This window comes from Gillisia lutea (genome assembly GCF_021568705.1).
GTDB lineage: Bacteria > Bacteroidota > Bacteroidia > Flavobacteriales > Flavobacteriaceae > Gillisia > Gillisia lutea.
In genome coordinates, this window is sequence record NZ_JAKGTH010000006.1 from 1 (window position 1) to 57,671 (window position 57,671).

Sequence of the window (57,671 nt, forward strand, 5' to 3'; positions counted from 1 at the left end):
AAAAAATGTTGTTTTAAATCTCAATTTTTTGTTTTGATATTGTTGCCAACGGTCTTGGTTAAGGCAAGTAGCGTGGAGTAGGGACGCTTTCTTGTCGGCTTTGTTGTTTTTTACTTGGTCACTAAAATAACACTTTTCAGCAGATTGCCCGCTATTTGCGCTTAACCGATGTTGGCATTTCGTTGTTTTTGTTCCGATTTCTAATTATCAGTTGAGTTTTGTTTTTTGAAAGGAATCCATTTAAAAATATATCCTAAGCCCACAGCACATAAAACACCTGAAATAGTTTGCATTAAATTATTATCAAGTAATATATAGGAAATAATACCTAATACTAAAATTGCAATTCCTATAATTTGTGATTTATTCATAAAGGATTTTTTGGTCTTATTTGTAATACTTTTCAAGTCCGAATGAGTGAGAAATTCCACACTAGAACATTTCATAATTTTCTATTCAGTTTCCTATTTCAGGAACTCTTTATAAAGTTGGTTTCTAAAGTTATTAGGATTTAGATTTCATACTTTTCTTAAATATTGATTCCGTACTAAACATCAATATTATTGACGCTATAATAATAAGCGAAGAAACAGTCAAAGACCAATATTCTTTTGATTCCGAAATATTTGAAAAATTGATATTTGAAATACTCCAAATACAGGAGATTATTATAAATATTGAAGCTAGATTTCTTTTTATCATTTTGTATAATTTTGAGTGAGAACAATGAATGCCAACGGTCTTGGTTAAGGCAAGTAGCGTGGAGTAGGGACACGTTCTTGTCGGCTTAGTTGTTTTTTACTTGGTGTCTAAAATTACACTTTTCACCAGATTGCCCGCTATTTGCGCTTAACCGATGTTGTGTGCAGTTTTTTATTCATAATTCAGGTCTTTTCTATATTCCGTTTTGGTTTTCAGCTTGATGTTTTCGTCCGTTTTAATTTTATCAAATTCCCCTGGTTGAATTTCCGAAACATTTGACAATTCCATTATTGAGTCGTCTTTGTAGCCCAACTCTTTTGATTCCGCTTTTTTGTCAATCCGCCAATACTTTATTTCGTCTCCACTTTTTGAAGTCGCAAGAATATAGTTTTTATTAAATCCAACACTTTCAATGTCCTTTATTATGTAAATACTGGACTTATAAGGTTCTTCTGAATTTACAGGAATGACTATGCTGTTAAAAGCTGGTTCTACCATATAGTAAAAGTCAGAGCCTAAATCTATATCTCCATACCAATTCAATTGACAAGAATTAAGAAATACTAAGGTCAAAATAATCATTAATCTATTTCTCAATTTTTGTTGTTTTTAATTGCACACAACGGTCTCGGTTAACACAAGTGGCGGAATAATGACCGAAAATTAGTACGCCTACTTATTTACTTTGTTGAACACTCAAATTACTAAAATTTAGTCAGCAACCGCCATTTGTTGTTAACCGTTGTTATGTGCAGGTTTATATCCGTTTTATTTCTCTTCCGATATTGTACATTATCAAATTATTTTTTTCTTGATCAATCTCTCTAAGTTCTTGATAAAATTTTTCTAATGTTGACATATTCTTTTTCAAAATAGAAAAGTAATCAGGTGTTGATTCCATTTGTTTTGCTATCGCATCAACTGAATCGCCAATTATTTTTTTCGTTTTATAATGAATTAAGTTATTTCTGGTAGAAATTAAAGCTTTCAAATTTTCATAATATTGGCTTTCCTTGCTCAATGATTTCTTATATATAAGCTTTAATACAATTTCCCATTTCGAAGTTATACTCATTCTATCTAGATTTTCTTTGAAATATTTTTGTCCCAACTCTATACATCCGATTTCATTAATTAGACTTTCAAAGAAAACAGTCAGCATTATTATACTTTGAATAGTAAGTTTATTAGTAAGGAAACTATTCTTAAAAATCTCATTAAGTTCCTTTTCTTGTTTTGGATTTAAGTCACTGAAATCCTGGATCGAATTTCTTTCTTTAAATTTCTTATATTCTTGCTTTGTCTTACTTTCATTTTTGATAGCAGCTAAATAATTATCAACCGCAATTTCTAAGAATATTTCAATGTTCCCATGTCTTAAATTACCTTTTGAATCTGGATATATTCTATTCATTCGAGATTTTTTAAAACTTGCACATAACGGTCTCGGCTATCGCAAGTTGCGGGAGTTGGGACGCGGAGTTGTCGGTTTTATTGTTTTCTTTCTTGGTTTCTAAAATTACACTTTTTCGGCAATACCCGTTATTTGCGATGAGCCGTTGTTGGGAGCTGGCTTTTGGTCTACCATTCAAAGAAACCATTATTATTTAATTCTTCTTGAAGAGATATTTCGATCTCATCAAAATTATAATTTTCAAATTCAAATTTGTCAGTTTTAAATTGAGATTTATCTATTTGAATCATTTCCATATGGTCAAAACTGAACGCACTAAATTTTTTGTCATTTTTAATTGCGAAATGAGTAATATCATCAATTAAATTCTCCCCCTCTAAATTTAAAATCTCCGTTATTTTTTTAATATTTTCAGTATTTAAATCAATAATATAATGGCTAAAATTTTCTCGTTTTGGAACATCATTTTTTGAAAATAATTTTCGGAAATTTTTATCTGAAAGAGTTCCTGTATAAAATCCGTTAATCATTAATTCAGAACCTTTTTCTGCTTTTGAAATCAGTTCTTTAAAAATGTCAATTTCAGTAATTTTCTTCATTGCAGAATTTTTGTGAAGCTTGCTCCCAACGGTCTTGGTTAAGGCAAGTAGCGTGGAGTATGGACACGTTCTTGTCGGCTTTGTTGTTTGTTACTTGATATCTAAAATATTACTTTTCACCAGACTGCCCGCTATTTGCGCTTAACCGATGTTGGCAACAGTTACTTAGTTCCAGTATTTTTCTCCTGAAACCTTAACAATCTGGCTATAAACGACTCTGTCTATATTATTTATAAGATCAATTAAATTATCTAAATGTCTTTCTACATCTTGAAATGTCATAACAGGAGCTTCTTGATGAGCTATTGCCTCTCTGATACTTAAAAATGAATCTAATTGACTTTTATAATCCTTTTTACCTTTTTTTGCTACCGCTTGAAATATATCATTTATTCCAATTCTTAAATATAAAATTTTAAGATTTTTCACAGAAGGATATTTGTTATTGGCTAGCACGTTTTTAGAACTTATACTTCTTGAAAAGGTGCTTGTTAAGTCTAACAGATCGTAATAACTATTAGTGCAACTTAATCTTTCTAATAGTTTTCTTTCATCAGAATTATGATTATAATTTTTATAATGCATCAACTGATTGTCAATGAGAGTTTTCGTTCTTATATTTTCTGGAATTTCACTCATTAATGCACCATTTGTTTTATAGTTAAAAATTAATCCTTCAATAAGTACTTTAGTATACTCTTCAATCTTAGCGGACATTAAAAAAATTGTAGACTGAAATATTAATAATTTTTGATCATATTTCAAAGGTGAAGATCTATAGGAAACTTTTTTAGCTACTTGCTTTAAAGATTTAGTACCAGTCTCGAAGTCAACTCTTGCCTGACTTTTATTATATGGCATACTTTACAATATATTTCTTAAAAAATCTGTGTAGTTATTAATTCTTCTATGTACTACACTTTTATCCGTAGTTCCTTTTGTAAGGCTGGCATAAAATTCCTCATTACCTAAGAGTTCGGTTAATCTCTCTAGAACCATATTTTTATCAATTTCTTGAATCTGCTCTATTGATGGATTTAAAATTTCCATTGATATCATTTGCGCGTCAAAAAGTGCAGTATTTGATTTCAATCTCTTTTTTGTTTCGTCAAAGGTCTTAAAGGTGAAATCGCCATATAACTCAAGGCACTTGTCAAAATTTTTTCTAAAATTATATGATAAATCTTCAATTGTTTCTTGACTAAAAAATCTATTACTTTCTGCATATGTATTTAAGAATGTGGTCATCGGTTTTTCATAGTTTCTCCAATTATTGTGAAGAGCGAAATATCTTAAAATCATTTCTTCTCCTTTCATTCTTTTATCATTCGTAGTAGAAGTAGCTTTTTTAAATGAAGAAATATTACTTAACTTCTCAATTGCTTCTATTAAGGGACCATTATAAATTCCGTGTCTCAGTTCTTGAGGATTTAACTTGACGGATCCCGTGTTTAACCTTTCAAATACATCAAATTTTATTTGAGGATGAGTATCTTTAAGAATTACGATACATCTTATAGTCCTATTTCTGATATGCCTCTGGAATCTAGGGTCAAGTTCGGAAAATTTAAAACTATCTAATTCCGGATATGTAGCTAAACCAGTTAAAGGAAATTCGTCGTTCAAATACAAGCTTATACTCGTTAATCTTTGGTTACCATCAATAACAGAAAGTGTTTCGTCTGAATTTTGACTTAAATAAACCACAGGAATTGGACATTGTATAATTAAGGATTCAATAAGTCTTGAAGCTTGCGCTCTGTTCCATACATATCCCCTTTGAAACATTGGGATATCAATATGTTTTTCGCTAATATATTCAACAATTGTAGAAACGGTAAAATCATATGTTTCTGTATTTAGTTTTCTTTTCTCTGCAGGAATATCAAGAATGTCAATTTCATATTCTTCTTTTACAGGAAAAAGTTTATTGGCAAGTCTAGTTGATTTATTGTTGTCCATTTTGTTTTTTTAACTCTACGCTAAAATATGTTAATTACATTTAATACTCGACATTTTTCTATTAAGGCATCATATTTTGCAATTCCATTTTTCTCTTATATATCTAAAAAAAAGGATTTTTCCAGAATTCCGATTGTAATTGTTGCCAACGGTCTCGGCTATCGCAAGTTGCGGGAGTTGGGACGCGGAGTTGTCGGTTTATTTGTTTCTTTCCTGGTTTCTAAAATAACACTTTTTCGACAATACCCGTTATTTGCGATGAGCCGTTGTTGGCTGTAGTTTAATTTATTTCTGAAGTTCTTGAGAAATTCTATTTTCTAATCTAATAAGTTCTGTCATCAATTCAGTTTCTGGAATCTCGAGGAATCTTGTCCATTCATTGGAAAATTTTTCAAAGAATATGCTGTCTTGTTTAGCTAAATATTCTAATGTTATATTATTCCCATTTCCAGCTCTTAGACTATCAATTTTTTTCTCCAATTTTCTGCGATATACTTCACATAAATCAAATTGCGCATTTGCTATTCTGAGTGAGATTCTATTAGTTGTATCAGACACATAAGATTTCGAAGGTACAAAGGCTGTCTTACTTTTATAAATTACCTTATCTGTTAATCTATATCGTGCAGAAATTCCAACATGTGCATTAATATTATCAGTCAGATCTTTACTCTCATTGTAAATAAAATCGTCCCATTTTAACTCCGCATTTTCTGTCCAAATGATAGTATCTTTCATTATCCACCATTCTCTCAAATCATGATAATATCTATTTACAATTAACCCGATTAAGATTGATGAAATTACAATCAATATTATTAAGTATGGTTTCCTCAATCTTTCAAAATTAAATTACTGCCAACGGTCTCGGTTAACACAAGTAGCGGAGTAAGGACCGGGATTAGTCCGCTTAATTATTTACTTGATTGAACACTCAAATTACTAAAATTTAGTCAGTAACCGCTATTTGATGTTAACCGTTGTTAGCTTTATGTGGCGACACATTCCAATTGTCCCGCTCCTACTCCACTTTGCTCGGTTTATTTACTTTTAAAATAATTGTTTCTTTTATCGAAATCTCAAATTTAAGTCCGATAATCTTTTTCCAAAAATCAGTCGTAACAGTGAGCAATCAAAGTATATTCTTCTTAGTCCGAAACACTTTTTAGAAACTCTGCCGTAACAGTAATTATCAACTAATCTTCTAAGCCCGAATTAAATTTAGAAGTCAAAATTTCAATAATATGGTTTTTTCGAAACAGCTCATAAATCGCATTTTTCAACACTTCCGTTCAGCCGACCGAGTAAGAAACACGAAACTTTCTTATTTTTCAACTTTCTCAGTTAATTACCGAATCGGAGCTATTAAAGCTAACGGTCTTGGTTAACGCAAGTAGCGGGAGTAGGGACGCGTTCTTGTCGGCTTAGTTGTTTGTTAACTGGTGTCTAAAATATCACTTTTTACTCGAATGCCCGCTAATTTGCGATAACCGATGTTAGCTAATGGTTTTATTTCTAAAATGCTGTTTGATAGTTTGTCAGAGTTTGATTCAGTTCATTTAAAGATTTTTGATCAATTAATGTTGTATCTATTCTAAGTTTATTTTGATCAGTTTCTAAGATATAATCACCTGCAAATTTCTTACAAGTCTTTAATTTATTTAATTCTAACTTTTTGGGAAATATAGAATTTCGATAAATGAAACCATTTTCAATGGTCAGATATTGATTTATGTATTCGAAAGTATAGACAGAAATATATCCGATTGGCAAAATTATCCAGAGCCAAAAAACCCGATTATCCATATCTCCATAAAAAATATTCACAATTAGAAGAATAATCCATATTATAGTCATTATCAAATAAAATCTTGTTCGACCTTTTTTATATCTGATTTTCATTTCTTTTTTTTTAGTCCAAAACTACATTATAAAACTATTTGCTAACGTATGTGGGTAAGGATAGTAACGGAATTAAAACCAAAAAATAATAAACATGGACTACAGTAAAATAACAGACAATCCAAGAGTTATAAAACTTTTGAAGAAACGAATAGAGATTGAAAATAGAATAAAAGCTATTGACGAAACTGCATTAATAAAGCACGAACTCGAGTTATTATCTTTACCCGATGTTAGGCAATCGTTTTTGTTGTGTAAACAAACAATGCCCTCTTGGAATGTGACAAAAGATAAAAAATACTTACTTGTAAAAGAATACGAAGGACATTATGAGATATACAATGACTTAGGTAAAAACGATATATTTACAAAAAGCGTATTTAAAAAGCTATAAGCAAAACAAATATGTTGCCTAACGGTCTTGGTTAACACAAGTGGCGGAATAATGACCGGAAATTAGACCGCTTAAAAATTTACTTTATTGATAACCCAAATTACTAAAATTTAGTCAGCTACCGCTATTTGTGATAACCGATGTTAGCTTTATGTTGCGACACATCCCAATTGGTCCGCTCCTACTCCACTTAACTGTGTTTTATTTACTTTTTAAAAGTCATTGTTTCTTTTATCGAAATCTCAAATTTAAGTCCGAAAAACCAGTCGCAACAGTGAGCAGCTAAAGTATATGCTTCTTAGTCCGAAACACTTTTTAGAAACTCTGCGTAACTGTAAACAACAACTCAATCTTCTTAGCCCGAATTAAATTTAGAAGTCAGAATCTCAATGATATGGTTTTTCCAAACGCAGGTCAGAAATCCCATTTTTCAGCATTTATTGCGCTCCGCCGTACGAGTAAGCAAAACGAAACTTTCTACTTTTTCAACGTTCTCAGTTAATTATCGAATCGGAGCTATTAAAGCTAACGGTCCCGGCTATCGCAAGTTGCGGGAGTAAGGACGCGGATTTGTCGGATTAGTGGCTTTAATAATTGGTCTCTAAAATAGCAATTTTTAGCTAACTGCCCGTTATTTGCGATGAGCCGTTGTTAGCCACCGTTTTATAACTCGAAATCTACATTTTTAGCAAAGAAATCAGTTCCTTTGTTTTTATCTACCTCCATTTGTTTAAATATTTCACCTTTTATCCTTGACGTGAGATATAATTCTCCGTTGTTTTTGAAATATTTTATTTCTAAAAATTCACTGTCGGTTAACATCCAAAGCTGATTTAGTAATTGCGAGGAATGTATTCCTCTATTTCTTGGGCTCTCTTTTGTTAAATCGAATAATTCCAAAGTTGCTTTACTCTTATCATAATTGATGTTTTGAATTTCGAATCCTTGACTCATCAATGCTGACGAAAACATCAAAAATTTAATTTCAGGTCGAGGATTACCTTTTACTTTTTCAATTTTTTTACTTATTTCGGGTAAATTATCGAATCCAAATATTTTGTGGGACATATTTAAGACTTCGGTTGTTCTCATACAGTAATTAAGTCTTTCAAATAATTCAGATCTATTTAAATAAAAAGTAACTTTTTTATCGCCTTCTCCACTTTCACAGTTGATTAAATCATCTGATACGTAGTATTTATGATGAGCTGCGATATTTCTCCAATCTGATATTTTCAAATTTTCTTTTGGAACAATAAATAGAGAACTATAATTGGAATTATCGATTAGATCTTGAATAAGATTTCCAAGTTTATTGGTTAAGGTTTTTTCAATTTCAAACGACTTCTTTCTTTTTATCTTGTTGATAAGAACATTTTCTACATATACAGATTTTGAAATTCCCTCAATTGTGTTTGAAATATCCTCCATTGATGTTTTAGCAAATTCATAAATTTCTAAGTCTTTCTTATCTATTTCTAAATTAAGAAAACTCCAATATTTATTCCCTGATTCTAAATGTACGGGAATCAGTTTCGCTAAAACTGTAATTGTATCTTGATAGTTTTCTTTTTTTGCATCGTTATAAGTATCTACTACTTTTTTTATGTCATTTTCAATACCTGGATATTTAATTGATAATCTTAGAAAATTAATCCAGTCTGCAACCATTGAATCAATTGCAAATCTTTCAAGATTAGAATAATTTCTGAAATATGGTTTAAATGTTTGAATTATTTCTTCCTTCATTTTTGATGGTGTATAACCATTATCAAGTAGTAAAGGAATCGGACTTCTATTCTTTAATCCGTCAAGTATTTTCTCGAATTTTTTCATTCATAAAATGGTGGCTAACGGTTACGGTTATCGCAAGTTGCGGGAGTAGGGACGCGGACTTGTCGGCTTAGTTATTTTCTTTCCTGGTTTCTAAAATTACACTTTTTCGGTTAAACCCGTTATTTGCGATTAACCGATGTTGGCAACAGTATTCTTAGAAAATATGTATGTTTTTAAGAAATTCTTGAAGTTTGGCCTTTGTAGTCGAGTAACTCTCATAACTACTATCAAACAAACCTGCCTCTATTGGCTTCCAATTATTTTTTTCAACCTTTGCATTTTCTAAGAATTCATCTAATAATGTTTTTTTATAATGACGCTCTTTCCATACATATTCGCCCCACGGAGCCCAATTACTTCTAAAACCATCCTTAATTAGAAACATATAGTTTAAAGAAATCAAATACTCTGCAATGCTGAAAATTTCATCGTATTCTTCATCATCATATATGATTTCACTAAACATTGGTTCTAAAATTTTATGTAAATAAGTACTTATAGGAGTTTTGTAATTTTGACCAATTATCTTATTAAATAAATCTTTTTCGATAGTTGAGGAATTAACCTTCTCAATTAAAAACACTCTATCTCTACCTTTAATTTCATCAGATATTCTAAGGTAAAAACAGTCTTTTAATAATTCGAATTTCTCATTTTTTATCGCAGTAATTACTATTGAATAGAAAATTGCTAAGGCAGGAAAATATTGAAAATTCACACTATCTCTATAAAAGTGGCCTTCTAGCTTTTGTGGTAACGCGACTCTTTTCAATATGTTGAGAATTGTATTATTATGGTAATTTTTACTCCAATAAGTAGCATGGATTAAAATTGGAATAAAATCTTCTAATTTAGATCGGAGAGTAAGAAGAATAGGTTGAAGTTCTTCCTGAATTGGTTGAATTTTAGAAAAATTCTCCTTTTCTAGAATTTTAATTAATGGATTTATCTGGTCATGTAATAGATCATTAAACTTAATTCTATGATCTTCGCTTGATACATATTTCTTTATTCTTGCAATCGCAATTTCTTTGCTTATGGGGTTCGATTTATCTATTAATTCTAAGGAATTTATTTTCTCGTATAGTTCACTGAAAAACTTATCTGCATTTTCAATTTGAATAGTTTTACCTCTTCTTAATCTTGCTAGTTCTTCGAGTTCTTTATTACATTTATTTATATAAGTCCAGAAACTATTGAATCGGAAATTTGATGATTGTTTGAATAAGTTAACTAAGCCATTATCCCATTTAGCTGACCATCCACAGGTAATAATGCCAAATTCATCAATTATTCGTAGTGCATAATCTTTTAATTTTTGGTTGTAATCATTTAACTCTTCTTTGGTGTTGAGAAATCTTGAATCTAAATAATCTCCGTTAAGCTTTAAAATAACCAGCTTAGAATGTACAAGAGGTAAAACTCCATCAATGTCGTTAGGATGACTTATTACTACTGGTTCTACATCGATTTCTCTGAGAGCTTTTTCTAATAGCCTATCAAAATTCGTTGTAACTATTATTCTTATATATCCCGCCTGAACGAGTTTTGCTATTTGTTTATGAGCAATAGTCGGTTGTTTTAATCCTTCTTCAACTTCCTCTGGAGTCGGCTCAAAATATGGCTTGAGAATATTAAGTCTTTCAGTTGGTGTTGCGGCAAGTTTTTCTAAAATTGTAGAATAATCAGGTTCTTGATTATATTTTTTTATAAACCATTCATCGGGATTTGGTTCGCAATTCTCGTTTTCTAATACTGATAATTTTTTTATTAGATCTAAAACTATTTCCCAACCAGTCGGAATTCCCGAATTTCTGGATATACCGGAACCTAATAAAAGCGCATAAATACCTTTATTAGAATAAATAGAAAAAGCTATTGAATTTATGTTGTCGTTCATTTGAATATTGTTGCCAACGGTCTCGGTTATTGACAAGTTGCGGAGTAGGGAGTGCGTATTTGTCGGCTTAACCTGGTTATGTTGGTTACTAAAATAATCAAATTCAATTAATAAACCGCAATTTGCAATAACCGTTGTTACCTAGCGTTGCGACACGTTTGAGTAAGCTCTCTAACCGACCATTCCCGTGCTATAGCACCAAAATTTATGAATGTTATCTAGATTAAAAAAATTAACTTCTTTCCCGACTTTTTCTTTAGCAGTCTTTTAGTTTTTTAAATCCAAGTTAGAATTATGAAAATCAAAAGTAATTTTTAGTATATGAACTTTAGTTTTTATTTAATTTTTTTGTCAATTTTTTAAAATCTTTTTGGTGTAAATTTTAATTAAAAAAGTATCGGAATAATAATATTAATCCGAGAATTATGAGAGTCAGTTCTCCAAGTATGATTTTGACATTATTTGCCTGAACAAAATCCATACTGTCTTTTTTAATAAAATCATTCAATGTTCTGATCCCGAAAATTAAACCAGCAGAAATTAATATTATTCCAAGAATTAAGTTCAAATTTATTTTATATAATTTTTAGTTTTCTTTTAAATCTTAGCATTCATTTTTATCGGAGCAATGCTTGGTAACGGTCTCGTATAACCGTCAGTTACGGGTTAATATGCGTTATTTTTCGGTTTGTCACAGACCTTAGCAATTCCGCGTGGATACGGACGTAGTCGAATCCGCCGTAATTGCGGTTATACATTGTTGGCTACAGTTATTTTTTTCCACTCCAATAGTTTGTCGAAACAGGTAGTACTTCATTATTCGGTCCTTTCATAAACATAAAAGGGTGGTCATTTCTTTTATTTTTTTCCATAAACTCTTTTAAACCAAACTGAATATCAATAATTGACTCAATAGTTTTTTCTAAAAGCCAAAATAGAATATAGGATATCGATAAATCATACTCTTTATTTAGCTTTCTTAATTCACTAAAGTTTTTATTGAATTTATTAGAAGCCAAAATTGTTGTCTCTACTTTTCCATTCATTAATTCAATAGATAAAGATGATTTTTCTCCGTCTTTTCCTGAATGTATTAAATCAGACCTGTGTTTATAGAGCCTCCCAACAAATTCGCGGTCAAGTTTGTCAATAAGTTTGCTGAAACTAGATTCGTATAATTCATTTTTAGGGTCTCGAACTGATTGTGCGAGTTCATTCCATTTAAGTTTTTTGTGGTTTTTCAGGCTTAGAAAAGCTACCAAATTACTCACATAATCAAAGGCTGAAATAGTATGAAAAATAATGCTGTCAAACAAAGCTGAAATATCAGACTTTCTATTTTCAAAATGCATATGCATTGATAGTTGACCATTTTCATTTTTAAATATATCTGATAATTCTTTGTCTAATGAACTTAGTAGGTTTACGACAATATTTATATGTAGCCTAGTTGCTCTTAATCGGTAAAGAATATTGTCTCTAAATTCATAGATTTTATTATCCGTGAAACTAGAGTCTAAATAGTGTTTGTAGTCCATACCAATTGCTATCATATTATTGTTGATTGATTGGAATCCATCGCTCACTTTTTTCATTTCTGATTTTAAGTCAGTGATATTTTTATATGGTCTATTTTTTTGCAACTATCTGTTTTTTTTAATTGTAGCCAACTTGTTATATCGCATCTAATATAGACGATTATCTAAAAATATCACGGGATAAACGCAGGTTTTGATCATTTTCTTGGGGTTTAGCCAATTTCTTTACAGCTAAATCTAACGGACTTACAATTTGCATGAGATCCTTTTGGGCCACGTGCGTATAAATCATCGTGGTCTCCGGTTTTGAATGCCCCAACAACTCTTGTATATACCTCAACCCTATCCCATTCTCCAACATATGTGTGGCATACGAATGTCTCAACGTATGTGGCGTAACTCGCTTTATAATCCGTGCTCTTTTACAAGCTAATTTTAAAAAACTCCTAACCGAAGAAGCACTGTAGACCTCACCATTCTGCCCTTCAACAAAATAAATTTTCGGGCTATAAGTGCCTAAATAATTGAACAAAAGGGGAATGAAACTATCTGCCATTACCACATAACGGTCCTTTCTACCTTTTGCTTGCTTTACCAATATTTGACGCCTGTCAATATCAATATTACTCAATTTCAAACTCAGCAACTCCCCCAACCTTAAACCTGAAGAATAAATAAGTGCCAGCACCGCTCTATGTTTCAAATTTCTTGTGGCTCTTAGTAAATCTAGCACTTGCTCCTGTGAGAGTACTGTGGGTAATAAGCGGTCCTTTTTTGGTCTTCTTAAAGCCGAAACATCAATTTCTGAATAACAATGCAGCTCGGCGAAATGCTTCAGTGCGCTTATACACTGCCTGTGCGTACTTACAGCATATTTCTGACCCGCAATTTCCTTTTCAATAAATAATTCTACATCGCGATTAGTTATTTCATTTAATGGCTTTTTCTGAAATTTCACAAATTTTAAAGCAAAATTGTAATAGGTCTTCACGGTGCTTTCTCCAAAGCGTTTCCCTCTTAAATAGGACACATACTCCCATAAGCTCTTCTTCACTTCTTTAGAAAGAGAATTTTTGAGAAGCTCACGTTCCCAATTTACCTCAATTAAACCATTCTGCAGCCCGGTTTCCTCAAATTCATAACACTCATCGGCTAGATGATTTTTGAGTATTTCTAAATTTTCTTGAGTCTGTAAAACATAATAAACACCTAAGGTCTTACTCCATTTTACCTCAGTCAGCTTTTTCAAATGCGCTTTCAATTGTTCATCATACTCAAAAGCTACGGCAATTTGTGCCGCATTTCTATGCACAATGGGGTACAGTTTTATTTTCGGCATAACTCTAAGAATAAGTAGTTAATATACTTAAAATTAGAATTTTGAATTACTATTTTAAATTATTTTATTGCTGATATATCAATAATTTTACGTTGAATATTAAAGCTCAAAAACATCATAAATCTGGGCAATGTGAAATCCATTCTTTTTGATAAGACCAGCTTGCTCGCTAGCGGTATTCAATGCAGGGTTGGTATGGTTGAAATGAATGAAATGTATCTTATCTTTTTCTTCGGAAGGAAGGGATTCAAACAATTTCATACTTTCTATGATGAAGGGGTGTGGAATTTCTGAAATATCCCTGTTATTTACCTCATTGGCATCATAAAACGTAGCATCAAGAAATGCATAATCTACTTTTGACACCTCATCAATAATGGCTGTTCCCCATTTATCCCATTTATCAATATCAGGAATGAACAATGCACTTTTTGAAGGACCAACTATGGTATACCCCACGGTCTCCGAATATTCATCTCGGTGTGGCACTGTAAAGGGAATCACTTTCAAGTTCGGTGTCAGTTTCACCACTTGGTCATTAGTCATACCTTCAAGTAAGATATTTTTATTAGTCACCAACTGCTCCCACGGACCGTTTTGTGCTAGGAAATTTTTCATTCTTGGCATTGTAAAAACCGGAATCTGGGATGCATTCATGGCTTCTTTCCCTAGATACATCAATCCGGCATAATGACCAATATGCGCATGGGTCACAAATATTCCATCCGGGGTTTCCACTTCACTTGCCGCATAATTCTTCAATAATTTCATTTGCTCCGGAACATCGGGAGTTGCTTCAAATAGATATTTCTTATCAAATTCGGGATCTATAACCCCTAGCGAAACCACTTTTCTACCGTTATCGGGGTTATCAAAAAGCGCTTTACAACAATCTTTATTGCAAGCTATATGGGGTGATCCGGCATCTTGAACGGTTCCTAAAACCACCAAAGAAGTATTTTTTATAGTTACTGCCGTCTTGTTGTCTTCAGAAGAAATCTCAGGCGCTTCAGTTTTTTCAATCTTATCATTGCAAGCTAGAACAGTCAAAAGAAATAGTAAATAGAAATACTTCATATAATAAGGGCTGTTATTTAAATTCATTGAAACCTCAAGTTTCAAATGGTAATATAGAAAGATTATCTCTTTTAAGGGCTGCGGGAAATTCCTATTTTTGCGGCTATGACAGAGAATAGGAAATTGAAAAATAGTGAGCTGGAGCGTAAAAGCATCAGCGAATTCAAAGAAGCTACAAAAACACCAATTATAGTTGTTTTAGATAATATTCGGAGTTTAAATAACATTGGCTCTGTTTTCAGGACCTCTGATGCATTTTTAATCGAGAAAGTGTATCTATGTGGAATAACGGCACAACCTCCGCATAAAGACATTCAAAAGACTGCTCTGGGTGCAACAGATACCGTTGCTTGGGAATATGTGGAAGATACTCTTGCTCTAGTTGAAAAGCTGAAAGCTGAAAATGTAAAAGTCTACTCTATCGAACAAGCTGAAAATGCTACAATGTTAAACGATTTTACACCGGCAGCTAATGTAACCTATGCCGTGGTATTTGGAAATGAAGTTAAAGGCGTACAGCAAAAAGTGGTGACTGCAAGTGATGGAGTTATTGAGATCCCTCAGTTAGGAAGCAAGCATTCTTTGAATATATCGGTAAGTACCGGGGTGGTGCTATGGGATCTATTCTCAAAAATGAAAATCAACTAAACTTTTACCTATTTTTTTAAGCCGGTCTCGATTTCTTGTAAAATAGAAAGATAATCTTCTCTGTTATTCACAAAATCTCGATCTGATATATCTATGAGTTGCACTTTGATATTACTCTGAGATTTAATGAACGATAAATAGCTCTTGTTGATATCTACCAAATATTCGGGCTGAATGTCCTGCTCGTAATCTCTCCCACGCTTTTTAATATTCTCTAGAAGTCGCTCGGTATTTTGATATAGATAGATGTACAAATCTGGCTTCACCAGTTCTTTATACATAATGCTGAAAAGCTTATGATATAAAGCATATTCATCTTCCTGCAACGTAATTTTAGCGAAGATCAGCGATTTGAAAACATCATAATCGGAAACCACAAAATCGGCGAAAAGATCATATTGCGCCAGATCATCAGAAAGCTGTTGATACCTGTCGGCTAAAAAGGACATTTCCAAAGGAAATGCATATCGGTGCTGATCTTTATAGAATTTAGGCAGGAAAGGATTATCCTTGAAGCGCTCTAAGATCAACTTAGCATTGAAATCCTGAGACATCATAGTAGATAAACTCGTTTTTCCGGCACCAATATTTCCTTCAATTGCAATATAATTACAGTTGGTAAAACTGTATTTTTTAATTGGATTGGCTAAACCTTCGGTTATAGGAGTTATTTCAGACATATCACTTGTCTCCTTCAACATTTCCAGCACGCTCCGTTTTAAAATGGGATGAACCTGCTTAGCGGCAATATCTGCTAATGGCAACAACACGAATTTGCGTTCATGCATAGCCGGGTGTGGAATACGCAATTTTTCCGTTTCCAAAATATCTTCATCAATCAAAATAATATCCAGATCTAATGTGCGATTCTCATAATTGGAGGAGTCACTTCGTATTCTCCCTAGCCCACTTTCAATATGCAATAGTTTTTCCAGCACTTTGTTAGCTGAAAATCTCGACTTTACAGAAATGCATGCATTCAGGAAAGCGTTTCCTTCAAAACCCCAGGCCGGTGTTTCATAAATCCTTGAAATTCTTTCTACTTCACCTATTTCTGTAAAAATTTTATCCACAGCAGATTGCAGTGACTGAAGCCTGTTGCCTTGATTGCTCCCTAGGGCGATATAAAAAGTTCTAGCTGGATTCAAAATGTTTTTAAGAAAATTTTAGAGGAGAATTATTTAATTTCACAGCAAATTAAGTAAAACAAACTAACATAGGCTTAACTTTGTTGATAAGAGTTAAAAAAATAATTTGAAACTATATTCCTTAAAAAATCAGTTGCTCGCACAACGAATTTATTTGATCTTGGGTGCACTGTTCATCACATCTTTAGTGGTTTCTAACCTTATCTTTCAAAAATTCTTTTATTGGGACTTCTTCGGAATTTACACTTTTGAGATCTCGGTAGGTATACTTCCCTACCCTATTACTTTTTTAATTACCGATATTATTAGTGAGATCTATGGAAAGCGAAAAGCAAATCAGGTAGTTACCGCAGGGATTTTCGCTTCGCTTTTCTCGCTCTTAATTATTTATACAGCCAATTTTGTTCCGGCAACTTCCTGGTCTCCAGTTCAGGATAGCTTATTTACAAAGGTATTTGGAGCTACGGCCATTGCGGTGCTCGCATCTATGCTGGCCTATTTATTGGCGCAATATATAGACATTCAACTTTTTCATTTTTGGAAAAGGCTTACTAAAGGAAAGCACTTATGGCTTCGAAATAATTTTTCCACCTTCTTATCACAGTTCGTTGATACATTTGCGGTCTTATTCTTGCTATGCAGTTTCAATAAGATCGAATGGGAACTATTTGGAAGTCTGTTATTAAGTGGCTTCCTTTTCAAAGTATTGATTGCTGCTTGTGATACACCATTTTTGTACGCAGCAGTATACTGGCTAAGAGCAAAATTCAATTTAGAACCGGGCGAAGAATTGATTTTGGAATATCAGGAAGTCGATAATTCCCCCTTGAAATAATATAAAAACATTACTCCTTAAATTTATGAAGATGAAGAAAGTATTTAAAATTATAGGGATCACCTTACTTTTGTTACTAATAGCACTTATAGCCGCACCATTTATCTTTGAATCTCAATTGAAAGACATGGTAAAAAAGACCATCAACAAGAATGTGAATGCCACAGTAGAATTCAGTGATCTTGATCTTAGCTTATTCCGAAGCTTTCCTCAGGCAACTTTGGTGCTTAGCGATGTGAGTGTGATAAATAAAGCACCTTTTGAAGGCGACACGCTCGCTATAAGTGAGGAGATCTTGTTAGAGATGTCTATAAAGGAGCTCTTTAAAGGCAGCGATCAACCTAAAAAAATAGATGAGTTACGGCTAAAGAATACGTATGTGAACATAAAAGTTGATTCTTTAGGGAATAACAATTATGATATTGCTATTGAAGATACCACCGCTACTGCTGCAGATAGTACTTCTAATCCTTTTAAGCTAGACCTTAAAAAATACGACATCTCTAATTCTAAATTAAGATACACCGATGAGGGCAGTAAGATCTCCTTTCTATTAGAAGATCTTAACCATGAAGGCACGGGCGATTTCTCCTTAGCGCAGTCGCAATTAGACACAAAAACTACGGCGATCGCTTCTTTAGATTTTGATGACACCAATTATTTGAACAAGAACAAACTTGCCTTAGACGCCATTATTCAAATGGATCTGGAAAATTTGAAATACACCTTTCTGGAGAATAGCGCCACTGTTAACAAGTTACCGCTTACTTTTGATGGCTTTGTGAAAGTAAATGAAAATAATAATGAGATAGACCTTTCTTTTAAAACCCCGTCTTCTTCCTTCAAAAACTTTCTTGCTGTAATCCCGGAAGTCTATGCGAAGAACATCGAGAATGTGCAGACAAATGGTGACTTCATTGTAGATGGAAAGATTAAAGGGATTGTAGACGACACACATATTCCTACTATGGACATTAAGATAAGCTCTTCCAACGCGTCCTTTAAATATCCGGAATTGCCAAAAAGTGTGGAAAACATCAACATCGATATCGATGTGCTAAATGAAACAGGACTGGTAGAAGATACTTTTTTAAGCATCAATAAAATGAGCTTTAAAATAGATGAAGACACTTTCAGCGGGAATGGTCATGTGAAAAATCTTACCGAAAACATGCTTATCGATATGGCCTTAAAAGGAACTATTAACCTCGCAAATATTGAAAAAGCATATCCGTTAGAATTAGAACAAGACCTCAACGGAATCCTGACCGCAGATATACAAACTGCTTTTGACATGAATTCTATTGAAAAAGAACAATATCAAAATGTAAAGAGCAGCGGAACGGCCAGCATCAAAAATTTCAGTTATAGATCTCCGGAAATCCCCAATGAGGTAAAAATTAGCACAGCTAGTTTCAACTTTAATCAGGGAAATGTAAAAGTGCCGGAATTGGTTATGACTACCGGGCAAACTGATATAAAAGCCAGCGGAGATATTCAAAACTTCATGGGATATCTGTTTACCGATCAAAAGTTGAAAGGAAACTTCAACGTAAATTCCAATACTTTCTCTATTAACGATTTCATGATCGCAGAAACTAAAGAAGTTCCAGAGAAAACTGCTGCTGATGAGGAAGTTCAAAAGACCAAAACGGTGGCAACAGGAAAAGAAGCAGTAAAAATTCCTTCCTTTCTTGACGCAGGCTTAAGCTTTACTGCTAATAAAGTATTGTACGATAATTTAACCTTAAGTAATGTTAAAGGGAAACTGCTAATTCAAGATGAAACAGCCACTTTACAAAATATCACCTCCAATATTTTTGATGGAAGTATCGCCTTGAACGGGAATGTATCTACCAAAAATGCGGTACCAACCTTTAAAATGGACCTGGGCTTGAATGCATTGGATATTGCAAAATCCTTTAACGGATTGGATCTATTAAAGGCCATAGCGCCTATTGCTTCTGCACTTGAAGGAAAATTACAAACCCAGATCAACCTTAGCGGGAATTTAAACGATGACCTTACTCCGCAGCTTGCTAGCTTGGCCGGAGATGCCCTTGCCGAAATACTCACTGCAGAAATTGCTCCTGAAAAACTCGCTTTATTCTCCAAGCTCGATGAAAAGTTGAGTTTCATCAATTTAAAAGATATTGATTTGGATCACTTAAAAGGGAAAGTAACCTTTAACGATGGAAGTGTGGCAGTAGCTCCTTTCGATTTTAATATTAAAGGGATAAAGGTTACCGTAGCTGGAACACACGGTTTTGATATGAACATGAACTATAATCTAAAGCTGGATGTTCCCGCAAAGATGTTAGGCAGCGAGGTTGGCAATACCTTATCTAAACTTAGCGCGCAAGATCTTGAAAAAATGACGGTAGCGATCCCGGTGGGACTTACCGGAACCTTTCAGGCTCCAAAGATTAATCTAGATATGAAACAAGCAATTGGCAGTCTAACCACTCAAATTGTTGCTCAGCAAAAAAAGGAACTCACTCAAAAAGGAGTGGATGCCTTGGGTAATATTTTAACCGGAAAAAAGGAACAAAAACCTACAGATACTATCCCTCCCACTCCGGAACAAGCTAAAAAAGATTCCGTTAAAACTCAACAGCAGGATCAGGTAAAAGAAACCGCTAAAGATATTTTAGGTGGTATCTTAAAGAAGACTACCAAGAAAAAGGATACTTCAAAAGTGAATTAAAAAACAACTCCCGATAAACAATTATCGGGAGTTATTTTTTTTATAATATTCCTATCTCTACTACAAAGCCTTCATGGCTGCGAATATTAAAGACCGTTCCATCTTCAAATATGAGATACTGACCTTTAATTCCTTTCAGCACGCCCTGATAAAAAGGAGCTTTAGTAAGGTTAAGGCTCTTTACTTTTGGGGGAAATTTTAAAACCGGGAATTTTATTTCGAGCTCTTTATTATTTGCTAAGTAATACTCCTTTGCCTCCTCAGGAATAAATTCTTTAAGCTTCTCTCGCTCTTCCGCTAAATTAAGATCCTTGATATCGTTGGTAAGCATCCTTCTCCAGTTGGTCTTGTCGGAAACATGTGCTTTCAAAGCAACTTCGGTGATCCCGGCTAAATATCTGTTTGGCACTTCTACGATTTCTATAGCTTCATGTGCTCCCTGATCTATCCAACGAGTAGGAATTTGGCTTTTTCTGGTTACCCCAACTTTCACGTTACTGGAATTTGCCAGGTACACTACATGAGGTTTTAACTGCACCGCCTTTTCATATTCCAGGTCTCTATCTTCAATATCTAAATGAGCTTTACTTAACTCCGGATTCATTATCCAATCTCCCGCCTGGGGAACAGATGTATAACAATCGTAACAAAAACCCTGTGTAAAGATCTTTTTCTCCAATCCACAATTAAGGCACTGATATCTTAGAAAATTGATGCTGATGGTTTTATCCAGTATCTGGTTGAGATTTAAAAAATCTGATTCAAAAATTAAATAATATTCTACTTCTTTTTGAAGCTCAGTTTTCATTTTTCTCAATACACCCTCGTATCTCATGCTTTTTTGTTTATTTTTATTGAAATTGATTTTTGTAAAGCTATAGGATTAGTTATAATTTTAACCCAATTATATGATGCTTTAATTTTTATTAAAATATCGTTTAAAGATAAAAAGAATAATGCCAATTCCACTAGTAAACTCTATTGCCTCTTGGTTTCTCAAGAAGCGCATTCACCAAATGGAGTTGTTTATGAAGTATCCGCAAGAAGTTCAAAATGAGCTTCTAAGATCCCTCATTCATAAAGCCAGACATACAGAAATTGGTAAGAAATACGATTTTTCAGAAATACACAATTATCAAAGTTTTGCAGAACGTGTTCCCATTCATAGTTATGAAGATTATGAACCAACTATTGAACGTAGCCGACGGGGAGAAAGCAATATCTTCTGGCCGGGAGCTATAAAATTATTTGCAAAATCCAGCGGAACCACCAACGCAAAAAGCAAATTTATTCCTGTAAGTGAAGATTCTTTAGAAAGTTGCCACTATGCTGCGGGAAAAGATTTGCTATGCATGTACCTCAACAACAATCCGCAATCTCAACTTTTCACGGGAAAAAGTCTGAGACTAGGAGGAAGTAAAGAAATCTATAAGAATAATGGCACCTCCTACGGCGATCTTTCAGCAATATTAATCGATAATATGCCTTTCTGGGCAGAATACAGTAGTACTCCCAGCAACGAAGTTTCTTTAATGAGTGATTGGGAGGTTAAGATGCAGGCTATTGTAAATGAAACTATAAAGGAAAAAGTAACTAGTTTAGCCGGAGTTCCTTCCTGGATGCTGGTTTTACTTAACAATGTACTGGAAACCAGCGGGAAGGACAACCTTTTTGAAGTGTGGCCTTCTCTAGAAGTTTATTTTCATGGAGGTGTTAATTTCGACCCATACGCTCCTCAATACAACAAGATACTTCCAAATCCTGATTTCAGGTATTATGAGATATATAATGCTTCCGAAGGTTTTTTTGCCTGTCAGGATCAGAACGATTCCAAGGAATTATTGCTGATGCTGGATTATGGGATATTCTATGAATTCATTTCTATGGATACTTATAACACTTCCCAACAAAAGGTAATTCCTTTAGATGAAGTAGAAATAGGTGTGAATTATGCCGTAATTATTACCACCAACGCCGGGCTTTGGAGGTATAAAATAGGTGATACGGTACGGTTTACTTCTACCAGCCCTTACAGAATAAAAGTATCGGGAAGAACAAAACATCATATTAACGTATTTGGAGAAGAACTCATTATCGAGAATAGCGACAAAGCCCTTAAAAAGGCTTCTTTAGTAACAGGGTCAGAAATTATAGATTATACCGCAGCTCCTATTTTTATGAAGGGCAAAGAAAAAGGTGCCCATGAGTGGATTATCGAATTTAAAACTCCTCCCGAAAATATTGAGCATTTTACCATAGAACTCGATATGGCCCTACAGCAGCTTAATAGTGATTATGAGGCGAAGCGTTTTAATAATATGACGCTTAATATGCCCAAAGTTCATTCTGCACGCGAGAAATTGTTCTACGACTGGTTAAAGAAAAATGATAAGCTGGGTGGGCAACATAAAATTCCACGACTTTCCAACAAACGCTGTTATGTCGAGGAGCTTTTAGAAATGAGCGGTACCACACTTACCTCAGATGATCTTTTGGAAAAGTAACGTTCCAAACTGCTATAAATAAAAAAAACTTCAGCTTGATAGGCTGAAGTTTTTTATTCTGAATTATACTAGGCTTAGTCTAAAGTCGTATTTTCTGATGCATCTACCGGCTCCATATATTTCGCCTTCGCCGGTTTATCAAACTTAAAACTCAAGGAGATCTTCACTATTTTATCCTGATTGAAGGAAATATAATCGGAGATAGGACTTTGATAAGCGAAATCGAACATAAACTGATTCCACATAAGGCCAGCTCCTACTGTGATATGATTCTTGAAGCCTTTCTCTTTATTTTGAGTGATGTATCCAACACGCACATTAAAGTTCTCGTTGAAATTAAGCTCTGTTCCCAAAGACAAGATCACTTCTTTCATTTCTTCAGAAAACCCATCAGGAGCATCGGTAAATGAGGTGAAAATTCCACCTATAGCGCTTTCATTAGGGACATTTCTATTATCATCGGTAGAAGGAACCAGGAATTTCATAGCTTCAGCATAAAACGAAAGATAATCTTTGGAGGAGGTCGCTAAATGAAAACCGGAACCTATTTTCAAAGAAGTAGGTAAAGAATATTCAAAACCACTTTCATCGGCATATTTTAATTTTGAGCCTATGTTCTTTAAGCTAAATCCGAAGGTCCATCTATTAACATGCATATCTAATGGTTGAGAGATATAATATCCCGACACATCGGCACTCACTGCCTGCCCGGTTTTTAACTGAACACTGGTATTATTTTGATTATCGGTGATATCTGAACGTACATATCTTCCTGTAACGGACATTCCAAATTTTTCGCTCAATTTTAAGCTATAGGCAGCATCTAATGCAAATTCATTTGGCACAAAACTTCCTACACTTATAATTTGGTCCCCCATTTGTTCTTCCATATCTACGCTTCCATAGCTGAAATAGGTAAGAGATCCACTTAATGCAGAGTTATCGTTTATTTTTTGATAATAGCCAGCATTGGCATAGAAAATATCATCGGCATACCCTACAAACTGAGGAATGTATGAAAGACCAACTCCCTGTGCACCTTCCTGCATAAATAAGAATTTAGCGGGATTATGAAATTGCGCAAAGGCATCGGGAATGCTAGATACTCCTACTTCTCCCATACCTCCTGCATGCGCATCGGGAACAATTTGCAGGAATGGTGCCCCCGTGATTACGGGGCGCACTAATTCTTGACTAAATAGGTTCGTTGCCGCTAGACTTAGACAAAGACCGAATACTATATTTTTAAAATTCATAATTATATTAGATTATAGAGCGATTAGTTTTTTAAGATGTACTTTTCCGTTTTCGTCAATGATCTTCACTAACAAGGTTCCTTTTAGTGGAGCGATATTAATTTCCATTTCATTGCTCTTGGTACCCGGGAATACTTTGTAATTATTAGTTTCCACTTCTAATACCTGTACTTCCATTACTCTGGATTTAAATGGCAGAATCACTTTAGCGATGCTTGTTCCTTTCAACATAGTTGGAACAACATGTGCTTCTACCGGGTTTGGTCCATCTCGCTTTACAGTAACACTAACCGTTGCGCTGGCTGAATTTCCTGTAGCATCTGTTGCAGTTAAAGTCACTTCATAAGTTCCTAACTCATCAAAACTATTTCTATCCAGGCTCAGTTCCACTTCGCTACAATTATCGGTAGTTCCATTATCAATATCTTCAGGAGTAATAGTTACAGAAGAATCTTGCGTCAAGAAAATTGTAATATCCTGAGCTGACACCGTTGGAGCGGTTACATCTTTAACCACTACCCACTGTTCTTGTCCGACGATATTACCATTGTTATCATTGTACTCCCACATGATAAGATACTCTCCGGCTTCCTCGTAATTTAAAGGATCTAAAGTGGTACCTGTAATGGTTCCTCCACAATTATCGGTAGCGGTAGGTGCAGCAATATTAGCAATACTACATTCTACTACAAGATCAGCTAATTCAGCTACATCAGGTACCGGTTCAGTGGTATCTCTAATAATTACATTCTGGGTTTGTGTAGTAATATTCCCATTTGCATCGGTATAGGTCCAAGTAATTAAACTGGTGCCCTGCGCGGTAATTGGGAAATCTACATTATGAGTCGCTTCAATCGTTCCCGAGCAATTATCGGTTGCTGTTGGAATAGTTACATCAGCTTCTAAAACTTCACACTCTGCAAAGATGTTAGAAAGTATAGCATTGGAAGGAACTGGTCCTAAAGTATCCTTTACAATCACATTTGCTTCAGCTTCAGATTTGTTTCCGTTGACATCAGTCACCGTTAACACAACTGTATTACTTCCAATATTAGAACAGTCGAAGTCTGTTTTACTCAAGCTTACACTTGCAATGGTACAGTTATCGAAAGATGCATTATTCACAGCTTCTGCAGTTGTAGATGCCTGTCCATTCTCATCTAAATAGATAGTAACTTCCTGAGCGATGGCCGTTGGAGCGATGTTATCTAAAACGATCACATTTGCTTCTACTGTAGCTACATTTTCATTCACGTCGGTCACCGTTAATACAACCGTATTATCACCAACATTTGAGCAGTCGAAGTCTGTTTTACTTAGACTTAGGCTTTCAACTCCACAGTTATCGAAAGATGCATTATTAACCGCTTCTGCAGTTGTAGACGCTTCTCCGTTCTCATTTAAATAGATAGTCACTTCCTGAGCAATTGCTGTTGGAGCGATGTTATCTAAAACGATCACATTTGCTTCAGCTTCAGATTTGTTTCCGTTGACATCAGTCACCGTTAATACAACCGTATTATCACCAACATTTGAGCAGTCGAAGTCTGTTTTACTCAAGCTTAAACTTGCAATGGTGCAGTTATCGAAAGATGCATTATTCACAGCTTCTGCAGTTGTGGATGCTTCTCCGTTCTCATCTAGATAGATCGTTACTTCCTGAGCGATGGCTGTAGGAGCGATGTTATCTAAAACGATCACATTTGCTTCTACTGTAGCTACATTTTCATTCACGTCGGTAACAGTTAATACAACCGTATTATCACCAACATTTGAGCAGTCGAACTCTGTTTTACTCAAGCTTAAACTTGCAATAGTACAGTTATCGAGAGATGCATTATTCACAGCTTCTGCAGTTGTGGATGCTTCTCCGTTCTCATCTAAATAGATCGTTACTTCCTGAGCGATGGCCGTTGGAGCGATATTATCTAAAACGACCACATTTGCTTCAGCTTCAGATTTGTTTCCGTTGACATCAGTCACCGTTAATACAACCGTATTATCACCAACATTTGAGCAGTCGAAGTCTGTTTTACTTAGACTTAAACTTTCAATCCCACAGTTATCGAAAGATCCGTTATTCACAGCCTCTGCAGTAGTTGATGCTTCTCCGTTCTCATTTAAATAGATAGTCATTTTCTGAGCGATGGCCGTTGGGGCAATGTTATCTAAAACTGTTACTATTGCCGTATTGCTTGACTCGTTTCCGTTGACATCAACTACAGTTAAAGTCACTGTGTTTTCTCCAACTTCCGCACACGAGAAGCTATCTGGAGACACGCTCATGGAAGCAATACCACAAGCATCTTCTGAACCATTATCCACATCAGCAGCAATGATTGATACATTTCCTGTTTCATCTAGCTGAACAGTGATGTTTTTTGCAACTGCAACTGCAGCTACATTATCTTCTACTGTTACTGTTGAAGTGGTAGTCGACTCATTTCCGTTGTTATCGATCACGGTTAAAGTAACTGTATTCTCACCAACTTCAGAACAAGTAAAGCTATCTGGTGAAACACTCATGGAAGCAATTCCACAAGCATCAGAAGATTCGTTATCAACATTGGCTGCTGTGATTGCTGCATTTCCAGTGTCATCTAATTGAACTCTGATGTTTTTTGCAACTGCAACTGCAGCTACATTATCTTCTACTGTTACTGTTGAAGTGGTAGTCGACTCATTTCCGTTGTTATCGATCACGGTTAAAGTAACTGTATTCTCACCAACTTCAGAACAAGTAAAGCTATCTGGTGAAACACTCATGGAAGCAATTCCACAAGCATCAGAAGATTCGTTATCAACATTGGCTGCTGTGATTGCTACATTTCCAGTGTCATCTAACTCTACGGTAATATTTTTTGTTAAGGCTTCAGGACTTTCATTATCTGTAACGGTGACATCAAAACTATAAGTAGTTTTATTACCACTTGCATCGGTAGCTTCAAAAGTATTTGTTGTAGTTCCCACAGGGAATACACTACCAGAAGCAAGACCTGAAGTTTGAGTAATTTTTATCGAATTATTATTAAACTTCGTAGCATTGATAAACAATTTTTGAACATTAGAATCTGAAAGTATAGTAGAGTTTGCATAGTTACCTGCATGTGCAAATCCAACTGCAGCACCACCGCCTTCAAACTCTCTTACTGCAACACCAACGCCTCCGGTAAAATTCATTAATGCTACTGCAGGGTTATTAGCATAAGCTCTTAGACCTCCAACATTAGATCCACCATTTGGAAGCGTTATCGTATTTGGGATATCCTTTAATATAGGATGACCCGATTCTGTAGGAATTATTTCATAAGTATAAGATTGAGAATCTCCACCAGTTCGCTTTAAAATGACTATCTCACTCATAGTAGTCATAGTGTTTTGACTATCTACTTCATAAGCAGACCATTCTTCTGTGATATAGGTGTTTCCCTGATTTAATACAAAATCAACCAAAGCATTTTGCCCTTCTATTGGCATGCCTTGACTATATGTAGTACCATTTAAGTGAATAACCGCATCAAAATTTTGTAAAGCAGGATTTGTTCCATCATAAGCGGTTTCTGAAGTTTCACTCATAGTGACATCAAGACCTGCATTTGTTAAAGCATCTTTTAGGTTAATTGTATGCTCATTCAACACATCCCATATAATTAAAACCTTACCACTAGTCGAATTACCACAATTATCGGTAGCCGTGATATCGTAATTTACCACTGCGCCACATATTCCAGCATCAGTGTCAACCTCTATATCTTCAATATTTGCTATAATTGGAGCAATATTATCTACTACGGTTACCGTAGCAAAACAGCTGGACTTAACATTATCAGAGTCTGTAATAGTAAGTTCAACAACGTTTTCTCCAATATTAGAACAGTCAAAAGAATCATTACCTAAAGACAACGTAAATCCTTCTTTATCATCGGTAGAACCACCATCTACATCTTCTACAGCAATAGTTACATTTCCAGAAGTATTTAAGTAGGCAGTAAAGGCTTTACACACAGCCTCTGGAGCTTCATTTGTGTTTTTTATTACAGTATCTGTTGCAGCATTACCTTCGTTGGTTGCTTCGTCAGTCAAGGTTACAGACAGGGTGATAGTTCCATCTTCCAAACCGCTTAGATCAATTCCAGTGATTTGATCTGTCATAGTAGAAATCGTTCCTGTTCCTGTTACATCAGTTACTCCATTATCACTGCTAAAAGTATAGTTATAAGTAGTTCCTACTTCTGCGTCAGCAAAGGTGAAACTTATAGAAGTTTCATTAGTTTCATCAATTTCAGCCCGGTCTATACTCACAGTATAACCTGCAGGCGCTTCCACATCCTTCACAATCACATCAAAACTACACGTAGATTTATTACCGCTTGCATCTGTTACTTCAAAAGTGTTGGTAGTAGTTCCAATAGGGAATTCACTACCGCTAAGTAGACCAGCAGTTTGAACTGCCATATTCACCTCTAGCACATATTGTATAGCTGTGGTAATTTTATAATCATTCCAAAGGCCTTCTGCGGAATAAATTTGTGTGTAATCTTCGGGACCACTATTATTGGGCTCACCAAGGCCCCAGTTAGTATAGGTTACCGCTTCTCCATTTTTCCAAACAAATTCACCTTCGGTCACCTCATCGGTAAAACCAATCATTGCCGAAGTTCCATTTAAAAGCGTATTTACAACACCGTTTTCAGCAGCGTTGTTAATAGTAACTATATTTCCATCATTTTGTTCTGCATGTGCAAACGCATCTGCCGGTAAAAAATTATTATTAGATAAATAATAAAATTTACCGTTATACGCTCCTAAAGCAGTAAAATCTGTTTTTTCCGGTTGTGGAATTTTACAATTATCAGAAACAGGAATATTATAAGTTATAACTGCCCCATTAACACCTGAGTCATTATCAACCTCTATATTCTCAGGACATATAATAGTTGGAGCTGTATTATCTTCTATAGTAACGTACGCAGTTGCTGTAGATCTATTTCCAGCTTCATCTGCAACCGTAAGAATAACCGAAGTCACAGCTGTAATTGTTGTGCCGGAGGTTATCCAATCGGTACTAGAATCCATATTTACTAAAGACCCTTGGGCTTTTACGGTAGACAAGTCATTAACAATATCACCATTAGCTTCGTTAAAATTCCAATATCCTTTTAGGTTAGAATCATTCAGGTTTGGAGGGGTTGTCTTTAAGTTTTCAATTTCTGACTGAGTTAGAGCTCTATTATAAATTATAACATCATCTACAGTAAATTTATTAACTCGGCCAGATGAAACCGGATATCTGCTATCTTTTCCAATATGAATTACAGAATTCGAATTATTTAAAATTCCAGAAGTAATTCCCGAGGCACTTCCAACTTCAATTCCATCTATATATAATTTAGTTGCTGAAGCATTCGATACACCAGTTATTAAGTGCCAGCCTGGTGTAGTGTTTGCATCTATACTTCTCCATGTACCGTTATCATTCACATACCATCCAATTCCATTCCCGCGTGCACTATGCATTAACCAAACATTCGTATTCATATCATCTACATTCTCTGTAGATTGAGCCATAAAGGCACTATTACCATCAAATTTCACCCACCATGAAACAGTAATTTCATTGGTAAATTGATAATACGGACTTGCTATATTTACATAATCATCTACACCATCAAAATCTAATGCCGTGTTTGAACCTTCTATATCCGAACATGAAAAAGTGGTTTTATCTAAACTTAAAGTTACATCCCCACATACATCTGAAGAACCATTATTTATTTGGGCAGCAGTGATTGAAGCTTCTCCATTTTCATCCAATTCAACAGTAATATTTTGAGCAATTGCTGTTGGAGCTCCTGTATCATTTACAGTTATATTAAAACTACAGGCAGATTTATTGCCGCTGGCATCGGTTACTTCAAAAGTATTGGTCGTTGTTCCCACAGGAAATTCGCTTCCACTCGCCAAACCAGCTGTTTGAACAATACCAGAATTTACTTCTAAAATATATGGCTTTTCTGTGCTATTTGGTATGTCATTCCATAAACCTCCAGCAATTAATTCTGCATAATCCTCGTCCCCACTATTGTTTGGTTCATTAGGGGCCCAGTTACGATAAGTAAAATTTTCTCTATTTTCCCAAACATACACTCCTTCTACTTCCCTGTCAGTTAAACCTATTATTACAGATCCTTCAGTTAAGGTTGAGTTAATGAAATTGTTTTCAGCAGCATCATTTATAGTTACAACATTTCCTCCATTAGACTGAGCATCTGTAAATGCTGCTTCAGCAGTAAATAGAGCATTAGACCTGTAATAATATTTATTATTATAGATACCCAACGCAGTGAAACCAGTTTTTTCCGGTTGTGGAATTTCGCAATTATCTGTTACTAAAACATTATAGGTAACTACAGCTCCACAAACTCCTTCATCGGTATTTACCTCGATATTCTCAGGACAGGTAATGGTGGGCGGAGTAGTGTCCCCTGCGGTAACAACAATATTCGCACACGTAGCGGTACTTTCATCTAAACATCCAGCGCCATCTTCTCCCCTTATGTAATAAGTAGTATCTCCATTAGGCGGGGTTACTTCAAAAGATGTTGTACTAGTTCTACCAACAAGGGTTCCCCCGCAAGAATTTGAATAAATAACCCATTCGGTTGCAGCATTAAGGTTTCCAGAAATATTTATCGTAGTAGAACTACCGGGACAAATATTGTTATTGGTTAATGTTAAATTAGGAGTGTTAGAAGGTACACATTCCACATCAAAAGCAATCCCCGGTTCTATTGCAGGATTGTAAGAAGTATCATTACTGAAATTCCAATTATCAATATTATTAACAGCCAAGCGCAGCTCCTGAGGAGATCCATAATTATTCCCGCCCGCTTTATTGGCGCTAAATTGACCATTATCAAATTCGGTAGTGAACCTCATGGCATTTACGCCATTAGTTAAATCGTTTGGCAAAGCAGAAGTTGAATTATTTTCCGCTGCTCCATCCCAATTTCCATCGGTAGAAGAACTATTAACATTGGTATGAATTCCAGCTATAAAAACTGGAAGTTCGATACTTCCTTGTATAGCGAACATTTGATCTCCAATAGTAGAATATGCAGCAGGATATAGTGGAGTTAAGTTTAATTCCACTACCTCTCCTACTTTGCGATCTACTCCAGAAGTCCAGGTAAACTGAGAATCCCCCGGAAATTCCAAAAATCCGGTATCGTCATTCCATCCTCTATCAGTAAAAATTATACTAGTAGCTGCGTCTATATCTTTTAAAAGAACAAAGGCAACGGTATCATCTTCATAAGTAGCTCCATCAGAGTTGGTCCCTATAAAGGCAATGTCGCCGGGGCCAAGGGTAGTTTGAGCCCCAACCACTAGCGAGAACATGAGAAAAATAAAATATAAAGTAAAGTTTTTCATTAAACTTAGATTTAAAGGATGGATGAGATAAAAATTTAAAGTATTAGTTCCTTGAAGGGAAAATACCTTGTAATGCAATAATGTAATTCATAACTAAATAAGGAGGCATATTGTTAAATGCCTGGCTATTTCCCGTATTTCCAGTAGATTTAGATGCAGTATCAGTTACAGTTGAATAAGAATTTAAGCCTGCACCCGCGATATAGTTATCGTTTGGTACATCTGTATTCCCTTCTTCCGCTGCACTTATTGAATGATTATGCGAGGGTAAATTAAGAGCAGTTAGTGTGGTTATTTCGGCCCCACTTCTTGAACCTAGAATACGATCACTCAAACCAGCCCCTCTTCCTGCATGTATAGGGGCTCTACCTCTTAAGTCTGGAAGCGCGAAAGTGGTACGCCCGTCGCCTCCATAGGTTGTGCCTAGAATTGAAAATAGTGCGCTATTTTGAGAAATTGCTAATAATTGTCCGTTACAAAGTGCCCAATCTCTTGGGGCAAAATTTCCAGCGAATAAAATAACTTCGCCTAAGAATGGTTCCATGGCCATAGTAAAATGTTTTAAAAGATTAAATTGAAATATTGAATTGAATGTTAGATTGTTTTTTTACAGGTTGAAGCAGGTCACCCAACGTTTGATTTTTTTCCCAGTGCTCTCCTGTAATGTAGCTTCCGAAGTCGTTCACTAAAAGTTCAGTTGTGTAAGTAGTATCACCCTTAGAAATTTTAAAATAAATTCTAGGTGTCTTTCCAGACTCCTTATTAGGAAAATCTGTAATAAAGGAATACTCTCCTTGCTTATTAGCTATTAGTTTAGCCTGATGCCTGTATTTAAAAGAATTTGGAGAAAGGTGCCATACTTCTATTTTAGCTCCTTCTATGGGTTCTAATTTATTTTTACAGAAAATTTTTCCTTTTACCGTAATGTGTTTTCCTATTAACTCAGAAACTCGTAGATCAGTTTTGTATTCTGCATAGGGATTATACCCTGCAAAAGAATTTTCGTTGAGAGTAAATGCGCTTAATTTTGAAGATGAAGAAAGATATACAGCTCCTAAAGAAGCCATAGATACATTTCTAATAAATAATCTTCTTGATGTAATTTTTTTCATACGCAAAGTAGTGATTGGTGAAATTTAGTAAGAGATATATTATTGTGAACATCTACATCAAAGGCGAGACATTCGAATAAATATTTTTGTGAAATAATAAGAGTTGAGAATATCAATTGAAGAAACATTTTGAAATTTGTTGAGGTACATTTAGAAGTACCCTATATAAATTGAAATAAACAACGGAATTAGATAAAGGGAAAACATTCATAAGGGGGGCTTGCATTATTTTTAATATTTAACCTCATCTATTTAACAAAAAATAAGTGAGTTTTAACTTAATTTTATACAATTTTTACAAATGTAAATGTTTTAATCGGTTTATGCTTTAGGGATAGAGCGGGGAAAAAACCCCTATTTCATGTAGGAAAAAGCATCCACCATTAGGTTTTACTTGCTTTATAAAAAATTTTGAAAAATTATGTAAGAAAAATAATCGTTAAAAAGCACAAATAATCGTTAAAAGACTATGGTGAATATATAAAAACTCGATAATCAAGTGATTACCGAGTTTTATTATTGGAGATATTTAGTTTATTAAACCTTTACTTCTTATTGCTATATCCAAAGCGTTTTAACTGCTTAGCATCATTACGCCAATTCTTATTCACTTTTACATAGAGCTCTAAATGTACCTGTTTCCCGAAGAATTTCTCTAAGTCTTTTCGAGCTTCTACTCCCACTCTTTTAAGAGCGGCTCCTTTATGGCCAATAATGATCCCTTTCTGGGTTTCACGCTCAACCATGATAATACTTCTCATCCGGATGATCTCTGGATCTTCAAAGAATTCCTCTGTATCAATTTCAACAGAATAAGGAATTTCCTTTTTATAATGCATTAAGATCTTTTCGCGAATAATCTCGTTCACAAAAAAACGTTCAGGCTTATCGGTTAAGGTATCTTTAGGATAAAAAGCAGGGGATTCGGGTAATAGCTCTACCACTCTATTGAACACTTCAGAAACATTAAAACCTTGCAGCGCTGAAATTGGATAGATCTCTGCATTGGGAACTTTATTTTTCCAGTGTTGCACCTGGCTCTCTAACTGCTCCTGATTTGAAATATCAATCTTATTCAAAAGCAACAATACCGGGATCTTTGCATTGGTGATCTTATTGAAAAAGGCCTCATCTTTTAATTCCTGCTCCCCAATCTCTACCATATAGATCAAGATATCGGCATCTTCAAAAGCCGATTTTACAAAATCCATCATAGATTGTTGTAAATCGTAAGCGGGCTTAATAATCCCCGGGGTATCACTTAAGATCACCTGGAAATCTTCCCCGTTTACAATCCCAAGAATTCGGTGACGGGTGGTTTGTGCTTTAGAAGTAATAATAGAAAGTCTCTCCCCTACAAAAGCATTCATCAAAGTAGATTTTCCTACGTTAGGATTCCCTATAATATTTACAAACCCAGCCTTATGTGCCATTATTTTTCAATTTTTGACAAAGGTACTTATAAATAATTAATCCTAACAGGCTTAAATTTTATTACTTCTATACAGAGTAAATCATACAACTCACTTATTTTTAAACATTTACAAATAAAATACTTATCAGGTTTTTAGCTTTTAATTAACTAATTTTGCCCGCTATAATAAAAACATCGAAGAATAGCATTTCAATATATACTTACTAAATGTGAGTCATGCTATTTTCTAATATTGAAAAAATTCCGCAGAAAAAATATCTGCACTAATTACAACTAATTCCATGAAGACAATTTTCAATTTATTTGATTTTAAACAACAAGTAAATTATAAAACCGAAGTTTTAGCCGGCTTAACTGTTGCTATGACTATGATTCCAGAGTCGCTATCCTTCGCTATATTAGCCGGATTTCCTCCTTTAATGGGATTATATGCCTCGTTTATTGCCGGGTTGGTAACAGCTATATTTGGAGGAAGACCAGGGATGATTTCGGGAGGCGCTGGTGCAACCGTGATTGTATTAATTGCTTTGATGAAATCTGACGGTTTAGAGTATGTTCTTGCTGCGGTAGCCTTAGCCGGTGTTTTTCAAATTTTAATTGGAGTTTTTAAATTGGGTAAATTTATACGCTTAGTCCCTCATCCTGTAATGTTTGGGTTTGTTAATGGTCTGGCTATCATTATATTTATGTCGCAATTAGAGCAGTTTAAAACTGTTTTAAACGGTGAAATCACCTGGCTTTCTGGTACCCCTTTACTTATCATGGTTGGATTAGTAGCCTTAACTATTGCAATTGTTGTGTTATTACCTAAAGTAACAAAAGCGGTTCCTTCCTCATTAGTTGCTATTATAGTAGTATTCATATTGGTTTATTTTCTGGGAATAGACACAAAAACAGTAAAAGACATTGCATCTGTTAGTGGTGGTTTCCCTCCATTTCATATTCCTAATATTCCAATAAATTGGGAAACTTTAAAATTGATCGCGCCTTATTCCATGATAATGGCTGCTGTAGGATTAACGGAAGGTCTACTTACTTTAAATCTAGTTGATGAGATCACAGAAACCAAAGGAAACGGTAATAGAGAGTGTATAGCGCAAGGAGGCTCTAATATTTTAAACGGTTTTTTCTTTGGAATGGGAGGCTGCCCTATGATAGCGCAAACTTTAGTTAATTTATCTGCTGGTTCAAGAGCCCGTTTGGCTGGAATAATCGCTTCACTCACCATTCTTATTATTATCTTATTTGGTGCCCCAATAATTGAAAAACTACCAATGGCCGCACTTGTAGGAGTTATGATCATGGTGGCAATAGGGACTTTTGAATGGGTTAGTTTAAAAATCTTTAATAAAGTACCTAAGAAGGATATTTTCTTAGTAATAATAGTAGCTGCAATTACGGTAATATTGCACAACTTGGCATTAGCGGTTTTAGTGGGGGTTATTCTTTCTGCTTTATTTTTCGCATGGGAAAGCGCCAAAAGAATTAGAGCCAAAAAATATATTGATGAGAACGGAGTGAAGCATTATGAAATATATGGTCCGCTATTTTTTGCCTCTACTACCACCTTTGCTGAAAAATTTGATGTTGTAAACGATCCTGATGTAGTAATAATCGATTTTAAAGAGAGTCGAGTCTCTGATATGTCGGCTATTGAGGCTTTAAATGTCGTGACCCAACGCTACCATAAGGCTGGTAAAAAAGTTCATTTAAGACATCTTAGTAAAGATTGCAGAAGATTACTAAAAAATGCAAGTGGGATTATCGAGGTAAATATCATGGAAGACCCTACTTACAAAGTTGCAGCCGATAAGGTATAATCGCAAATTTTTCAATAAAAAAAGCCTCTAGAATTTATCAAGAGGCTTTTTTTATATAGAATTATGAGAGAAAAATCATATTTCTATATCTAATTCAGCAAAATAAATTAGGACCCGCAAACAATAATTTGAATTTAATTTATTAATTTTCAGACAATTAACTATTAAATAATGTGTTATGAAAACTGGATTTCACCTTCCTGTAAGTAAGAGTTTTCTTTTATATATAGGAATAGTAGCGAGCATCGCAGTTTCAGGATGCCAAGACACCAAAAGTTCTAAAACTTTGGAGGAGCAAACAAAGAAAGCGCTCTCTGAAGATGAATATATCGAGCGAGGTAAATACCTTGTAGAGGTGATTGGCTGTGCCGATTGCCATTCTCCAAAAAGGATGGGAGAGAGAGGTCCGGAAATTATTCCTGAATTAGCTTTATCGGGATTTCAAGCAGACAGTGCCTTACCTTCTTTCCCTGCTGAGGTCCAAAAATCTGGTTGGATGTTAATGAATTCTGATTTAACAGCTGCTATTGGGCCTTGGGGAATTTCATATGCATCCAATCTCACCCCAGATGAATCTGGAATTAAAAATTGGGATTTAGATCGGTTTAAAGTAGCTATAAGAGATGGAAAATATAAAGGCATGAAAAATGGCCGAATGCTATTACCTCCTATGCCATGGCAAAATTATGCACAGCTAAGCGACGAAGATCTAAAAGCTATTTTTCTACACCTTCAAAGTATTCCACCTGTACAAAATGCCGTTCCATCAGCAATTCCACCTTCCCAGCTAGACAGTTTGCAACAAAATTCTAACTAAAAATTGCATTTATAAGCCTCCCAATTCTTGCATTCCCCCCACATCCCTCGCAGGATTTAAGAATATAAAATCAAACCGAAATTGACTTTTTAAATATTGAGTAAACCAGCCGTATCTCCTTATGTAAATAAAACTTTACTTTTAGTAAATAAAACCTTCCATTATTAGAAAATATTTATATATTTGTGTCAACAAAACTTTACATTATGGATAATTTAAATAAACCTTTTACTATGAGCACACAGAAAAAAACATTAAATCTTGCGGCTTGGACACTTGCATGGGTTTTAACTATGGCATTAGCCTCTTTTGGTCCTAAATTTCTATGGGATTCTAATTCAACGCTAAGCATTCTAGCTATAATTTTAAACCTAGCTATTGGAATAGGAATGATTTTAGCCAATAAAAGACATCTTAATAGCCTCGATGAATTGCAACGTAAAATACAATTAGAAGCTATGGCAATTTCATTAGGAGCAGCTGTGGTATTTGGTCTGAGTTATTCTTTACTGGATACCACCAATGTAATTACTTATGATGCCGAAATATCCCACCTGGTAATTCTCATAGGGATTACTTATTTAGGCGGCATATTAATTGGAAATTCGCGATACCAATGAAAAATACTATTAAAGTACTTCGTGCAGAACATGATCTTACGCAGGCCGATTTAGCTGAAAAGGTTGCGGTTTCAAGGCAAACCATTAACGCCATTGAAAAAGGGAAATTTGACCCCAGTTTACCACTCGCATTTAAAATTTCCCGACTATTCAATAAAAGTATTGAGGAAATTTTTACTGCGGAAGAATAAAAAAAAATAAGGAAGCTCGATCCTCAGAGATGAGGATGGAGCCTTTTAGTTGCATAATCTAAATACCTAAACATTTACCGAAATCCGGGCAAATTCGCGGTAAGATAACCCAGGTATGAATAACGAACATTATTAAAAAAATAATCCCTGCAATTATAGCGTGGCTTATATAACTTGTATCACCTGTAGGCTTAATAGCCGGCCAGAGCATACCAAATAGGCCGGTTACGAACAATAGAAAAGGAACTCCTGAAAATATTACGAGAAATTTTAAACTGAATTGCTCCTGAAAAATACCATAGACTAGAAAACCTATAACGACCGCCAAAATTAAAAGGATCCAATAGATCTTTTTTGCTCTATTATGATTGATAGTTGCCATAATATAGATTTTATAATTATTTAAAATTACAATCTATTAAAACATAGGCATATGACATATATCACTTTTCCCGGAGTTTCAAATTCCCTATAAAAATATCAACTTAGGTATCGAAATTTAACTCACCAATAACATAAAAAATTACAAATAAAAAAAGCCAACATTTTCATGTTGGCTTTTCTTCTAGTAGCGGGAACTGGACTCGAACCAGTGACCTTCGGGTTATGAGTTTTTGACACTATACTATCAATTTAACATAAATACACTGTAAATCAATATTTTAAAAATTATTTAATATAATTAAACACCAATTAATAGCAAGCAAGATCAACAATTGTTGTACCTATGTTGTACCTAATTTGACTATCTTTATAATCCAAAAATAATTATTATGGCCACGGTTAGAGTAGTATTAAGGAAAAAGAAGAACAAAGCAGGGCTGTTTCCTATTGCAATTAGAATTACAAAAGACCGCAAGAGCTCTTATCTAAATACGGGTCAATACATCGAAAAAAAGTATTGGGACGAAACAAATCGGAATGTCCGTAAGTCGCACCCTAATTCTAATGTCTTAAATAATTTTATCACTACTAAGATCGCTGAAGCAAACGATAAAGTAGTAAAGTCTGAAATGAATTCTGAATACCACTCGGTTTCAGAAATAAAAAATAAAATTATTGTTACTAAAAGTCTTGATTTTTTCGCTGTAGCTGAAATGCATCTTAAAAATCTCAAGAATAGAAACAAACACCATCAATACGACACTGAGTTTGGCCGACTTAAAAGATTCAAAGAATTTCTTGGAAAGGATTCAATTCCCTTTAATAAGTTGAATGTTAATGTTCTCAAAAAATTTGAAACCTATCTTCTACATCATAATAAGCTTTCGCCAAGGACAGTAGTAAACTATCTTATCCTTATTAGAACCATATTCAATTTAGCTATTTCTGAATTAATTACAGAAAGAGGCCTCTATCCATTCGGCAAAGGTAAAATGACCATTAGAATACCTGAATCTCAAAAAATTGGTTTTACGACAGATGAAATTCAAATCCTCGAAAATGCCACAGGATTAACCGAAGCTCAACAAAAGGCAATTCATATTTGGCTCGTCAGTTTTTACTTTGCAGGTATTCGAGTTGGGGATGTATTACAACTAAAATGGTCAGATTTCAACGATGGGCGCCTACTCTATCGAATGAACAAAAATAGTAAGCTTGTTTCTCTTAAAATTCCTGAAAAAGCTATTCAAATATTTGATTTTTACAAAGACAATTCATCTTACAATGAGCTTGTCTTTCCTCAGTTAAAAGGCACCAACCTCGATGATACTGAGGAAATATCCAAAAGAACACAATCGATAACTCGAAATTTGAATAGAAGATTAAAGATTGCCACTAAGCAACTGGGAATAAAGAAAAATATAAGTATGCACATTGCCAGGCATAGTTTTGGTAATATCTCTGGGGAAAAAATCCCTATTCAAATGCTGCAAAAATTATATCGTCACTCATCTGTAACAACAACTATACGTTATCAAGCAAATTTCATTCATAAGGATGCTGATGATGCTTTGGATAGTGTGGTCAATTTTTGAATAACTCAAATTTTGCAACCCAGTTCCAAGAAAATTCCTGTAATTTTGGAACGTGAAAATTATTACAATCATACTATCCTTTTATTTTCTGGCTCTCAACTTCACGCCTTGTGTCGACAGTAAGCCAAATAGTGATAATACACAGGTAGAATTCTCGCAAGTGACCGATGCAGATCAGGAACATAACGATAGCATTTTATGCTCACCCTTCTGTCATTGTCATTGTTGCCATGTTCACACTATAGACTTTGGGCTTGTTTCTTTCGAACTCTTACAGCCAGCAATTCCACATCAATATTTTGCCCATTTTGACAACCTTGGCAAAGATATTCCACATTTCCTTTTACATCCCCCTCGGGTATAATTCAGTTTTATAGGATAACTATATCCTGTCTTGACGTGTCCATCTATTGGATTCGTCCACGAAGTGTATTGTATTTTATTTTATTCAATGTGCTCAATAAGAATTTCAACTGAATTAACATCCTTATCTATGATTAACAAAATCATTGATTTTTCAATCAATAACAAATTTATTATTGGCCTCTTTACTTTAACTCTTATAGGAGTTGGTATCTGGTCAATGGCAACGGTAAACCTTGGTTCTGTGCCAGATATCACCAATAATCAGGTGCAGATAATTACCCAATCGCCAAATCTGGGAACGGAAGATATCGAGCAGTTCGTGACCTATCCTGTAGAATTATCTATGGGTAATTTGCCAGGCGTGACCGAAATAAGATCTATCTCACGTTTTGGACTCTCCGTAGTAACTATCGTTTTTGAAGACGATATGGGAACCTATCTTCCTCGACAGTTGGTAGGGGAGAAACTTAACGAATTAGGAGAATCCATACCTGACAAATTTGGGACCCCATCTATGGGCCCCATCTCTACTGGTTTAGGTCAAATCTATGAATACACTATAAAGCCAGAGGAAGGTTTCGAAACCAAGTATTCATCTATGGAATTGCGCACCATACAGGACTGGGTTATTAAACGACAACTTACTTTACTAGAAGGTGTAGTAGAGGTTAACTCTTATGGCGGAAGTATTAAACAGTACGAAGTCGCCGTCGATCCAGAGAAGTTAAACAGTATGGGGATCAGTATTTCACAAGTATATGAGGCTCTTACTATGAACAACGTCAATACAGGTGGCGCTTACATCGAGAAGAACAAAATGTCAAATTTCATAAGAGGCGAAGGTCTTATTCGCTCTTTGGAAGATATAAAAAATATCTCGATTGCTAATGAAGGTAATATTCCTATAACTATTGGAGATGTGGCAACTCGTGTCCATTTTGGGAGTCAAGTACGTTATGGTGCGTTTACACAGGACGGGAATGAAGCTGTTGGTGGTATGATAATGATGCTCAAGGGTTCTAATCCTAATGCAGTCATTCAAAATGTAAAGGACCGTATGGCAGAAATTGAAAAATCCCTGCCAGAAGGTTTGACCATTGCCCCAATAATCGATCGTAGTGAACTAATTTCCAGAACTACAGATACAGTGAAAACCAATTTATTGGAAGGTGCCTTAATCGTAATTTTTGCTCTAGTTTTTTTGCTGGGTAGTTTACGAGGTGGAATCATAACAGCCACGACTATACCCTTGTCCTTACTTTTTGCCTTTATCTTAATGAAGCAATTTAATGTTTGGGCAAACTTAATGAGTCTTGGAGCCATCGACTTTGGGATTATCATCGACGGTGCCGTGATTATTATTGAAGGAACTGTGTATGAAATCCAAAAACGAATTAGGTCTGGCAAGTTAAAATTCAATCAGGGCATAATGGATAAAGTGGCCTATGAAGCCGGAAGTACGATGATGAGTTCCGCGTTTTTTGGTCAAATTATTATTCTTATCGTTTTCACACCTATCCTTTTTCTTACAGGTGTTGAAGGTAAAATGTTTAAACCGATGGCATACACCTTTGGGTTTGCAATGATAGGTGCTATTATCTTATGTCTTACGTATGTGCCAATGATGTCTGCGCTTTTTATGAAACCAGTACAAAATACCAAAAACTGGTTCGGCAGGTTTGAGCGATGGCTCGAAAAAATAAGTGATAAAATCATTGGTGCCATTCATAGTGCGTATATGCCTTTATTGAAAGGAGCACTTAAACTGAAACTTATCGTTTTATCAGCTGCTGCTGTTTTACTTGTTATCGCAGGTTTTATCTTTTCTAATATGGGAGGGGAATTTGTGCCGCAGCTCGATGAAGGAGATTTAGCAATGCAGGCGCTCATAAGACCAGGAAGTTCGCTATCAGAATCCATTGAAGTTTCCAAAAAGATAGAAACGATATTATTAGAGAGTTTCCCTGAAATTAAAACAGTTACAGCACGTATAGGTGTCGCAGATATTCCTACAGATCCTATGCCTATGGATATTGCAGATATGTACATCATCCTTAATAAGGATATGGACGACTGGACAACCGCTTCTACTAAAGAAGGTTTGATAGATGCCATTAGAGATAAACTGGATGAAGAACTCGTAGGTGTGAATTTAGTATTTACCCAACCTGTGGAGTTGCGATTTAACGAGCTGTTGGAAGGTGTAAGAGAAGACATTGCCGTAAAGCTTTATGGCGAAGATTTAGAGATTTTATCAGAAAAGGTTCAGGAAATGGCAGCGATAATACAGACCGTTCCTGGTGCAGGTGATGTAAGTGCAGAACGTACAGCTGGATTACCACAGATGACCGTAAAATATAGGCGTGATAAAATGGCGCAATATGGACTAGATATTCAAAAAGTAAATGATTACATAAGCACTGCATTTGCAGGTGGTACTGCTGGTGTCATCTTTGAAGGGGAGAAACGATTTGATCTCGTGGTACGATTTGATGAAAGTCATAGAAAAAGTATCAATGACTTACGCAATATGTACATCGATCTTAAGGATGGTAATCAAGTGCCCATTATTGAAGTAGCCGAGATCGAATACGTCCCTGGACCTATGCAAATCTCACGTGACAATACGTATAGAAGAACCTACGTAGGTGTAAATGCTCGAGGCAGGGATGTGGAATCTATAGTAAAAGATATACAACAAAAATTAGATGAAGAACTGGACTTACCATCAGGATATTATATTACCTATGGTGGAGAGTTTGAAAACCTACAAAGCGCAAAGGATCGTTTGGTCATTGTAGTGCCCATCGCCCTGTTCTTGATATTTATACTATTATACTTTGCATTAAAATCCTTTTCACAATCGCTAATGATTTACATAGCGATTCCCTTGGCGGCCATCGGTGGTGTGTTTGCTTTATGGTTGCGAGATATGCCATTTAGTATTTCCGCAGGTGTCGGCTTTATTGTGCTATTTGGTGTCGCGGTTCTTAACGGGCTGGTACTTATTAACCGATTCAATTCCTTAAAAGAAGAAGGTGTTATAAGTATAAAAGATAGAATATTTCAAGGGACTAAAGAACGAATTCGCCCTATTATCCTTACGGCCACCACAGATATTTTTGGCTTTTTACCTATGGCTTTTTCCACATCGGCTGGAGCAGAGGTGCAGCAACCGCTCGCTACGGTAGTTATCGGTGGGATGCTTACAGCCACGCTACTCACGTTGGTCGTACTTCCCGTACTCTATACATTTATAGAAAAGCGACGCGAGCGCAAAGATCAGGACAAGATTGGTTCATTTAATCCGCAAGCCTTGACTACGATTTTGATACTTGGTTTTATGTTAGGTGGTACCGCTTTCGCGAAAGCGCAACAATCTCAAGCACCTGTGCAAGATCTCATCGTTAAGGACAGCATCACGCCCATCACATTACCACGAGCTGTAGAAATTGCTAAAGAAAATTATCCTGTACTTAAAGTGAACCAACTCGAAATCGAAAGACAGAATGCACTCACGGGCAATGCCTATGACTTTGGGAGTACGCAGGTTTTTACAGGTGGCGAAGAAGTGGCAGATGGTCAAGGCATTTATACATTGATAGGCATCGGGCAACAAAATATCGATCTACTGGGAATAGGTGCCAAAAAACGTTTGCAACAACAACGCATCCAGTTAGCCGAAACAGCTCTTGACCTTTCGGAAATCCAAATAGAACTGGAAGTTAAAAAAGCGTGGTCAGAAGCTTTTCAGGCAAAGAAGAAGTTCGTCTTGTACCGAGAATTTGACAGTATATATGGTCAGTTTGCACAATCTGTAAAACTCAATTATGAAGTGGAAGCCATTTCAAGACTGGAATATGCTGCTGCCCGCAATCAAGCTTTGCAGATCAATAATAAATTTCAACAGGCAGAAACAGACTATTTCATCGCTCTGCAAAAACTCAACCTTTGGTTGACACCAGATACGACGTACACCGTTACTGATGAATTGGAAGCTACCGAACATTCAATTTTAGAGACTGATGATACATTGAATGAACATCCCGAATTATCGCTTTCGCGAAAGCGTATTGACGAAGCACGTGCAAGCTATGATGCAGCAAGGGCAAATTTACTACCCCAGTTTAATCTGCAAGGTGGCCTGCAACGAGTTAATGGCGATAGTGGATTTTTCACCTATCAGGCAGGTATTTCCATTCCGCTGTTTTCTGGACCACTCCGTAGTCGCACAAAAGCGGCAAAACTTGATGCACAGATTGCAGAATCTAATGCAGCCTTTAAGCAGCGCGAGCTACAATCGCAATTCATACAGGCACAACAAAATTATGCACGATGGCGGGATACCTGGTTCTTTTATAAAACAGAAGCATTGCCACTTGCGATAGAGCAGCGTAAGGGCGCAATGCTCGCGTATAAAGAAGGCGCGCTGGATTATGCAGCATTTACACAAATTATACGTGATGCCATACAGACCGAAATGGATGCGCTGGACGCCCTCAATGATTATTTAGAAGCCTTGTTTGAACTACAATATTTCCAAAACTAAAAAGATGAAAACGATAAAATTTATACCTATTACAGCGATGCTATTAGCATTATTACTGACCAGTTGTGGCGACTCAAAAACTACCGAAGATGAAACTAAAGAAAGTACACAAACTGAAGAAAGCCGTAGAGAAGGCGAAGCTGAAGAAGTGATGCTCACAGCACAGCAGTTTGAAGCTTTACAAATGGAAATTGACACAATTACACCACGCAATATGAGTGGTTATGTAGAAGCAAATGGTACGCTTGAAGTGCCTCCGCAAAACGAAGCAAATATTACCGCACTTGCTGGAGCAAATGTGGCTTCTATTGAAGTTATAGAAGGCGACGAAGTCAAAAAAAATCAAGCGGTCGCGTACCTCTCGCATCCCAGCATCATACAGGTACAGAGTGATTACCTAAATGCATACACTAACAGTAGATTTCTGAAACAGGAATATGAACGTCAAAAAAAGCTTTATGAAGCTGGCGTGGCATCTGGTATGAATTATCAAAAAGCCACAGCAGACTATCAATCATCTACCGCAATAGTAAAAGGTCTTGAAGCGCAATTGCGACAGTACAACATCAATGCTAGTGGTGTGCGCAATGGTACAATTTATCAGCGTGTGGCTTTGCGCAGTCCCATAGCAGGTGTTGTAGAAAAAGTGTTTATAAAGACCGGACAATATGTGGAACCACAGACCAACTTGATGGAAATAGTAGATACAGACCACGTACACGCAGATTTAATGGTTTTTGAAAAAGATGTGGACAAAGTGAAGAAAGGCCAAAAGGTGCGTTTCAGTATTAATTCACGTCCAGGAAAAGAGCTGGAAGCCGAGATTTATTCAGTTAGTCAGACCTTTGAGCAAGATCCCAAAGCGGTTCACGTTCACGCTGAAATTGAAAATAAAGAAAGTGATCTTATCCCTGGAATGTACATTAAAGGTAAAATTCAAGTTGACAACCAGCAGATTACCGCACTACCTGAAAGTGCCATAGTTACAGAAGCTGGAAAGACTTATGTATTTACAGCGCAAAAGGATGGCTATGCGTGGAGTTTTAAACCAATAGAGGTTACAACTAGCGAGAAAGATGGAGATTGGATAGCCATACGCTTTTTTGAAACCCCAGATCTTAACACGCTTTTTGCATTCAATAATGCCTATTATCTTATGGGAGAAATGAAAAAAGGGGAAACGGAACATGAACATTAAATATTATGAATAAAACAAGAAGAAATTATTTAAAAAAAGCCAAAACACTACAGATTTGGAACGTTGTTTATGATGTTACCGAAGTAGTAGTCTCGCTCATAGCAGGATTTACGGCAAATAGCTCGGCATTGATTGGTTGGGGATTGGATAGCACTATTGAAGTGGTAAGTGCGGGAACGCTCGGCTGGCGACTAAACGGTGAAATCAAAGGTATCGATGAAGAAAAGGTAAAACGAAGACAAAAGATCACCTTAAACGTAATTGCAGTTTCCTTTACGCTCATTTGTGTTTTTATTACGTATGACTCTATTACGAAGCTCATTAACCAAGAAACGGCAAACTGGAGTTCAATGGGACTAATTATATTATTGGTTTCCCTGGTTGTAAATCCAATTCTAATATATTTCAAGAGAAATTATGGAAAGAAACTGGACAGTCCAGCTTTAATGGCCGATGCCAAGGATACCTTTATTTGCTTGTACCAGACCGTGGTCGTACTTATAGGTTTACTATTGGTTAATTGGCTCGACTGGTGGTGGGCAGACCCTGTGGCAGCATTACTTATTGTTCCCTATGCGGCAAAAGAAGGCTGGGAAGCCTATAACAAAGCCAAAAACATCAACTACAACATTGCATAAATGACTGAAATCGAAAAAACTCTGAGCGATCATAAGGTACGTCCTACCGCAATGCGCATTTTAGTCTATAAATATCTAGCTCAACAAAAAATTGCATTGGCCTTGCTTGATCTTGAGACCGCTTTCGCGAAAGCGGAACGCTCAACCATCTTCAGAACTTTAAAAACTTTTGAAGAAAATGGCATTGTACACCAAATAGAAGACGGCACCGGAATTACTAAATATGCACTTTGTGAACAAGGCTGCAATTGTGAGATTGAGCAAGATTTACACCTGCATTTTCGCTGTAATAATTGTAACGAAACTGTATGTCTCACTGAGCATAAAATACCGCATATCAATTTACCAGATGGCTATGTAGCAGAAGACGTAAATCTTCTGGTTACAGGTGTTTGTGAAAAGTGCAGTAGATGACTTTGCACAGCAGTTGCGCAACTATTTCACTAAATTGTAAGAGTTAAAATGCAAAAAATGATACAGCTATTAACTTTAGAAAAGTCAATTTGATTTCAGCGAAAATCAGCAGTAAAATTTCAAAAGATGAAGTTTAAAAAATCAATTCACGAATTCACGAAATATTGAAGAATAAAAGCAATGTTGATTTATATTTTGAATTGGAGGACTTTGACGGCTATACCCTAAAAGGCTTTTGTGAAGATATAAAAGTGGACAGCGCTCATATTTCAGATTATGCAAAAATGGCGTTTGTTGGTGAAAAGAAATGGCAGGAATGGGTTGTAAAAGCAACTGATTTTTTTACAAGCTCGGAAGTAAAATATTTTTATTTAAAAGATAAGGAACTGGCAAAGGCTTGGATTGTCTCTTAATTAGCAATAAATGAAATTCAACACCAAAATACCAAAAGGCTTAAAAGAATATTATGATAACGAATTATTGTTTTACCGGTTGTCATTACTTAAAGGAAATTTATCTCAAGCTTGGAATCATCTTGAGCGCTCACACATAATTGGTCAATCCTATCCTTTTGAGCATACCTTTTCACATTGGCTTATGCTCAAATTTGGATTCAGACAAAAGAATGTGAAAGAAGTTTTAGGTCAAGTTGTTCGCTTACTTGTCGGTGGATGGAAATCGTTTATCGACCACGTACCGACTGGAAATACAGGTGGTGCTGATGTACCACCACTTAAAAAGATGAAGCTTCCACAAGATTTGAATACTATTTTGAACCAATACAAACCATTATAATGAAAAAGAAAAAAGTAAACTTACGTGACATAGACCCAAAAGAACATCAAGGCGAACATTCTCACGATGATGGTCATAATCACGATCACGGAGATGGAAGTGCATTTAAAACGTTCATCCCTGCGATAGTAAGCTTTGTGATGCTTATTCTAGGCATAGCCGTTGATTATTTTGATGCCATTCCAGCCTTTGAAGGTTGGGTACGGATTGTCTGGTATACTATTGCTTATTTACCTGTAGGGTGTCCAGTTATTAAAGAAGGTTGGAAAAGTATTATGCGCGGAGACGTCTTCACAGAATTTTTTTTAATGTCAATTGCCACCTTGGGTGCATTTTCGATTGGCGAATATCCAGAAGGTGTAGCGGTTATGTTGTTCTATGCAGTGGGCGAACTCTTCCAGAATGCTGCTGTAAACCGTGCAAAAGGAAATATAAAAGCCTTACTGGATGTCCGTCCCAATGAAGCATTAGTTTATCGTGATGGCGATTTTGTTTCAGTAAATCCCGAGACTGTTGAGATAGGCGAAAAGATACAGGTTCGTGTAGGCGAAAAGGTTCCACTGGATGGTATTCTACTTTCTGAAAAGGGATCTTTTAATACTGCTGCCTTGACAGGTGAAAGCAAGCCTGATACCATTGCTAAAGACGATAATGTTTTTGCTGGAAGTATTAATCTCGATGGAGTAATTGAGGTTGAAACAACAAAAGAATTTAAGGACAGTTCCATTGCCCGAATTCTCGATATGGTGCAAAACGCAACTGCTAGAAAATCAAAAACGGAATTGTTCATTAGAAAATTTGCGCGGATTTATACACCTATCGTTGTATTCCTAGCCATCGGCCTGACCTTTCTTCCTTACTTTTTTGTAGATGATTACGTGTTTAGAGATTGGTTATATCGTGCGTTGATATTCCTTGTAATTTCTTGTCCTTGTGCGCTTGTTATCTCGATACCGCTAGGTTATTTCGGTGGTTTGGGAGCTGCATCACGTAATGGAATTTTATTCAAGGGCGCATCATTTTTGGATGCAATGACCAAAGTGAACACGGTCGTTATGGACAAAACAGGAACCGTTACTAAAGGTGTTTTCAAAATAAAGGAAATCAATTCTCTCACATTCGAAGAAGCCGAGTTTATGAAATACCTGATGGCGATGGAAGAACAATCCACACATCCTATTGCAAAAGCAATTCTCGAATACAAAGCAGATGGTTCAGATTATGAGGCGACTAATGTTTCAGAAGTTGCAGGAAAGGGATTAAAAGGGACGGTCAACGGGAAGACAGTATTGGTAGGAAACAAAGCTTTGATGACCTCAAACAGCATAGAGGTTCCTTCGGAAACGGATAGCATTGTAGAATCAATCGTTATGATGTCCATTGATGGAAAATTTGCAGGTTATGTAACCATTGCAGATGAACTAAAGGATGATGCGCACCAAGCCATAAAACAAATTAGGGATGCAGGAATTTCTACGATTATAATGCTATCAGGCGACAAGGACTCTATTACACAGCAAGTTGCAAAAGAGTTAAATATTGATTGGGCGAAAGGTGGATTATTGCCTGAAGATAAACTCAATGAAGTTGAAGAGCTCAAAAAACAACCTGATACGAAAGTCGCATTTATAGGCGATGGCATCAACGACGCACCTGTCTTGGCAGCAAGTGGTGTAGGTATTGCGATGGGCGGCTTAGGAAGCGATGTCGCCATTGAAACGGCAGATGTCATCATACAGACAGATCAACCGAGTAAGATTGCAAGAGCGATTCAAATTGGTCGTTCAACTCGAAGAATTGTATGGCAAAATATTGGTTTAGCCTTCGGTGTAAAAGTAATTGTTCTAATTCTTGGTGCTGGTGGATTAGCCACGATGTGGGAAGCTGTTTTTGCTGATGTAGGTGTTGCATTGCTTGCTATTCTCAATGCCGTCAGATTGCAGAAAATGAAGTGGCAGGATTCTTAGAACGCTTATTACGGCCGAGTAAATAATAGTCGTTTCAAACAAATTAATGCTATCTTTATAAATGATAAGAAGTCTAAATCCATGATTCACATTCTCACAACTGGTGGTACAATTGAAGGGTTGGATTATATTGATGACGGTGGCATTACTTCATCTAACGTGGGGATTGAAGATTTTTTATATAAAGCAAATGTCGATTTTGAATACACTATCTCAAGTGTCTTTAAAAAAGACAGTCGTGCCATAACAGATGATGACAGAAAACTTTTGGTTAGCAAGATAAAGGAAACTAATGCGACTAAGATACTGATAACCCATGGCACTTTCACAATGGAAGATACCGCAAAATATATAGGAAAACTCAATTTGAATAAGACAATCGTTTTGGTTGGGTCTTTCATTTTAGGTTCATCTGTAGATACAGATGCACCGTTTAATTTAGGGTATGCAATTAGCTCATTACAGTTTCTAAAACCGGATGCTTATATTGCTATGAACGGACAAATTTTTAATTGGAACAATGTTTCCAAGAATTTAGAAACCAACAAATTTGAGCGCAATGAGTAGTAAAATAGATGTTTGGTACTTCGATACATTGGACGACTTTTTTCTATCTATTAATAGATACGTTCATAGTATTGCTTACACTCTACTTTTCCAGAAAGAAAACGCGCAGTAGTCTAAGGCGTTTTCTCTACCTCGGAATCCTGTTTGTTGCTTATAATGCTACTGGTGGTTTTTTGCCAATTGACGACTTTCCTGGTCCATTTATTTTACAGTACATTATCACGTATGGTGTGGCCATAGCCCTCTGTGTTTATATCGTTTATTATCTCTATAAAGAATACGATATTGTAGTTTTGAAATTCAATTCATCCATAAGAAACCTTGCTATACTCGCAAGCGTGAGTTTTGTGGTACTATTTCTTATCCCTTATTTTCTGACAGATTCACTTAATTCTGCACGTTTTCTTTTTACCATACCAATATCAGTTATCGCGTTTATTTTTCTATTAATTTTCTACCGTCGAATATCGAATCCCAGCAATCCAAATCCTTTTATTCTAAGACGAAATAAACTTTCAATGGTAAGCATTGCGAGTATTGCTTTGTTGCCCATTTGCACAGTTATAGGTGATTATCAATGGATAACATTTACTGTAATGAATTTGGCTTTTTTTGCCATAACCGCTATTGAAGCAGATAGGTATTTGTATTTCATAGAAAACAATAACCGAATGTATGAAGTATTTGCCTTAAAGAAAAAACAACGGGACGAATCGGTAGAGCGCAAGATTATCTATGAGGATTTGACTAGAAGAGAAATCGAAGTGGCTTTGTCAATTTTAAGTAATCTAAGCTACAGAAATATTGCTAAAGATTTGTTCATTGCCGAAAGTACCGTTTCAAAACACGCATCAAATATCTTCAAAAAGACCGATGTAAAAAACAGGTGTGAATTTTTGAAGCGGTTTAGAAAGAAAATGTAAGTAAATTGAGTTTATATAAAAGCCACTATTTGCAGTACCTAACAAATAATCCGTAGAAAAATACGGACTATTCCGTAATTATATACGGCACGTTTTCCTTGTACAATTACAAAGTAAAGCTACTTTACACAGAGTTCCCTAAAATACAACAATGAGCCACAAATTTTATGTTTCGTGACTTTCATTTACATCATTTTGTAGGACTATGACAACCACCAATAAATCGTATCAACTAAATCCCATTTCTATGGTTTACAACGTTAAAGTTCCTGCTTATGAATTCGCAATTACAATCAAAAAAATTATTAAAGGATCTGGATGAGTTTAAAATTCAGAATGGAAATATTTTAGAACAGGCATATCTTTCCATCAAAGCCTGTCGCAAACTATTGAGTTCTTACAAAAAGGAAATCATTGACACTAAATTTCAGACGATACAAGATGAAATAAATTTCTTTAAAAAGGTAAAGCAGGTTCCTCTTATAAGGCTCATCTACTTTTCAGAAATACATTCCTTTGAGATTCAACTTCCAAAGGGCGATAAGGATGCCCAACTAAAATCGATTAAAAAGAAAATCAGCAAAATAAATCGCTTTTTCCTGTACAATATCGATTTTGGACGTTATGTAAATTCCGGTGCTACCCATTTTGACAAGGAATACTACACCAGAGATTATCTCGAAACATTCCATATAACAACTTCCAAATTTTACTTTCAAGACCCAGAGTTTTGCACACCAAGGGATATGCTACTTGGCAAATACAAGGCGTATGATTTGTTAGTGATATATTTGGATGAAAAAAAGCATCGAATTCGGAAAGGATTGAACGGCAAATTAAATGGTGCTAAACCAATTGAAAAGATACATTGGCCATTTTCAAATACAGATTATGTTGAACTCGTTTATGCACTCTGCTCAAAGGGATTGGGCAAACAGGATAATCAAGCCATAATGCAGGTTTCCAAAAAAATGCAACAGCTTTTCGATATTGAGCCAAAGGACATCTACAAAACCTATCAGGACATCAAAAACCGCAAGAACAGTAGGACACTATTTCTCGATGAGCTTTCCACCTCGTTACTGATAGAAATGGACAAAAGCGAAGAATAACAAGCTATTTTACTGTTAACAAAAGACCGTACTACGGTTGACCTACGGTCTTTTTATTTTGGAAGGCGTCTTCATATAATTTGATATGATTTAGCACACCGTTTCCACTTTAGAAGCACCATAATACTACAAAACCCATCAAATTTCAAAATGTTAAATTTTGACCGTAGTACGGTCGTACTGGGGAATAAAATCCAATAAACCTATTCAAATTTGTAGAACGAAAGTCAAATCAGGTCAGGGACTATCATTTAAAATCATAAACCCAGATAGTCCCTTTCTTTTAAAACCGTTCTATTATGCCAACAAGTATTATTACCACAGACGACCTTCGGGAATTCAAAATGGAATTGCTCGATGACATTAAACAATTACTTACCAGACAAGCCAGCGGGAAACTCAAAAAATACCTCAAATCTTCTGAGGTTATGGACTTGCTACAAGTAAGTCCAGGCACTTTACAAAATCTTCGTATCAATGGCACATTACCATACACCAAGGTGGGTGGCATTATCTATTACGATACCGAGGAAATTCAAAAAGTTATGGATGCCAACCGTGTGCACCACGGTCTAAATTCTTAAGCGATGAACTATATAAAGCTACTTAATGCGGCTTTTGAAAAGTTCTATTTTGATGACCGCCTTAACCCATCCCATATCAGTTTGTATATGGCGCTATTCCAAGAATGGAACAGTTGCCGCTTTATGGATGAATTTTATGTAAACCGTCGCGATTTGATGCGATGTGCTAAAATAGGTTCTAAGTCTACATATCACAGATGCATCGTCGAGTTAGATTCTTGGCAATACTTAACCTATTTCCCTTCCAACAATCCCTACAAAGGCAGCAAAATAAAGATGGCCATTATTGGGACAAGTGATGAACCGGTTGTGGGACAGTACAATCCCATATTAGAACAACTTGCGGAACAGTACCATCCCAGAGGTGTACCGCTTGAGGGACACCACCATCCCAAAAATGGACAGGTTGTGAACCAACACCGTCCCATAGATGGACAAGCATTGGTATCTAATACAAACAATATCAAACAAGAAAACTATATAAAACAACCAAAGGGCTGGCAGGCCGTTTTTATTTTTTTTGAAGAAAAAGGTTTTGATGCTGATGAAGCTAAAAAATTCTATGAGCATTACCAGACCAGAAATTGGCAAACTGGCGATGGCAAGGAAATCAGAGATTGGCGCGCCGTAGCCATCAACTGGATGGACAGAACCGAAATATTCGACGAGGAAAACAAACCAAACAAAAAGCAACCGTCCCAAATCAAGGACAACTTGCGAACCACTAAAAACAAAGATTATGGACAACCCCTCTAAAATAACCGAAGGTGGCGTGGAATATTCGCTCGGAAAATTTGATGGTAAAAGTGTGATCTATGATTTTCCAAAAATCTTGATTTACCTGAATGCCAAAGGCAAACTTTTGTTTGGCGAAAAGTTTAGGATATATGATGAAGACAAGGATATTTTGCTGAAGCTCTGTTCCTACTTCATCAAGGATAAAGACAACTGTGAGACTTATGGTATTGACATTGACAAAGGCATTCTACTTTCCGGACCCGTTGGCTGCGGCAAAACCAGTTTGATGAAATTGTTGCGCCATTTGGTTCCACTACAAAGACCTTACGAAATGATTCCCTGCCGGAATGTAACCTTCAGTTTCAACCATCTTGGGTTTAAAACGGTTGAAGAGTATGGTAATACCAAATTTTACTGTTTTGATGATTTAGGTGTGGAACCATCTGGTAGATTCTACGGAAAGGATTTGAACGTAATGGGCGAAGTGCTCTTATCCCGATACGAGCTTTACTTACAAACCAAACACAAAATCAAGACGCACGCCACAACCAATCTCAATGCTGAAGAACTGGAAGAACGCTATGGTAATCGTGTGCGTAGCCGAATGCGAGAACTTTTTAATTTGATTGCTTTTGATACTAAAGCTGGGGATAAACGGAAGTGAATTTAAGGTATGGCTTTTTAACAACAATTTTTATTTTCTTGAATCGGCGGACAAGCCACAGTACCATAAGAACAGAATACACAACAATCCCCTTCTTTTGGTTTCAGAACAGTTTTGCAATTCTCACATTCATAAAAGAATTGACAGGCGGTGGTTGGCATTTCTTCAGCCTTTTTGTGGCCGCATTCTGGACAGGTAATCGTAGATTTTAATTGAATCTTCATTATTCTATTATTTTGTACCCCGTGCTTTCTATAGCTTTTCGGATTGTGGGCAAATCGGTTTTGGTCTTGTCAAATTCCACTATGGTATTAGCATTTTCGTAGCTGGCTTTGATAGAAATAATTCCGTCCAATTTATTGACTTCGCTTTCTACGTGTGCCTCACAACCTGCACAGGTCATTCCAGCGACTTCAAAAGTCTGTTTTTTGATATTGGATTGAGAGACATAGACGATATCCTTGGCGGGCTGTGCATAAAATAGATTGGAATAGTACGGGAAGGCCAGCATCAATGCGGCGAATAGTGTTACTATCAATAAGAACCGTTTGGATTGCCAAAACGATGGTTTCGCATCATCTTCACAGGCGCAATCTATTTCTTCCTGTGTTTTCGGTCGTAGTTTCTGGTACCAGGCAAAGACCAAAACAATAATGGTCAAGCCGATAAGATAGGGTCTAAATGGCTCGACCCAAGAGAATGTAGATGCAATTCCGCTTGTTCCAGCAATTAATGCCAAGACAGGGGTTATACAACATATTGATGCTGCAACTGCGGTAAAAATGCCGGTATAGGCCGCGGTATTTGAAGTTTTATTCGGTGCCATAATGTAAACTTTCTAAGCTGTTTTCTTTCTTGCTGAAATTGAATTGAAAATTCCATTCAAAACATTGTCCTCACTCTTTACCAGCGAATAATACAATGTTTGCCCTTCACGTCTCGATGTAATAATTCCCGCATCCTTCATTTTACGGATATGTTGGGATACGGCAGGAACACTCATTTCAAGAATGTCAGCAATATCGCAAGGACACAGTTCATTCTCTATGTTCAATAGAAATAGAATTTTCAGTCGTACCTCGCTTCCCGCAAGAGACAAAATTTTGCTTATTGCTTCTAAGCTACCTGAAGAATTCTCTATGGTTTCCTTACATCTCGATATTTGCTTCTTGTCTGCTTCGTTCCGTGTACAGGTTATTTCCAAGCTCATCTTTTTTGATTTAAAGTGGCCACAAATATATCATTATTATATTATTTAAGCAAATACTTAAATACACTATTGAATAAATTGTTTTTTATAATGTGTAGATAATAAACTTAGGTAATCTAACTTCTAAAGGATTTGTACAGTAAAATAACTTCTGAAACACATTGTAAAACAATGTCCTTCAAGCTCTTCGTTAACTCTAAAAAAATATCTTTCATAATTCTATTGATTTTTGAATGGATAATAATATCGATAGTGCGATACGCTCAATATTGTGGTTGTCTGAGATATAGCTTTCTTCATCCCAATTGGATAAAAAGCCCAATTCTATTAATATGGCAGTACAATAATCTGCTGTTTCCCTTAGCACCTGAAAGTTCGCAAACTTCACACCTCTGCTATCATAGCCTATTGCTTCACAAAGTGCACTTTCAATTTGATAGCCCATAAAAACCGATGCTTTTGAGAATTTTTCTTGTTTTCTTGAAGCGTAAACTTCAATACCTCTTGCATCCGGATTATCGGAATGATTGCAATGCAAAGACACAAACAAATCAGCATTTAAGGCTTTGGTCAGTTTAGTCCTGTCCGATAATGATATTAAAGTGTCTTTATACCTGGTCAAATAAATATCGAGTGGTTTTTCCAAGTCGTCATTTAACTTTAAAATCTCATTTGCAATCGATAAAACCACATCTTTTTCTTGAATGTCATTTATACCAATTGCACCAGCATCTTTTCCGCCGTGTCCAACGTCAATTATTATTCGTTTTTGAGCAGTCGATTCTTGTCCAAAAATGAAGCACATTTTTAGAACCAAAATCACAAAACTGACGTTTTTGAGCAGATTTTTCATTTTCAATTTTCGGGTTATCAACAACTTCCCTTCAAAAATCCATAGGATTTGATGCCAAATAATAGCAACGGAATTCAAACAATATCAAATAATATTTTATTCACAATTATTTGATTTTCAGTTATTTAAGTTCAAATATATGTAAATTTCCAATAACGAAAATGAACCAAAAATTTAAACTGTTCCGTTATGAAAAAATCACACTATTTAGCATCCATTCTTTCGCTCTTATCCACTTCGCTTTTTGCTCAAATTGGTGGCATTGAAGATTCAGTTAACGATGTAGGCGACACTATCCGAACTATTTTTCCAATACTTCTCGGTGTAATCTTCCTTGTAGGTTTCCTGTTTAACGCAGGACATTTTTTTGGGGAAAATGCAGATTTAAAAAAGGGGATTACCCGAGTTTTAGTATTTGTATTGATTGCAGGTGCAGTAGTCGGAATCTTTACTTACCTAATAGGAATCGTTGTATAAATGAAACGGTTCGAAGTCTATAAAAACATCAGGAAAAGGGCGGTCATTTTTGGGCTGCCCATTTCCCTGTTTGCTTTGATGATGGTTTCTATTTTGGCTTCGTTGCTCATCATCATCTTCTCTTTCAGCTTTGGGATAATAATAGGTGTGTTGGTTTTCAACGCTTCCCTTTATGTGGCGCTGACGAGAATAGCCCACAATCCACAACTATTCCAAATGGCTAAGGCTTTTCCAAAAATCATTAGTAACAAAAGAAATTCTGGCTTCGATTATGAACAAGATTAACCTTTCGGCATATCAACCCATCGTAGATATTCAGGACAATATCGTATTTGCCAATAATGGCAATGTTATTTTGTGCTACAAAGGAAATCTGCCGGAAATATACTCGTTGTCTGAAAAGGATTTTGAAGATATGCACGGTGCTTGGTTTCAGGCATTAAAGTCTTTGCCAGTTGGTACTGTGGTTCATAAACAGGATATCTACTTGAAGAAATCCTATTCTTCAGAACAACTTCCGAATTCCACCTTTTTGGAAAAAGCTACCCACGAGCATTTTAAAGGTCGTGGACATATCGAGCACAGCTGCTATTTGTTCTTCATCTTGACCAAAAATAAGGCACTTAACAATCCGAAATACATCAACCCTTTCCTTAAAGTTTCAAAGGGAATCATACAGAAACTGGATGACAACATCAAGAGTTTCGCCAACTCGGTTAGTGATTCGGTTTCCTTTATCAACAATAGCCGAAAGATGGATTTTGTTACGCTTAAAGCGGAAGAGATACAGCAACTAACAAGTGCCTATTTTAATGGCTTTAATGAAGGTTATGATACTGACATTTTACTGGACAAAAAAAGCGTCAATATTGGCGAAAACCATTTTGATGCCCTGGCCATCAATAGCGAACTGTGCTTTGGCGAAAGTGTACAGAGTAGCAAAACCAATGAGAAATTCACTTCTGATGATTTTGTGTTTCATCAAGGGTTTATTGATGGCTTAGGGCTTACGCTTAACGAGAACCATATCGTTAACCAAATCCTCTATCTGGATGACAAACAGAAATGGCGTAAACTACTCGATAAGAAAATTGAGGAACTGAATAAAAGTTCCAACTTCGGTTCACAGAATAAAGTGGTTCTTGGCAAAATCCAACACATCCTTGACCAAATCAATGCCGATGATAATGCCCGAATCATTCGTGGTCATCTAAATATCGTGTATTGGGCAAAGGAAGCTAAAGAGCTCGACAAAATAACTTCAAAAATAAAGACCGAATTTAAGGAATTGGATATCATACCATACTATCCAAGAGGCGAAGAACGTAAGAATTATATCCTAAACAGTTACTGCTGTTTTTCGTCCAATTTCTCGAACAACGATTTGTATGTAACGGATTTAAAACACGCGCTTTGCCTGTTCATCAATAACACCAATTACAAAAGC

General features: G+C 35.8%; 52 protein-coding genes (1 of these 52 running past the window's edge). 27 read left to right on the forward strand and 25 right to left on the reverse strand.

Translation table 11 applies throughout. The features are described from left to right. Nucleotides 1-200: 200 nt before the first annotated feature. From L1I30_RS00095 to L1I30_RS00130, 8 genes are all read right to left on the reverse strand, one after another. Nucleotides 201-371, reverse strand: a complete 171-nt coding sequence (locus L1I30_RS00095) for a hypothetical protein (protein WP_236132222.1) — start codon at nucleotides 369-371, stop codon at nucleotides 201-203. A gap of 502 nt (nucleotides 372-873) precedes the next feature. Then, nucleotides 874-1,299 carry a hypothetical protein gene (locus L1I30_RS00100; protein ID WP_236132223.1) on the reverse strand — a complete coding sequence of 142 codons (426 nt, stop codon included), beginning with the start codon at nucleotides 1,297-1,299 and terminating at the stop codon, nucleotides 874-876. A 160-nt stretch (nucleotides 1,300-1,459) separates the two neighbouring features. After that, the gene (locus tag L1I30_RS00105; protein WP_236132224.1) at nucleotides 1,460-2,116 is read right to left on the reverse strand and encodes a hypothetical protein; all 657 of its coding nucleotides are present in this window, start codon (nucleotides 2,114-2,116) and stop codon (nucleotides 1,460-1,462) included. Nucleotides 2,117-2,283: 167 nt separating this feature from the next. After that, entirely contained in the window at nucleotides 2,284-2,715 is a 432-nt protein-coding gene (locus tag L1I30_RS00110; RefSeq protein WP_236132225.1) for a hypothetical protein, read from the reverse strand. A 165-nt stretch (nucleotides 2,716-2,880) separates the two neighbouring features. Beyond that, a complete protein-coding gene (locus L1I30_RS00115) occupies nucleotides 2,881-3,576 on the reverse strand; it encodes a HEPN domain-containing protein (RefSeq protein WP_236132226.1) in 696 nt (231 codons plus the stop codon). Nucleotides 3,577-3,579: 3 nt separating this feature from the next. Then, a complete protein-coding gene (locus tag L1I30_RS00120) occupies nucleotides 3,580-4,677 on the reverse strand; it encodes a DUF262 domain-containing protein (RefSeq protein WP_236132227.1) in 1,098 nt (365 codons plus the stop codon). Nucleotides 4,678-4,962: 285 nt separating this feature from the next. After that, nucleotides 4,963-5,415: a hypothetical protein gene (locus L1I30_RS00125; protein WP_236132228.1), complete on the reverse strand. Its 453-nt coding sequence runs from the start codon at nucleotides 5,413-5,415 to the stop codon at nucleotides 4,963-4,965. Between the two features lie 777 nt (nucleotides 5,416-6,192). After that, a complete protein-coding gene (locus tag L1I30_RS00130) occupies nucleotides 6,193-6,579 on the reverse strand; it encodes a hypothetical protein (protein ID WP_236132229.1) in 387 nt (128 codons plus the stop codon). Between the two features lie 94 nt (nucleotides 6,580-6,673). Between L1I30_RS00130 and L1I30_RS00135 the strand changes: the two genes are divergently transcribed. Then, complete coding sequence (locus tag L1I30_RS00135; protein WP_236132230.1) at nucleotides 6,674-6,973, forward strand: hypothetical protein; 300 nt, start codon at nucleotides 6,674-6,676, stop codon at nucleotides 6,971-6,973. 663 nt (nucleotides 6,974-7,636) lie between these two features. Here the strand turns inward: L1I30_RS00135 and L1I30_RS00140 are convergent. The 5 genes from L1I30_RS00140 to L1I30_RS00160 form a co-directional block, all read right to left on the reverse strand. Beyond that, nucleotides 7,637-8,809, reverse strand: coding sequence for a hypothetical protein (locus tag L1I30_RS00140; RefSeq protein WP_236132231.1), 1,173 nt, complete (start codon nucleotides 8,807-8,809; stop codon nucleotides 7,637-7,639). A 154-nt stretch (nucleotides 8,810-8,963) separates the two neighbouring features. Further along, nucleotides 8,964-10,709: an SIR2 family protein gene (locus L1I30_RS00145; RefSeq protein ID WP_236132232.1), complete on the reverse strand. Its 1,746-nt coding sequence runs from the start codon at nucleotides 10,707-10,709 to the stop codon at nucleotides 8,964-8,966. 770 nt (nucleotides 10,710-11,479) lie between these two features. Then, nucleotides 11,480-12,352: a hypothetical protein gene (locus L1I30_RS00150; protein ID WP_236132233.1), complete on the reverse strand. Its 873-nt coding sequence runs from the start codon at nucleotides 12,350-12,352 to the stop codon at nucleotides 11,480-11,482. 55 nt (nucleotides 12,353-12,407) lie between these two features. Next, the gene (locus L1I30_RS00155) at nucleotides 12,408-13,586 is read right to left on the reverse strand and encodes a tyrosine-type recombinase/integrase (protein WP_236132234.1); all 1,179 of its coding nucleotides are present in this window, start codon (nucleotides 13,584-13,586) and stop codon (nucleotides 12,408-12,410) included. 99 nt (nucleotides 13,587-13,685) lie between these two features. Then, nucleotides 13,686-14,663, reverse strand: coding sequence for an MBL fold metallo-hydrolase (locus L1I30_RS00160; RefSeq protein WP_236132235.1), 978 nt, complete (start codon nucleotides 14,661-14,663; stop codon nucleotides 13,686-13,688). Between the two features lie 105 nt (nucleotides 14,664-14,768). On the opposite strand from L1I30_RS00160, the gene L1I30_RS00165 reads away from it, so the two are divergent. Further along, complete coding sequence (locus L1I30_RS00165; protein ID WP_236132236.1) at nucleotides 14,769-15,311, forward strand: RNA methyltransferase; 543 nt, start codon at nucleotides 14,769-14,771, stop codon at nucleotides 15,309-15,311. An 8-nt stretch (nucleotides 15,312-15,319) separates the two neighbouring features. On the opposite strand, the gene folK is transcribed toward L1I30_RS00165, so the two are convergent. Further along, nucleotides 15,320-16,459 (reverse strand): 2-amino-4-hydroxy-6-hydroxymethyldihydropteridine diphosphokinase, encoded by a 1,140-nt coding sequence (gene folK / locus L1I30_RS00170; RefSeq protein ID WP_236132237.1) that lies wholly within the window; start codon nucleotides 16,457-16,459, stop codon nucleotides 15,320-15,322. A 106-nt stretch (nucleotides 16,460-16,565) separates the two neighbouring features. On the opposite strand from folK, the gene L1I30_RS00175 reads away from it, so the two are divergent. Next, nucleotides 16,566-17,294, forward strand: a complete 729-nt coding sequence (locus tag L1I30_RS00175; RefSeq protein WP_236132238.1) for a queuosine precursor transporter — start codon at nucleotides 16,566-16,568, stop codon at nucleotides 17,292-17,294. 31 nt (nucleotides 17,295-17,325) lie between these two features. Then, nucleotides 17,326-20,001 (forward strand): AsmA-like C-terminal region-containing protein, encoded by a 2,676-nt coding sequence (locus L1I30_RS00180; protein ID WP_236132239.1) that lies wholly within the window; start codon nucleotides 17,326-17,328, stop codon nucleotides 19,999-20,001. A gap of 40 nt (nucleotides 20,002-20,041) precedes the next feature. Here the strand turns inward: L1I30_RS00180 and L1I30_RS00185 are convergent, their stop codons facing one another. Continuing rightward, on the reverse strand, nucleotides 20,042-20,836 hold the full coding sequence (locus tag L1I30_RS00185) for a DUF2797 domain-containing protein (protein WP_236132240.1): 795 nt from the start codon (nucleotides 20,834-20,836) through the stop codon (nucleotides 20,042-20,044). A 121-nt stretch (nucleotides 20,837-20,957) separates the two neighbouring features. On the opposite strand from L1I30_RS00185, the gene L1I30_RS00190 reads away from it, so the two are divergent. Beyond that, a complete protein-coding gene (locus L1I30_RS00190; RefSeq protein WP_236132241.1) occupies nucleotides 20,958-22,505 on the forward strand; it encodes a GH3 auxin-responsive promoter family protein in 1,548 nt (515 codons plus the stop codon). 74 nt (nucleotides 22,506-22,579) lie between these two features. On the opposite strand, the gene porV is transcribed toward L1I30_RS00190, so the two are convergent. From porV to era, 5 genes are all read right to left on the reverse strand, one after another. Next, nucleotides 22,580-23,761 carry a type IX secretion system outer membrane channel protein PorV gene (gene porV / locus L1I30_RS00195; protein WP_236132242.1) on the reverse strand — a complete coding sequence of 394 codons (1,182 nt, stop codon included), beginning with the start codon at nucleotides 23,759-23,761 and terminating at the stop codon, nucleotides 22,580-22,582. Nucleotides 23,762-23,773: 12 nt separating this feature from the next. Continuing rightward, entirely contained in the window at nucleotides 23,774-31,195 is a 7,422-nt protein-coding gene (locus L1I30_RS00200) for an HYR domain-containing protein (protein WP_236132243.1), read from the reverse strand. 43 nt (nucleotides 31,196-31,238) lie between these two features. Further along, complete coding sequence (locus L1I30_RS00205; RefSeq protein WP_236133033.1) at nucleotides 31,239-31,739, reverse strand: phage tail protein; 501 nt, start codon at nucleotides 31,737-31,739, stop codon at nucleotides 31,239-31,241. Nucleotides 31,740-31,764: 25 nt separating this feature from the next. Further along, entirely contained in the window at nucleotides 31,765-32,307 is a 543-nt protein-coding gene (locus tag L1I30_RS00210; RefSeq protein ID WP_236132244.1) for a peptidase associated/transthyretin-like domain-containing protein, read from the reverse strand. A gap of 545 nt (nucleotides 32,308-32,852) precedes the next feature. Then, nucleotides 32,853-33,740 carry a GTPase Era gene (gene era, locus L1I30_RS00215; protein WP_236132245.1) on the reverse strand — a complete coding sequence of 296 codons (888 nt, stop codon included), beginning with the start codon at nucleotides 33,738-33,740 and terminating at the stop codon, nucleotides 32,853-32,855. A gap of 283 nt (nucleotides 33,741-34,023) precedes the next feature. On the opposite strand from era, the gene L1I30_RS00220 reads away from it, so the two are divergent. The 4 genes from L1I30_RS00220 (at nucleotide 34,024) to L1I30_RS00235 (ending at nucleotide 37,190) form a co-directional block, all read left to right on the forward strand. Beyond that, a complete protein-coding gene (locus L1I30_RS00220; protein WP_236132246.1) occupies nucleotides 34,024-35,562 on the forward strand; it encodes a SulP family inorganic anion transporter in 1,539 nt (512 codons plus the stop codon). 178 nt (nucleotides 35,563-35,740) lie between these two features. Continuing rightward, nucleotides 35,741-36,379 (forward strand): diheme cytochrome c-553, encoded by a 639-nt coding sequence (locus L1I30_RS00225; protein WP_236132247.1) that lies wholly within the window; start codon nucleotides 35,741-35,743, stop codon nucleotides 36,377-36,379. A 233-nt stretch (nucleotides 36,380-36,612) separates the two neighbouring features. After that, the gene (locus L1I30_RS00230; protein WP_236132248.1) at nucleotides 36,613-36,999 is read left to right on the forward strand and encodes a hypothetical protein; all 387 of its coding nucleotides are present in this window, start codon (nucleotides 36,613-36,615) and stop codon (nucleotides 36,997-36,999) included. Continuing rightward, a complete protein-coding gene (locus L1I30_RS00235) occupies nucleotides 36,996-37,190 on the forward strand; it encodes a helix-turn-helix transcriptional regulator (RefSeq protein WP_236132249.1) in 195 nt (64 codons plus the stop codon). Before L1I30_RS00230 ends, L1I30_RS00235 begins: the two co-directional genes overlap by 4 nt. 58 nt (nucleotides 37,191-37,248) lie before the next feature. On the opposite strand, the gene L1I30_RS00240 is transcribed toward L1I30_RS00235, so the two are convergent. Beyond that, entirely contained in the window at nucleotides 37,249-37,572 is a 324-nt protein-coding gene (locus L1I30_RS00240; RefSeq protein WP_236132250.1) for a hypothetical protein, read from the reverse strand. A gap of 391 nt (nucleotides 37,573-37,963) precedes the next feature. Here L1I30_RS00240 and L1I30_RS00245 point away from each other — a divergent pair, with 391 nt between their 5' ends. From L1I30_RS00245 to L1I30_RS00310, 15 genes are all read left to right on the forward strand, one after another. Then, nucleotides 37,964-39,169, forward strand: coding sequence for a site-specific integrase (locus L1I30_RS00245; RefSeq protein ID WP_236132251.1), 1,206 nt, complete (start codon nucleotides 37,964-37,966; stop codon nucleotides 39,167-39,169). A gap of 52 nt (nucleotides 39,170-39,221) precedes the next feature. After that, a complete protein-coding gene (locus L1I30_RS14330) occupies nucleotides 39,222-39,533 on the forward strand; it encodes a DUF6660 family protein (RefSeq protein ID WP_308444030.1) in 312 nt (103 codons plus the stop codon). Nucleotides 39,534-39,662: 129 nt separating this feature from the next. After that, complete coding sequence (locus L1I30_RS00250) at nucleotides 39,663-44,084, forward strand: CusA/CzcA family heavy metal efflux RND transporter (protein ID WP_236132252.1); 4,422 nt, start codon at nucleotides 39,663-39,665, stop codon at nucleotides 44,082-44,084. Nucleotides 44,085-44,088: 4 nt separating this feature from the next. Next, nucleotides 44,089-45,282: an efflux RND transporter periplasmic adaptor subunit gene (locus tag L1I30_RS00255; RefSeq protein WP_236132253.1), complete on the forward strand. Its 1,194-nt coding sequence runs from the start codon at nucleotides 44,089-44,091 to the stop codon at nucleotides 45,280-45,282. Between the two features lie 5 nt (nucleotides 45,283-45,287). Beyond that, nucleotides 45,288-45,920 (forward strand): cation diffusion facilitator family transporter, encoded by a 633-nt coding sequence (locus tag L1I30_RS00260; protein ID WP_236132254.1) that lies wholly within the window; start codon nucleotides 45,288-45,290, stop codon nucleotides 45,918-45,920. Beyond that, entirely contained in the window at nucleotides 45,921-46,334 is a 414-nt protein-coding gene (locus L1I30_RS00265; protein ID WP_236132255.1) for a Fur family transcriptional regulator, read from the forward strand. Between the two features lie 152 nt (nucleotides 46,335-46,486). Next, nucleotides 46,487-46,747: a SpoIIAA family protein gene (locus tag L1I30_RS00270; protein WP_373314912.1), complete on the forward strand. Its 261-nt coding sequence runs from the start codon at nucleotides 46,487-46,489 to the stop codon at nucleotides 46,745-46,747. A gap of 10 nt (nucleotides 46,748-46,757) precedes the next feature. Further along, nucleotides 46,758-47,129: a DUF3703 domain-containing protein gene (locus L1I30_RS00275; protein WP_236132257.1), complete on the forward strand. Its 372-nt coding sequence runs from the start codon at nucleotides 46,758-46,760 to the stop codon at nucleotides 47,127-47,129. Continuing rightward, nucleotides 47,129-49,096 carry a heavy metal translocating P-type ATPase gene (locus L1I30_RS00280; protein WP_236132258.1) on the forward strand — a complete coding sequence of 656 codons (1,968 nt, stop codon included), beginning with the start codon at nucleotides 47,129-47,131 and terminating at the stop codon, nucleotides 49,094-49,096. Before L1I30_RS00275 ends, L1I30_RS00280 begins: the two co-directional genes overlap by 1 nt. 81 nt (nucleotides 49,097-49,177) lie before the next feature. After that, the gene (locus L1I30_RS00285; RefSeq protein ID WP_236132259.1) at nucleotides 49,178-49,663 is read left to right on the forward strand and encodes an asparaginase domain-containing protein; all 486 of its coding nucleotides are present in this window, start codon (nucleotides 49,178-49,180) and stop codon (nucleotides 49,661-49,663) included. A gap of 8 nt (nucleotides 49,664-49,671) precedes the next feature. Next, complete coding sequence (locus L1I30_RS00290) at nucleotides 49,672-50,586, forward strand: helix-turn-helix domain-containing protein (protein ID WP_236132260.1); 915 nt, start codon at nucleotides 49,672-49,674, stop codon at nucleotides 50,584-50,586. 275 nt (nucleotides 50,587-50,861) lie between these two features. Beyond that, nucleotides 50,862-51,698 carry an RteC domain-containing protein gene (locus L1I30_RS00295; protein WP_133642531.1) on the forward strand — a complete coding sequence of 279 codons (837 nt, stop codon included), beginning with the start codon at nucleotides 50,862-50,864 and terminating at the stop codon, nucleotides 51,696-51,698. Between the two features lie 299 nt (nucleotides 51,699-51,997). Then, nucleotides 51,998-52,282 carry a helix-turn-helix domain-containing protein gene (locus L1I30_RS00300; protein WP_047550478.1) on the forward strand — a complete coding sequence of 95 codons (285 nt, stop codon included), beginning with the start codon at nucleotides 51,998-52,000 and terminating at the stop codon, nucleotides 52,280-52,282. Nucleotides 52,283-52,285: 3 nt separating this feature from the next. Next, on the forward strand, nucleotides 52,286-53,038 hold the full coding sequence (locus L1I30_RS00305; protein WP_236132261.1) for a hypothetical protein: 753 nt from the start codon (nucleotides 52,286-52,288) through the stop codon (nucleotides 53,036-53,038). Beyond that, the gene (locus tag L1I30_RS00310; RefSeq protein ID WP_008610942.1) at nucleotides 53,022-53,684 is read left to right on the forward strand and encodes an ATPase; all 663 of its coding nucleotides are present in this window, start codon (nucleotides 53,022-53,024) and stop codon (nucleotides 53,682-53,684) included. Before L1I30_RS00305 ends, L1I30_RS00310 begins: the two co-directional genes overlap by 17 nt. Before the next feature lie 17 nt (nucleotides 53,685-53,701). Here the strand turns inward: L1I30_RS00310 and L1I30_RS00315 are convergent, their stop codons facing one another. The 4 genes from L1I30_RS00315 to L1I30_RS00330 all read right to left on the reverse strand — a co-directional run bounded on the left by L1I30_RS00315 (nucleotide 53,702) and on the right by L1I30_RS00330 (nucleotide 55,747). Further along, nucleotides 53,702-53,908 (reverse strand): GDCCVxC domain-containing (seleno)protein, encoded by a 207-nt coding sequence (locus L1I30_RS00315; RefSeq protein ID WP_008610941.1) that lies wholly within the window; start codon nucleotides 53,906-53,908, stop codon nucleotides 53,702-53,704. Then, nucleotides 53,908-54,510, reverse strand: coding sequence for a mercuric transport protein MerTP (gene merTP / locus L1I30_RS00320; RefSeq protein ID WP_008610940.1), 603 nt, complete (start codon nucleotides 54,508-54,510; stop codon nucleotides 53,908-53,910). Before merTP ends, L1I30_RS00315 begins: the two co-directional genes overlap by 1 nt. A gap of 12 nt (nucleotides 54,511-54,522) precedes the next feature. Further along, nucleotides 54,523-54,894 carry an ArsR/SmtB family transcription factor gene (locus L1I30_RS00325; protein ID WP_008610939.1) on the reverse strand — a complete coding sequence of 124 codons (372 nt, stop codon included), beginning with the start codon at nucleotides 54,892-54,894 and terminating at the stop codon, nucleotides 54,523-54,525. A 211-nt stretch (nucleotides 54,895-55,105) separates the two neighbouring features. Further along, nucleotides 55,106-55,747 (reverse strand): N-acetylmuramoyl-L-alanine amidase family protein, encoded by a 642-nt coding sequence (locus L1I30_RS00330; protein WP_008610938.1) that lies wholly within the window; start codon nucleotides 55,745-55,747, stop codon nucleotides 55,106-55,108. Nucleotides 55,748-55,936: 189 nt separating this feature from the next. Here L1I30_RS00330 and L1I30_RS00335 point away from each other — a divergent pair, with 189 nt between their 5' ends. The 3 genes in view from L1I30_RS00335 to L1I30_RS00345 are tightly spaced (each overlapping or abutting the next) and all read left to right on the forward strand, a layout consistent with a single transcriptional unit that may run on beyond the window. Beyond that, a complete protein-coding gene (locus tag L1I30_RS00335) occupies nucleotides 55,937-56,224 on the forward strand; it encodes a hypothetical protein (protein WP_008610937.1) in 288 nt (95 codons plus the stop codon). After that, nucleotides 56,225-56,509 carry a hypothetical protein gene (locus L1I30_RS00340; RefSeq protein WP_031427462.1) on the forward strand — a complete coding sequence of 95 codons (285 nt, stop codon included), beginning with the start codon at nucleotides 56,225-56,227 and terminating at the stop codon, nucleotides 56,507-56,509. Beyond that, on the forward strand, nucleotides 56,496-57,671 hold the beginning of the coding sequence (locus tag L1I30_RS00345) for a TraG family conjugative transposon ATPase (protein ID WP_236132262.1). It continues 1,227 nt past the right edge of the window; the window shows 1,176 of its 2,403 coding nt (coding positions 1-1,176); the start codon lies at nucleotides 56,496-56,498; its stop codon lies beyond the right edge, outside the window. Before L1I30_RS00340 ends, L1I30_RS00345 begins: the two co-directional genes overlap by 14 nt.

Coding starts and splice junctions, on each gene's coding strand:
- L1I30_RS00095 (WP_236132222.1), bottom strand. CDS start 371: ATGAATAAATCACAAATTATAGGAATTGCAATTTTAGTATTAGGTATT.
- L1I30_RS00105 (WP_236132224.1), bottom strand. CDS start 2,116: ATGAATAGAATATATCCAGATTCAAAAGGTAATTTAAGACATGGGAAC.
- L1I30_RS00110 (WP_236132225.1), bottom strand. CDS start 2,715: ATGAAGAAAATTACTGAAATTGACATTTTTAAAGAACTGATTTCAAAA.
- L1I30_RS00115 (WP_236132226.1), bottom strand. CDS start 3,576: ATGCCATATAATAAAAGTCAGGCAAGAGTTGACTTCGAGACTGGTACT.
- L1I30_RS00120 (WP_236132227.1), bottom strand. CDS start 4,677: ATGGACAACAATAAATCAACTAGACTTGCCAATAAACTTTTTCCTGTA.
- L1I30_RS00125 (WP_236132228.1), bottom strand. CDS start 5,415: ATGAAAGATACTATCATTTGGACAGAAAATGCGGAGTTAAAATGGGAC.
- L1I30_RS00130 (WP_236132229.1), bottom strand. CDS start 6,579: ATGAAAATCAGATATAAAAAAGGTCGAACAAGATTTTATTTGATAATG.
- L1I30_RS00135 (WP_236132230.1), top strand. CDS start 6,674: ATGGACTACAGTAAAATAACAGACAATCCAAGAGTTATAAAACTTTTG.
- L1I30_RS00140 (WP_236132231.1), bottom strand. CDS start 8,809: ATGAAAAAATTCGAGAAAATACTTGACGGATTAAAGAATAGAAGTCCG.
- L1I30_RS00145 (WP_236132232.1), bottom strand. CDS start 10,709: ATGAACGACAACATAAATTCAATAGCTTTTTCTATTTATTCTAATAAA.
- L1I30_RS00155 (WP_236132234.1), bottom strand. CDS start 13,586: ATGCCGAAAATAAAACTGTACCCCATTGTGCATAGAAATGCGGCACAA.
- L1I30_RS00160 (WP_236132235.1), bottom strand. CDS start 14,663: ATGAAGTATTTCTATTTACTATTTCTTTTGACTGTTCTAGCTTGCAAT.
- L1I30_RS00165 (WP_236132236.1), top strand. CDS start 14,769: ATGACAGAGAATAGGAAATTGAAAAATAGTGAGCTGGAGCGTAAAAGC.
- L1I30_RS00180 (WP_236132239.1), top strand. CDS start 17,326: ATGAAGAAAGTATTTAAAATTATAGGGATCACCTTACTTTTGTTACTA.
- L1I30_RS00185 (WP_236132240.1), bottom strand. CDS start 20,836: ATGAGATACGAGGGTGTATTGAGAAAAATGAAAACTGAGCTTCAAAAA.
- L1I30_RS00190 (WP_236132241.1), top strand. CDS start 20,958: ATGCCAATTCCACTAGTAAACTCTATTGCCTCTTGGTTTCTCAAGAAG.
- porV (WP_236132242.1), bottom strand. CDS start 23,761: ATGAATTTTAAAAATATAGTATTCGGTCTTTGTCTAAGTCTAGCGGCA.
- L1I30_RS00200 (WP_236132243.1), bottom strand. CDS start 31,195: ATGAAAAACTTTACTTTATATTTTATTTTTCTCATGTTCTCGCTAGTG.
- L1I30_RS00205 (WP_236133033.1), bottom strand. CDS start 31,739: ATGGAACCATTCTTAGGCGAAGTTATTTTATTCGCTGGAAATTTTGCC.
- L1I30_RS00210 (WP_236132244.1), bottom strand. CDS start 32,307: ATGAAAAAAATTACATCAAGAAGATTATTTATTAGAAATGTATCTATG.
- era (WP_236132245.1), bottom strand. CDS start 33,740: ATGGCACATAAGGCTGGGTTTGTAAATATTATAGGGAATCCTAACGTA.
- L1I30_RS00220 (WP_236132246.1), top strand. CDS start 34,024: ATGAAGACAATTTTCAATTTATTTGATTTTAAACAACAAGTAAATTAT.
- L1I30_RS00225 (WP_236132247.1), top strand. CDS start 35,741: ATGAAAACTGGATTTCACCTTCCTGTAAGTAAGAGTTTTCTTTTATAT.
- L1I30_RS00230 (WP_236132248.1), top strand. CDS start 36,613: ATGAGCACACAGAAAAAAACATTAAATCTTGCGGCTTGGACACTTGCA.
- L1I30_RS00235 (WP_236132249.1), top strand. CDS start 36,996: ATGAAAAATACTATTAAAGTACTTCGTGCAGAACATGATCTTACGCAG.
- L1I30_RS00240 (WP_236132250.1), bottom strand. CDS start 37,572: ATGGCAACTATCAATCATAATAGAGCAAAAAAGATCTATTGGATCCTT.
- L1I30_RS00245 (WP_236132251.1), top strand. CDS start 37,964: ATGGCCACGGTTAGAGTAGTATTAAGGAAAAAGAAGAACAAAGCAGGG.
- L1I30_RS00250 (WP_236132252.1), top strand. CDS start 39,663: ATGATTAACAAAATCATTGATTTTTCAATCAATAACAAATTTATTATT.
- L1I30_RS00255 (WP_236132253.1), top strand. CDS start 44,089: ATGAAAACGATAAAATTTATACCTATTACAGCGATGCTATTAGCATTA.
- L1I30_RS00260 (WP_236132254.1), top strand. CDS start 45,288: ATGAATAAAACAAGAAGAAATTATTTAAAAAAAGCCAAAACACTACAG.
- L1I30_RS00265 (WP_236132255.1), top strand. CDS start 45,921: ATGACTGAAATCGAAAAAACTCTGAGCGATCATAAGGTACGTCCTACC.
- L1I30_RS00275 (WP_236132257.1), top strand. CDS start 46,758: ATGAAATTCAACACCAAAATACCAAAAGGCTTAAAAGAATATTATGAT.
- L1I30_RS00280 (WP_236132258.1), top strand. CDS start 47,129: ATGAAAAAGAAAAAAGTAAACTTACGTGACATAGACCCAAAAGAACAT.
- L1I30_RS00285 (WP_236132259.1), top strand. CDS start 49,178: ATGATTCACATTCTCACAACTGGTGGTACAATTGAAGGGTTGGATTAT.
- L1I30_RS00290 (WP_236132260.1), top strand. CDS start 49,672: ATGTTTGGTACTTCGATACATTGGACGACTTTTTTCTATCTATTAATA.
- L1I30_RS00295 (WP_133642531.1), top strand. CDS start 50,862: ATGAATTCGCAATTACAATCAAAAAAATTATTAAAGGATCTGGATGAG.
- L1I30_RS00300 (WP_047550478.1), top strand. CDS start 51,998: ATGCCAACAAGTATTATTACCACAGACGACCTTCGGGAATTCAAAATG.
- L1I30_RS00305 (WP_236132261.1), top strand. CDS start 52,286: ATGAACTATATAAAGCTACTTAATGCGGCTTTTGAAAAGTTCTATTTT.
- L1I30_RS00310 (WP_008610942.1), top strand. CDS start 53,022: ATGGACAACCCCTCTAAAATAACCGAAGGTGGCGTGGAATATTCGCTC.
- L1I30_RS00315 (WP_008610941.1), bottom strand. CDS start 53,908: ATGAAGATTCAATTAAAATCTACGATTACCTGTCCAGAATGCGGCCAC.
- merTP (WP_008610940.1), bottom strand. CDS start 54,510: ATGGCACCGAATAAAACTTCAAATACCGCGGCCTATACCGGCATTTTT.
- L1I30_RS00325 (WP_008610939.1), bottom strand. CDS start 54,894: ATGAGCTTGGAAATAACCTGTACACGGAACGAAGCAGACAAGAAGCAA.
- L1I30_RS00330 (WP_008610938.1), bottom strand. CDS start 55,747: ATGAAAAATCTGCTCAAAAACGTCAGTTTTGTGATTTTGGTTCTAAAA.
- L1I30_RS00335 (WP_008610937.1), top strand. CDS start 55,937: ATGAAAAAATCACACTATTTAGCATCCATTCTTTCGCTCTTATCCACT.
- L1I30_RS00340 (WP_031427462.1), top strand. CDS start 56,225: ATGAAACGGTTCGAAGTCTATAAAAACATCAGGAAAAGGGCGGTCATT.